The 56,384-nt window shown below is 64.7% G+C and carries 54 protein-coding genes (2 of these 54 cut by a window edge); 17 read left to right on the top strand and 37 right to left on the bottom strand.

The genetic code is table 11. The features are described from left to right. Positions 1-934: the 5' portion of an HD domain-containing phosphohydrolase gene (locus tag B3P22_RS02495; RefSeq protein WP_296269718.1), read on the bottom strand. 497 nt of this gene lie to the left of the window's left edge; 934 of the gene's 1,431 nt are visible here — the first part of the coding sequence; the start codon lies at positions 932-934; the stop codon falls past the left edge of the window. Positions 935-1,035: 101 nt separating this feature from the next. Here B3P22_RS02495 and B3P22_RS02490 point away from each other — a divergent pair, with 101 nt between their 5' ends. Further along, positions 1,036-1,809, top strand: coding sequence for an alpha/beta fold hydrolase (locus tag B3P22_RS02490; protein WP_296269717.1), 774 nt, complete (start codon positions 1,036-1,038; stop codon positions 1,807-1,809). Positions 1,810-1,877: 68 nt separating this feature from the next. Here the strand turns inward: B3P22_RS02490 and B3P22_RS02485 are convergent, their stop codons facing one another. After that, positions 1,878-3,461: an aldehyde dehydrogenase (NADP(+)) gene (locus tag B3P22_RS02485; RefSeq protein ID WP_296269716.1), complete on the bottom strand. Its 1,584-nt coding sequence runs from the start codon at positions 3,459-3,461 to the stop codon at positions 1,878-1,880. Positions 3,462-3,670: 209 nt separating this feature from the next. Next, positions 3,671-4,672 (bottom strand): AraD1 family protein, encoded by a 1,002-nt coding sequence (araD1, locus tag B3P22_RS02480; RefSeq protein ID WP_275860285.1) that lies wholly within the window; start codon positions 4,670-4,672, stop codon positions 3,671-3,673. A gap of 135 nt (positions 4,673-4,807) precedes the next feature. Between araD1 and B3P22_RS02475 the strand changes: the two genes are divergently transcribed. Beyond that, positions 4,808-5,752, top strand: a complete 945-nt coding sequence (locus B3P22_RS02475) for a LysR family transcriptional regulator (RefSeq protein ID WP_017361179.1) — start codon at positions 4,808-4,810, stop codon at positions 5,750-5,752. A gap of 188 nt (positions 5,753-5,940) precedes the next feature. On the opposite strand, the gene B3P22_RS02470 is transcribed toward B3P22_RS02475, so the two are convergent. Further along, positions 5,941-7,080 (bottom strand): iron-containing alcohol dehydrogenase, encoded by a 1,140-nt coding sequence (locus tag B3P22_RS02470; RefSeq protein ID WP_197857769.1) that lies wholly within the window; start codon positions 7,078-7,080, stop codon positions 5,941-5,943. Between the two features lie 162 nt (positions 7,081-7,242). On the opposite strand from B3P22_RS02470, the gene B3P22_RS02465 reads away from it, so the two are divergent. Continuing rightward, on the top strand, positions 7,243-8,175 hold the full coding sequence (locus B3P22_RS02465) for a LysR family transcriptional regulator (protein ID WP_296269715.1): 933 nt from the start codon (positions 7,243-7,245) through the stop codon (positions 8,173-8,175). A gap of 3 nt (positions 8,176-8,178) precedes the next feature. On the opposite strand, the gene B3P22_RS02460 is transcribed toward B3P22_RS02465, so the two are convergent. Further along, positions 8,179-9,360, bottom strand: coding sequence for a fumarylacetoacetate hydrolase family protein (locus B3P22_RS02460; RefSeq protein ID WP_296269714.1), 1,182 nt, complete (start codon positions 9,358-9,360; stop codon positions 8,179-8,181). 159 nt (positions 9,361-9,519) lie between these two features. On the opposite strand from B3P22_RS02460, the gene B3P22_RS02455 reads away from it, so the two are divergent. The 5 genes from B3P22_RS02455 (at position 9,520) to B3P22_RS02435 (ending at position 14,723) form a co-directional block, all read left to right on the top strand. Then, entirely contained in the window at positions 9,520-10,458 is a 939-nt protein-coding gene (locus B3P22_RS02455) for a LysR family transcriptional regulator (RefSeq protein WP_296269713.1), read from the top strand. A gap of 173 nt (positions 10,459-10,631) precedes the next feature. Next, on the top strand, positions 10,632-11,615 hold the full coding sequence (locus tag B3P22_RS02450; RefSeq protein ID WP_296269712.1) for a tripartite tricarboxylate transporter substrate binding protein: 984 nt from the start codon (positions 10,632-10,634) through the stop codon (positions 11,613-11,615). 66 nt (positions 11,616-11,681) lie between these two features. Next, a complete protein-coding gene (locus B3P22_RS02445; RefSeq protein WP_296269711.1) occupies positions 11,682-12,134 on the top strand; it encodes a tripartite tricarboxylate transporter TctB family protein in 453 nt (150 codons plus the stop codon). Between the two features lie 10 nt (positions 12,135-12,144). Beyond that, on the top strand, positions 12,145-13,680 hold the full coding sequence (locus tag B3P22_RS02440; RefSeq protein ID WP_296269710.1) for a tripartite tricarboxylate transporter permease: 1,536 nt from the start codon (positions 12,145-12,147) through the stop codon (positions 13,678-13,680). Further along, positions 13,677-14,723 (top strand): Ldh family oxidoreductase, encoded by a 1,047-nt coding sequence (locus B3P22_RS02435; protein WP_296269709.1) that lies wholly within the window; start codon positions 13,677-13,679, stop codon positions 14,721-14,723. Before B3P22_RS02440 ends, B3P22_RS02435 begins: the two co-directional genes overlap by 4 nt. Positions 14,724-14,983: 260 nt before the next feature. Here B3P22_RS02435 and B3P22_RS02430 read toward each other — a convergent pair whose 3' ends face one another. From B3P22_RS02430 to B3P22_RS02405, 6 genes are all read right to left on the bottom strand, one after another. Beyond that, positions 14,984-16,189, bottom strand: coding sequence for an alpha-hydroxy acid oxidase (locus tag B3P22_RS02430; RefSeq protein ID WP_296269708.1), 1,206 nt, complete (start codon positions 16,187-16,189; stop codon positions 14,984-14,986). 233 nt (positions 16,190-16,422) lie between these two features. Further along, positions 16,423-17,271 (bottom strand): fumarylacetoacetate hydrolase family protein, encoded by an 849-nt coding sequence (locus tag B3P22_RS02425; RefSeq protein ID WP_296269707.1) that lies wholly within the window; start codon positions 17,269-17,271, stop codon positions 16,423-16,425. Then, positions 17,268-18,185 (bottom strand): NAD(P)-dependent oxidoreductase, encoded by a 918-nt coding sequence (locus B3P22_RS02420; RefSeq protein ID WP_296269706.1) that lies wholly within the window; start codon positions 18,183-18,185, stop codon positions 17,268-17,270. The genes B3P22_RS02425 and B3P22_RS02420 overlap by 4 nt, the downstream gene beginning before the upstream one ends. A 63-nt stretch (positions 18,186-18,248) precedes the next feature. Next, positions 18,249-19,268 carry a TRAP transporter substrate-binding protein gene (locus tag B3P22_RS02415; protein ID WP_013713410.1) on the bottom strand — a complete coding sequence of 340 codons (1,020 nt, stop codon included), beginning with the start codon at positions 19,266-19,268 and terminating at the stop codon, positions 18,249-18,251. A 103-nt stretch (positions 19,269-19,371) separates the two neighbouring features. Further along, complete coding sequence (locus B3P22_RS02410; RefSeq protein ID WP_296269760.1) at positions 19,372-20,649, bottom strand: TRAP transporter large permease subunit; 1,278 nt, start codon at positions 20,647-20,649, stop codon at positions 19,372-19,374. Between the two features lie 67 nt (positions 20,650-20,716). Beyond that, complete coding sequence (locus tag B3P22_RS02405; protein ID WP_197857759.1) at positions 20,717-21,220, bottom strand: TRAP transporter small permease; 504 nt, start codon at positions 21,218-21,220, stop codon at positions 20,717-20,719. A 226-nt stretch (positions 21,221-21,446) separates the two neighbouring features. On the opposite strand from B3P22_RS02405, the gene B3P22_RS02400 reads away from it, so the two are divergent. Next, a complete protein-coding gene (locus B3P22_RS02400) occupies positions 21,447-22,982 on the top strand; it encodes a UxaA family hydrolase (protein ID WP_296269705.1) in 1,536 nt (511 codons plus the stop codon). A gap of 169 nt (positions 22,983-23,151) precedes the next feature. On the opposite strand, the gene B3P22_RS02395 is transcribed toward B3P22_RS02400, so the two are convergent. Further along, positions 23,152-24,135, bottom strand: a complete 984-nt coding sequence (locus tag B3P22_RS02395; RefSeq protein ID WP_013713406.1) for a GntR family transcriptional regulator — start codon at positions 24,133-24,135, stop codon at positions 23,152-23,154. 182 nt (positions 24,136-24,317) lie between these two features. Next, positions 24,318-24,923 carry a glutathione S-transferase gene (locus B3P22_RS02390; RefSeq protein WP_296269704.1) on the bottom strand — a complete coding sequence of 202 codons (606 nt, stop codon included), beginning with the start codon at positions 24,921-24,923 and terminating at the stop codon, positions 24,318-24,320. Positions 24,924-25,102: 179 nt separating this feature from the next. Here B3P22_RS02390 and B3P22_RS02385 point away from each other — a divergent pair, with 179 nt between their 5' ends. Beyond that, positions 25,103-26,014 carry a LysR family transcriptional regulator gene (locus tag B3P22_RS02385; RefSeq protein WP_197857755.1) on the top strand — a complete coding sequence of 304 codons (912 nt, stop codon included), beginning with the start codon at positions 25,103-25,105 and terminating at the stop codon, positions 26,012-26,014. 84 nt (positions 26,015-26,098) lie between these two features. Here the strand turns inward: B3P22_RS02385 and madM are convergent, their stop codons facing one another. From madM to flgB, 23 genes are all read right to left on the bottom strand, one after another. Continuing rightward, positions 26,099-26,863, bottom strand: a complete 765-nt coding sequence (madM, locus tag B3P22_RS02380; protein ID WP_197857754.1) for a malonate transporter subunit MadM — start codon at positions 26,861-26,863, stop codon at positions 26,099-26,101. Positions 26,864-26,868: 5 nt separating this feature from the next. After that, positions 26,869-27,270: a malonate transporter subunit MadL gene (gene madL, locus B3P22_RS02375; RefSeq protein WP_296269703.1), complete on the bottom strand. Its 402-nt coding sequence runs from the start codon at positions 27,268-27,270 to the stop codon at positions 26,869-26,871. 61 nt (positions 27,271-27,331) lie between these two features. Beyond that, positions 27,332-28,258 (bottom strand): malonate decarboxylase subunit epsilon, encoded by a 927-nt coding sequence (mdcH, locus tag B3P22_RS02370; RefSeq protein ID WP_296269702.1) that lies wholly within the window; start codon positions 28,256-28,258, stop codon positions 27,332-27,334. Then, on the bottom strand, positions 28,255-28,890 hold the full coding sequence (locus B3P22_RS02365) for a malonate decarboxylase holo-ACP synthase (RefSeq protein ID WP_296269701.1): 636 nt from the start codon (positions 28,888-28,890) through the stop codon (positions 28,255-28,257). The genes mdcH and B3P22_RS02365 overlap by 4 nt, the downstream gene beginning before the upstream one ends. Before the next feature lie 144 nt (positions 28,891-29,034). Beyond that, entirely contained in the window at positions 29,035-29,841 is an 807-nt protein-coding gene (mdcE, locus tag B3P22_RS02360) for a biotin-independent malonate decarboxylase subunit gamma (protein WP_296269700.1), read from the bottom strand. A gap of 2 nt (positions 29,842-29,843) precedes the next feature. Continuing rightward, a complete protein-coding gene (locus B3P22_RS02355) occupies positions 29,844-30,695 on the bottom strand; it encodes a biotin-independent malonate decarboxylase subunit beta (protein ID WP_296269699.1) in 852 nt (283 codons plus the stop codon). Further along, positions 30,688-30,987 carry a malonate decarboxylase subunit delta gene (locus B3P22_RS02350; RefSeq protein ID WP_296269698.1) on the bottom strand — a complete coding sequence of 100 codons (300 nt, stop codon included), beginning with the start codon at positions 30,985-30,987 and terminating at the stop codon, positions 30,688-30,690. Before B3P22_RS02350 ends, B3P22_RS02355 begins: the two co-directional genes overlap by 8 nt. A gap of 1 nt (position 30,988) precedes the next feature. After that, on the bottom strand, positions 30,989-31,873 hold the full coding sequence (locus B3P22_RS02345) for a triphosphoribosyl-dephospho-CoA synthase (protein ID WP_296269697.1): 885 nt from the start codon (positions 31,871-31,873) through the stop codon (positions 30,989-30,991). Further along, complete coding sequence (mdcA, locus tag B3P22_RS02340) at positions 31,873-33,540, bottom strand: malonate decarboxylase subunit alpha (protein ID WP_296269696.1); 1,668 nt, start codon at positions 33,538-33,540, stop codon at positions 31,873-31,875. The genes B3P22_RS02345 and mdcA overlap by 1 nt, the downstream gene beginning before the upstream one ends. 105 nt (positions 33,541-33,645) lie before the next feature. Continuing rightward, positions 33,646-34,524, bottom strand: a complete 879-nt coding sequence (locus tag B3P22_RS02335; RefSeq protein ID WP_296269695.1) for a GGDEF domain-containing protein — start codon at positions 34,522-34,524, stop codon at positions 33,646-33,648. A gap of 78 nt (positions 34,525-34,602) precedes the next feature. Next, complete coding sequence (locus B3P22_RS02330; protein WP_197857744.1) at positions 34,603-35,385, bottom strand: type IV pili methyl-accepting chemotaxis transducer N-terminal domain-containing protein; 783 nt, start codon at positions 35,383-35,385, stop codon at positions 34,603-34,605. A 286-nt stretch (positions 35,386-35,671) separates the two neighbouring features. After that, positions 35,672-36,697: a hypothetical protein gene (locus B3P22_RS02325; RefSeq protein WP_296269759.1), complete on the bottom strand. Its 1,026-nt coding sequence runs from the start codon at positions 36,695-36,697 to the stop codon at positions 35,672-35,674. A 13-nt stretch (positions 36,698-36,710) separates the two neighbouring features. Next, complete coding sequence (flgL, locus tag B3P22_RS02320; RefSeq protein ID WP_296269694.1) at positions 36,711-37,628, bottom strand: flagellar hook-associated protein FlgL; 918 nt, start codon at positions 37,626-37,628, stop codon at positions 36,711-36,713. A 23-nt stretch (positions 37,629-37,651) separates the two neighbouring features. Continuing rightward, complete coding sequence (gene flgK / locus B3P22_RS02315) at positions 37,652-39,019, bottom strand: flagellar hook-associated protein FlgK (protein ID WP_275546601.1); 1,368 nt, start codon at positions 39,017-39,019, stop codon at positions 37,652-37,654. A gap of 3 nt (positions 39,020-39,022) precedes the next feature. Beyond that, positions 39,023-40,147 carry a transglycosylase SLT domain-containing protein gene (locus B3P22_RS02310; RefSeq protein ID WP_296269693.1) on the bottom strand — a complete coding sequence of 375 codons (1,125 nt, stop codon included), beginning with the start codon at positions 40,145-40,147 and terminating at the stop codon, positions 39,023-39,025. 3 nt (positions 40,148-40,150) lie between these two features. Then, a complete protein-coding gene (locus B3P22_RS02305; RefSeq protein WP_275546598.1) occupies positions 40,151-41,245 on the bottom strand; it encodes a flagellar basal body P-ring protein FlgI in 1,095 nt (364 codons plus the stop codon). Positions 41,246-41,254: 9 nt separating this feature from the next. Continuing rightward, the gene (flgH, locus tag B3P22_RS02300) at positions 41,255-41,917 is read right to left on the bottom strand and encodes a flagellar basal body L-ring protein FlgH (protein ID WP_296269692.1); all 663 of its coding nucleotides are present in this window, start codon (positions 41,915-41,917) and stop codon (positions 41,255-41,257) included. A 5-nt stretch (positions 41,918-41,922) separates the two neighbouring features. Beyond that, a complete protein-coding gene (gene flgG, locus B3P22_RS02295) occupies positions 41,923-42,708 on the bottom strand; it encodes a flagellar basal-body rod protein FlgG (RefSeq protein WP_072423629.1) in 786 nt (261 codons plus the stop codon). 78 nt (positions 42,709-42,786) lie between these two features. After that, positions 42,787-43,518 (bottom strand): flagellar basal body rod protein FlgF, encoded by a 732-nt coding sequence (locus B3P22_RS02290; RefSeq protein ID WP_074677691.1) that lies wholly within the window; start codon positions 43,516-43,518, stop codon positions 42,787-42,789. Positions 43,519-43,527: 9 nt separating this feature from the next. Beyond that, complete coding sequence (flgE, locus tag B3P22_RS02285; RefSeq protein WP_079784970.1) at positions 43,528-44,715, bottom strand: flagellar hook protein FlgE; 1,188 nt, start codon at positions 44,713-44,715, stop codon at positions 43,528-43,530. 36 nt (positions 44,716-44,751) lie between these two features. Beyond that, the gene (gene flgD, locus B3P22_RS02280; RefSeq protein ID WP_296269691.1) at positions 44,752-45,429 is read right to left on the bottom strand and encodes a flagellar hook assembly protein FlgD; all 678 of its coding nucleotides are present in this window, start codon (positions 45,427-45,429) and stop codon (positions 44,752-44,754) included. Then, a complete protein-coding gene (gene flgC, locus B3P22_RS02275; RefSeq protein WP_017676466.1) occupies positions 45,429-45,857 on the bottom strand; it encodes a flagellar basal body rod protein FlgC in 429 nt (142 codons plus the stop codon). The genes flgD and flgC overlap by 1 nt, the downstream gene beginning before the upstream one ends. A gap of 2 nt (positions 45,858-45,859) precedes the next feature. Further along, on the bottom strand, positions 45,860-46,213 hold the full coding sequence (gene flgB / locus B3P22_RS02270; RefSeq protein WP_296269690.1) for a flagellar basal body rod protein FlgB: 354 nt from the start codon (positions 46,211-46,213) through the stop codon (positions 45,860-45,862). Between the two features lie 51 nt (positions 46,214-46,264). Between flgB and flgA the strand changes: the two genes are divergently transcribed. Further along, positions 46,265-47,110 carry a flagellar basal body P-ring formation chaperone FlgA gene (gene flgA / locus B3P22_RS02265; protein WP_296269689.1) on the top strand — a complete coding sequence of 282 codons (846 nt, stop codon included), beginning with the start codon at positions 46,265-46,267 and terminating at the stop codon, positions 47,108-47,110. A gap of 125 nt (positions 47,111-47,235) precedes the next feature. On the opposite strand, the gene glcC is transcribed toward flgA, so the two are convergent. Continuing rightward, positions 47,236-48,009: a transcriptional regulator GlcC gene (gene glcC / locus B3P22_RS02260; RefSeq protein WP_275546593.1), complete on the bottom strand. Its 774-nt coding sequence runs from the start codon at positions 48,007-48,009 to the stop codon at positions 47,236-47,238. Between the two features lie 239 nt (positions 48,010-48,248). Here glcC and glcD point away from each other — a divergent pair, with 239 nt between their 5' ends. The 6 genes from glcD to B3P22_RS02230 form a co-directional block, all read left to right on the top strand. Then, entirely contained in the window at positions 48,249-49,748 is a 1,500-nt protein-coding gene (gene glcD / locus B3P22_RS02255) for a glycolate oxidase subunit GlcD (protein ID WP_296269688.1), read from the top strand. Further along, positions 49,748-50,803 (top strand): glycolate oxidase subunit GlcE, encoded by a 1,056-nt coding sequence (glcE, locus tag B3P22_RS02250; protein WP_296269687.1) that lies wholly within the window; start codon positions 49,748-49,750, stop codon positions 50,801-50,803. Before glcD ends, glcE begins: the two co-directional genes overlap by 1 nt. A gap of 3 nt (positions 50,804-50,806) precedes the next feature. Beyond that, positions 50,807-52,024, top strand: a complete 1,218-nt coding sequence (gene glcF / locus B3P22_RS02245) for a glycolate oxidase subunit GlcF (RefSeq protein ID WP_296269686.1) — start codon at positions 50,807-50,809, stop codon at positions 52,022-52,024. A 154-nt stretch (positions 52,025-52,178) separates the two neighbouring features. Then, positions 52,179-52,577 carry a heme-binding protein gene (locus B3P22_RS02240; RefSeq protein WP_296269685.1) on the top strand — a complete coding sequence of 133 codons (399 nt, stop codon included), beginning with the start codon at positions 52,179-52,181 and terminating at the stop codon, positions 52,575-52,577. 202 nt (positions 52,578-52,779) lie between these two features. Next, positions 52,780-54,957: a malate synthase G gene (locus B3P22_RS02235; protein WP_296269684.1), complete on the top strand. Its 2,178-nt coding sequence runs from the start codon at positions 52,780-52,782 to the stop codon at positions 54,955-54,957. 290 nt (positions 54,958-55,247) lie between these two features. Then, a protein-coding gene (locus B3P22_RS02230; RefSeq protein ID WP_197857726.1) for an L-lactate permease crosses the window boundary here: on the top strand, positions 55,248-56,384 show its 5' portion. The gene runs 564 nt beyond the window's last position; only the first 1,137 of its 1,701 coding nucleotides appear in the window; the start codon lies at positions 55,248-55,250; its stop codon lies off the right edge, out of view.

Genomic DNA, 56,384 nt, shown 5'->3' with positions numbered 1-56,384 from the left:
GGCTACAGGCGCGATGCGTCCAGTAGGGCACCAAACGTACCGACTCAAGATCGCCGTCAAGCAAAGGCCCGGGCGTGCTCCAGACCCGGTTGGGCACGGCCGCACGGCCCAGGCCATGAATCAGCGCCGCCTTGGCGAGCAGCTCGATGCGCGGCTCGGGTAGGCTCCACAGCCGGCCGGCGTCACGCACGAGGTTGGCAGCCTGACGCGAATACCCGGCCAGCCAGGGCAGCTTGAGGTCGATCACGTCGCCCACCAGGGTCAGGGGTACTTCCGGCCCTGTTCTCGGTTGGGCGACCTCGGGCGTACGCAAGGCTTGCAGCCAATCCGTCGCGTGCCGTGACAGTGTGGCAACCAGCGCAGCTGGGTAACGGCGATCGCCCTGAGCGACGATCCACTCCAGCGCTGCCTCCAGCCCATGAGCCCTCGACAGGATTTCCAGGTCGCCCGCCAACACCACCTGATACACCACTTGCGGAACATCCGGATGGCGCAGACCGAGAGGGCGGCCGCTGCCGTCGTAACATTCGAAAATGTGCCGCAGGCCATGCTCGACGTCACTTCCCAGCGCCAGGGTGCGCGCCACCTCGCCGGCGACTTCGCAGTGCACCACGGCCAATGGCGTGGTGCGCAGCATGGCGCGCTGGCCGGCAGCATCGAGCGTATGCGCGAGCATATCGCGGCGCCCGCCGACATCGTCGCCGAGCAGGCGCATGAACCCCTCAGCGTTGGCAGTACAGCCGGACCAGCGCAGCAACGCCACCTGCTGCACCGCAGCGATCTGCGCCTGATCGCCGCCGCTGGCCTGCATCAGCCACTGCGCCAGGCGCGCGGTACGGCGCGATTGATCGATCGGTTGGCCCATGCTCAGGTCACCGACCATGGCCAGCGCCAGCAGGGCGTCTTCCAGCGCGACGGCATCATTCACCTGCATTGCATACCTCTCCCTTTTTTCCACGCCTCGGATAAACGACCGATACCGCAGCCTCGGCGCATTACCGACACTGGCATCTCCCAAGCACAGGAGATTCAATCATGTTCAATACCAAGCCGTTGATCCTCGCACTCGCCATCGCCAGCCCCTTCTTCGCAGTCAATGTCCAGGCCGCCGACGCCAAGCCTTCGGTAGTTATCGTTCACGGCGCCTTCGCCGACGGCTCCGACTGGGCCAAGGTCGTGCCGCTGCTGCAGGATAAAGGCATCAAGGTTACCGTGGTGCAGAACCCACTGACCTCGCTGGCCGACGACGTCGCCGCCACCCAGCGCGTATTGAACAACCAGGACAGTGATGTCGTGCTGGTGGGCCATTCCTGGGGCGGCACGGTGATCAGCCAGGCCGGTACCGACGACAAGGTGCGCAGCCTGGTCTATGTCGCGGCTTTCGCACCGAATGCAGGCCAGTCCACCGGCGAACTCTACGCCGGCTATCCTACCGCACCCGGTTCGAGCCAGATCGCCGCCGACAAGAACGGTTTCCTGTACCTGACGCCGCAGGGCATGGCGACCGACTTCGCTCAGGATCTGTCTGCCGAGCAGACCGCGGTGATGACCGCGACGCAGGGTCCGATTCGCGCCGCCGCATTTGATGAACGCACCAGCGTGGAAGCCTGGAAGCAGAAGCCGTCCTGGTACGTCGTCGCCAATGATGACCGCATGATCGTGCCGCAAATGCAGCGCGACTTCGCCAAGAAAATCGGTGCGCAGACCACCGAAGTTACCGCCAGCCACGTACCGCAGCAGTCACGTCCGAGCGATGTGGCCAAGGTGATCATCCAGGCGGTGGAAAAAACCCAGGCAGCCGCGAAGTAAACCTCGCCGTCGCCTCAACGAAAAATGCCGCACCCAAGGGTGCGGCATTTTTCATTTCAGCGCGCGGATCAGCTCAGCGCATCACGGCTATGCACGCCATCGACCAGACGCTGGATGCCCAGCGGGTTGGCGTTCTGCAGCGCTTCCGGCAGGACGTCATCCGGATAGTTCTGGTAGCACACCGGACGCAGGAAGCGGTGGATCGCCAGGGTGCCGACCGAGGTACCGCGGGCGTCGGAGGTCGCCGGGTACGGGCCGCCATGCACCATCGAGTCGCAGACTTCCACGCCAGTCGGGTAGCCATTGAGCAGCACGCGGCCGGCTTTGAGTTCCAGCAGCGGCAGCAGGTCGCGGAAGGCGGTCAGGTCTTCACGCTCGGCGATCAGGGTCGCGGTCAGCTGGCCGTGCATGCTCTGCAGAGCGCGGGTCAGCTCGGCGCTGTCGGCGACTTCGACGACGATGGTGGTCGGGCCGAAGACCTCTTCCTGCAGCAGGTGGTCGCCTTCGAGCAGCATGCTGACGTCGGCCTTGAACAGCTGCGGCTGCGCCTGGTTACCGGCCTGCTCGTTGCCCGCCAGGTGGCTGACCTTGGCATGACCTTTGAGCTGCGCGACGCCGCTGGTGTAGCTGCGCAGGGTGCCGGCGTTGAGCATGGTCTGCGCCGGTTGGGCGCCGATGGCGTCGGCCAGGCCGGCGACGAAGTCGCTGAACTCGGCGCTGCGAATGCCGATGACCAGGCCCGGGTTGGTGCAGAACTGGCCGCAGCCCAGTACCACGGAGCCAGCCAGCTCCTTGGCCACGGTGGCGCCACGTGCCTTCAGAGCGCCCGGCAGGACGATCACCGGGTTGACGCTGGACATCTCGGCGAATACCGGGATCGGCTGCGGACGGGCAGCAGCCATGTCGCACAGGGCGCGACCGCCTTTCAGCGAACCGGTGAAGCCAACGGCCTGGATGGCCGGGTGCTTGACCAGAATTTCGCCGACGCCGCCGCCGAAGATCATATTGAACACGCCCTTGGGCATGCCGGTTTTCTCGGCCGCGCGGATCACCGCATCAGCTACGCACTCGGCAGTGGCCATGTGGCCGCTGTGCGCCTTGAATACCACCGGGCAGCCGGCAGCCAGGGCCGAAGCGGTATCGCCGCCGGCGGTGGAGAAGGCCAGCGGGAAGTTGCTGGCGCCGAACACGGCGACCGGACCGACACCGATCTGGTACTGACGGATATCCGGGCGAGGCAGCGGCTGGCGATCCGGCAGGGCGCGGTCGATGCGTGCACCGTAGAAGTCACCACGACGCAGCACCTTGGCGAACAGGCGCATCTGGCCACTTGTACGACCACGTTCGCCCTGGATGCGGGCAGCCGGCAGTGCGGTTTCACGGGTGACCAGGGCAACGAAGTCATCACCGAGGGCGTCGATTTCGTCGGCGATGGCCTCGAGGAACTCGGCACGGCGCACGGCCGACAGGTTGCGGTAAGTCGGGTAAGCGGCAGCGGCAGCCTGGGCGGCAGCGTCAACTTCTTCCGGCGTGGCCTGGATAAAGGTGTAGGGCAGCGCTTCACCGCTGCTGGCGTCGAGGCTCTTGTGCTCGACGGTGCCGGCGGCGCGGCGCTCACCGCCGATGTAATTGTGGCCAGTCAGACTCAGCATGGTGTTCTCCTGTCAGGAGGGACGGCAACGCCGCCCCGGACAATGAATGAGGCCTCGACCTTCTGAGTCGAGGAGTGACAACTTTACTTCAGTTGTCAGACATATGATAAGTGATAACTTCGGCATTCGTCCCCTTGTGAGGGCGCAATCCGTCAATCCGCCAGGCGGATTTTCGACCCGACAGCAACGCCGCCGAACCTGACAGCGGCTTAAAGCTGGCGTACACCACCGACCTTCACCGCGGGCGCATGCACGCTGATCCCGTTGCGCAGCGGCTCGCCCAGCGCATCCAGGCTGACTTCGAAGGTATCCCCAGGTTGTGCCTTGATGCCGTCGGCGAACGACAGGGTCGCAGTGCCGAAGAAGTGCACGTGCACATCGCCCGGACGCAGGAACTGGCGATACTTGAAGTGGTGGTACTCGAGGTTCTCCAGGCTGTGGCACATGTTGTCCTCGCCGGAGAGGAACTCCTTCTCCCACAACACCTGGTCGCCACGCCGGATACGGCTGATGCCGGACAGGTGGCGCGGCAGCTCACCGATCAGCATCTCCGGACCGAAGGAGCAGAAACGCAGCTTCGAGTGGGCCAGGTAGAGGTAGTTCTTGCGCTCGACCACGTGGTCGGAGAACTCGTTGCCCAGCGCGAAGCCGATGCGATACGGCTGGCCATCGTCGCCAATCACGTAGAGGCCGGTCAACTCCGGCTCCTCACCGAAGTCCTCGGCGAAGTCGGGTACCGGGAAGTCTTCACCGGGGCGAACCACGATGCTGCCGTCACCCTTGTAGAACCACTCCGGCTGCGCGCCTTCGCTGCCTGCAGCCGGGCGACCGCCGGCCATGCCCCACTGGAACATCTGCATGGTGTCGGTGAGCTTGCCTTCGGCCTGCTGCGCTTCCACCTGCTGGTGCATCTTGTCGCGCGTGGAGGCGCTACCCAGATGGGTCAGACCGGTACCGGAGATCAGGCAGTGAGCCGGATCGCTGTGATCCAGCGGAGCCAGCAGACGCTTCTGCTCGATCAGCTCGGCGTAGACCGGTCCCTGTTCGACGCCCAGACGCTCGATCTCGGCGATCAGGCCGTGACCGTTACGGATCGCCTGCAGCGCCAGCTCACGGGTGCTGCTGACGCCCTTGACCACGCTGATGCGTGCGTCACCGACGACGCCGACCTGGCGCTGGCCCTGTTCGTTCTCAAACTGAATCAACCGCATCGCTGTGCTCCTGTTGTTCTTGTCCGGTTGTTCTTGCGCCGACGCTGCGGCGTGCTTGGCCAGCACTTTAAAAATTGCCCGCAGTGCTGCCTAATGAAAGCTTCTGATTAGGTGATAACTTTTCGTCATTCCCCTATGTTGCAGCCACTCAACTACATTGTTTCGCGCCTGCGTATTCGCCAGTTGCGCCTGCTGATCGCCCTCGACGAGCTGGGCACCCTGCACCGTGCAGCCGAGCGCATCGCCATCAGCCAGCCGGGTGCAACCAAGGCGCTGCACGAGATCGAAACCACCTTCGGCACGCCACTGTTCATACGCACGGCCCAAGGCCTGCAGGCCAATGACATGGGCCGCTGCGTGATCCGCTACGCGCGCCTGATCCACAACGACTTGGCACACCTGCATGACGAAATGCAGGGCATCCTCCAGGGCCATGGTGGTCACCTGGCAGTGGGCACCATCGCCGGCTCGGTGCCGCTGGTTCTGCGCGCCCTCACCCGCCTGCGCCAGGCGCAGCCGGATATTTCCGTGCAGATCGTCGAGGACATCAGCCCGCGACTGCTCAAGCTGCTCGATGAGGGTCGCCTGGATCTGGCCATCGCCCGCACCAGTGGCAGCCAGCATCCGGACGCCTACGAGTGTCTGAGCCTGCATGCCGAGCGCCTGGCGCTGGTCGCAGCCCCGCAGCATCCGCAGCAGAACAACCCGGCGCTGCAGTTAGCCGACCTGAGCGCCTACAGCTGGGTGGTCTACCCGACCGGCACACCGATGCGCACGGTTCTGGAGCGTGAATTCGGCGAAGCCGGCCTGGAGTTTCCACGCAACCCGCTGGAAACTTCCTCGACCTTCACCATGCTCAGCCTGCTGCAGGAAGACCCGCAGCTTGTGGCGGTGATGCCCCACTCCATCGCCTGCTCCAGCGAAGGCTTCGGTCTGCTGCGCCGGTTGCCACTATCGCTGCAGTCGCGTAACGAACCGTGCTCGATCATCCATCGCAGCGGCACCAACCTGTCGCCTTTGGCAGCGCAATTGCTGGAGCTCCTGCGCAACGAGCTGGACACGCTGTTGGAAGATGCCTGACAGGCACTGTCCAGAGCCGCATCAGGAGAGCATTCGCGGACAAGTCCGCTTCCACGATGCAAGCCACAGCGCCTGCGTTTACTGTGGGAGCGGACTTGTCCGCGAAGGTCATGGCAGCTGGCGGAAGGCCGACGCCTCTCTAGCATTGCGCCACCAATGCCACAGCCTCGGCCACGCCATCAGCGCACTTACAACGACTGACGCAGCAACTCGGCGTAGTCCTCAGCACTCGCCACCCGCGGGTTGGTCTTGTGGCTATGGTCGGCCAGCGCTCCTTCGATGATCGCCGGGAACAGCGACTCGTCCACGCCCATTTCCGCCAGGCCCGAAGGCATGCCGAGACGACGGTTCATCTCACGAATCGCCGGGATGATTTCCTCGACACTCCCCAGGCCCATGGCCTGAGCGATGCGTTGCAGTTTCTGCTCGTCGCGCACCGAGTCGGACTGCGCGTTGAAGGCGATAACTGCGGGCAGAAATACCGCGTTGAGGGTGCCGTGATGCAGCCTTGGGTTGATACCGCCAAGCGCGTGACTGAGGCTGTGCACGCAACCCAGACCCTTCTGGAACGCCAGGGCGCCCTGCATCGAGGCGCTCATCATGTTCAGCCGCGCCTCGCGATCTCCGGGGGTACGGGTTGCACGCTCGATGTGCCGCCAGGCACGCCACAGGCCATCCAGGGCGATACCGTCGGCGGGTGGGTTGAACGCCGGCGCCATGAAGGTTTCCAGGCAGTGGGCGATGGCATCCATGCCCGTGGCAGCGGTCAGTTGGGCCGGCAAGCCGAGGGTCAGTTCGGGATCGCAGATCGCCGAACGCGGGATCAGATAGGGCGAGATGACGCCGACCTTGCGCCCGTCATCGAGAATCAGGATGGCGCCACGACCGACTTCGCTGCCAGTACCGGCGGTGGTGGGGATGGCGATCACCGGCGCGGTGGCGGCGGTGATGCGGGTCAACCCGCCTTCGATAACGGCAAACTGCTTCAGCGGGCCTTCATGGGTGCCGCATACGGCAACACCCTTGGCTAGGTCGATGGAAGAACCGCCACCGACCGCGATGATGCCGTCGAAACCGCCATCGCGATAACGCGCAGCCGCAGCACGCACCACACCTTCATTCGGGTTCGGCGGCGTCTGGTCGAATACCTCGGCAACGGCGGGCTCGGCCAGTTGCGCCAGCACCTTGTCGACGATACCTGCAGCACGCACTCCGGTATCGGTGACGATAAAGGGCCGAGTGATACCAATGCGCTGACACTCGGCAGCCAACTGGCCGAGGGCGTCATAGCCGAACTGGACTTGGGTGAGGTAGTTGATAAGTGCCATGGGAAGCCTCTGCTTTGTTTTTTGTAATAGCAGGCAGCGGAAAACGTCGAGTAAGATCACTCGGACATTCTCACGGATAGCCTTGCCGCCCAGGCAAACTATGAGATAGAGGCGCTCCTGACTAATGAGAGGCGTTGATACTGCTATAAGGGAAAGCTATATATGCTGCCATCGGTGTCCTCCATTTTTTCCCGCCTGCGCTTCCGCCAACTGCGTCTGCTGATTGCCCTTGGCGAGCAGGGCTCGTTGATCAAGGCCGCGGAACTGGTCTCGATCAGCCAACCCGGGGCAACCAAGGCGCTGCAGGAAATAGAGACCACGCTGGGCGCGCCGCTTTTCATACGCACCAACCGCGGCCTGGAGGCCAACGAGCTGGGGCATTGCGCGATTCGCTATGCCAAGCTGATCCAGACCGACCTGACCCATTTGCGCGAGGAAATGCTGGGTATTCTCCAAGGCCACGGCGGACGGCTGTCGGTCGGCGTAATCATGGGCGCAGTGCCGTTCATGACGGATGCGCTGACCCGGCTGCTGGAGGAGCATCCGGATCTGTCGGTGGAAATCGTCGAAGACACCAGTGCGCGGCTGCTCAGCCTGCTCGACCAGGGCCGTCTGGATTTGGCGATCTGTCGCACCAGCATCAGCCGCCAGCCGGAGCAATACGACTGCATCGACGTGCGTGACGAAACCCTGGCCGTGGTCGCCAACCGTGATCATCCGCTGGCCGGCCGCGCGCAACTGGAACTGGCCGACCTGGCTGACAGCCGCTGGGTGGTCTACTCGGCCAACATGCCGATGCGCCTTTCACTGGAGCGGGAATTCCAGCAGGCGGGGCTACGCTTCCCGTTGCACCTGCTGGAAACCACCTCGGCCTTCACCACCCTGTCGCTGCTGCAGAAGAACCCGGAACTGGTCGCCCTGCTGTCTACAGACGTGGCACGCTTCTGCACCGGTTTCGGCATGACCTGCATCCTGCCGCTGCAACTGAAGAGCCGCAGCGAGCCGTATCAGCTGATCACCCGGCGCGGTGTCAACCTGTCTTCGATCAGCCGCCTGTTTATCGAGCAGCTCACACCGGCGCTATGCAACGCCTGAGCATCAGACCAAGCCGCGTGCCGCCAGGTTGTTGATCAGCGCATTGAGACCGAATTGCCAGACCGGCGCCTTGTCACTGTGGTTGACACGGTTGTGCAGGGCGCCCAGCTGCTCACTGCTGATGATCACCCGGTCGGCGAGCTTGTGGGTGAAGCCGCCGCCCGGTGCATCACGGTCCTCGGTCGGCGCGAACAGGGTCCCGAGAAACAGCAGGAAGCCATCCGGATACTGGTGATTGCGGTTGAGCGCCTGGCCGACCAGATCCAGCGGATCGCGGCTGATCTTGTCCATGGAGCTGGTGCCTTCGAGCACATAGCCGTCAGCGCCCTCGACGCGCAGGCGAACCACCGTGTTGCGCACGTCATCGAGGCTGAAGGTATCGTCGAACAGACGGATGAACGGGCCGATGGCGCAAGAGGCATTGTTGTCCTTGGCCTTGCTCAGCAGCAGCGCACTGCGGCCTTCGAAATCCCGCAGGTTGACGTCGTTGCCCAGGGTCGCCCCCAGCACCTCGCCCCGGCTGTTGACGGCCAGCACGACCTCCGGCTCCGGGTTGTTCCACACCGAGCCGGGATGAATGCCGATCTCCGCCCCGCTGCCAACGGCAGCCAGTACCGGTGCCTTGGTGAAAATCTCGGCATCCGGGCCGATGCCGACTTCCAGGTACTGCGACCACAGGCCCTGCTCCTGCAATAGCGCCTTGACCTGCTGGGCCTTCTCGGAGCCTGGCTTGATGCTGGCGAAATCGTCGCCCAGTACCTGCCTGACCTTGGCTCGCACACCTTCGGCCAGCCTGGCGTCGCCACCGGCGCGCTCCTCGATCACACGCTCGACCATGCTGGAAGCGAAGGTGACACCGGCAGCCTTGAGCACTTGCAGATCGGCCGGCGCCAGCAGGCTGGGCAGCTGTGGATTGAAATCAGCGCCGCTGTTGCACAGCAATGCCTCGACGCTGCACAGCGGGCTGCCGCCAACGCTCGCCAGGCTGGCCAACAGCTGCTCGCGCTCGAACAGCCCGCTGAGAGTCGGCGCGAGAGTGGAAAGATCGTAGACGCCATCTTCACGCAGCAGGATAGGCGCAGGCCCCGCGTGCTCTCCGGGCAGCCAGGCCCGGCCGACGATGGTTCCGCGCAGGCCGTCGGATGGCAAGGTGTTGCTGGGCGAAAGGCTGAGAGCATGTGACATGGCAGTGTCCGTCTTGTTATGCGAAGGGGATGCCTGCAGGGGCACCCAGTGGTGCAGTCAGGCCGGCCGACCTTATCTCCCCAATCGCGATAACCACCAATGACTATTAGTCAGTACGCGATATGATCCGGTTATCGAGTCTTCCTGAGCACATCCGTCATGAGCCAAACCGGCAATCTCCCGACGCTTCACAACTGGCTGCGCTATCGCCACCTGGCCTTGATCGACAGCCTGGCCCGCACCGGCAATATGCACAGCAGCGCCCAGCAACTGGGGCTGAGCCAGCCTGCGGTGAGCAAGATGCTCCGCGACATCGAGAACCAGTTCGGCTTCACTCTGTTCGAACGTCTCAACCGCGAACTGCCGGCAACCGAGCTGGGCGCGGAAGTGATCGCCTATGCACAGCGCGCCCTGAATGATTGCCAGACCTTCAGCTATCGCCTGGAAAGCCTGCGCCAGGGCGGCCATGGCTACCTCAAGGTGGGCGCTATCTTCGCCGCCACTGCCCACGCCCTGCCTGAAACCCTGTTGCGCCTGAAAGGCAGGCGTCCGCTGCTGACCATCGAACTGCTGGAGGACACCAGTGACCATCTGCTCAAACTGCTGGAGCACAAGCAGCTGGACCTGGTGGTCGGGCGCTTCACCGATCATCCGCAGCGTCAGCGCTTCGATTTCACCGCGCTGGCCGAAGAGCCTTTCCTGCTCATCGCCCGCCCCGAACACCCGCTCTGCGCGCGGCAACGCGTCAGCCCGGCGCAACTGACCGAATGGCCCTGGGTGCTCTACCCGCTCAACACCCCACTACGTCAATCGCTGGAGCAGTCGTTCAGCGACGCCGGGGTCAACCCGCCGGCGAACAGCATCGAAACCACCTCCGTGCAAACCACGCTGAAACTCCTGTGCAACAGCGACACCCTGGCCCTGCTGCCGGAAGCCGTGGTGCGGCAGAACCTGCTCGACGGCAGCCTGAAACAGGTGCAAACAAACCTGGCGCCGCCGCCACTGGCCTACGGCGTGCTGCTGCGCAAGGACGAGCCCATATCCTCCGCAGTCCGCGACTTCATAGAGGCGTTGCGGGCAGCCATCCGCGACGAATGATCAGCGAATAACCCCAAGTTATGACTCGATGAAAAAGCCTCATTAGACACCTCCCCCAGAGTTGCCTAGCTTCGGCCTGGCTTTGATTCCACGCCGTGCCATCTGCCTGGCCGACTCGTTCAAGCGGAACCTAGCTGCACCTCACTCAAAATAACTTCAATAGGTGACCTTTCATGATCAAGCTAAGCACTCTGCTTCGCCCGCTCAGCCTCGCCCTCGGCTTTTCCCTTCTGGGCGCCCCAGTGGCAGCCATGGCCGAATACCCGAACAAACCCATCCAGCTGATCGTGCCGTGGGCCGCCGGTGGCGGCAGCGACTCTGCCGCACGCGGTATCGCCACGGCGCTGGAGAAGGAGTTGGGCGTCACCATCAACGTGGTCAACCGTCCCGGCGGTGGCAGCGTGGTGGGCCACACGGTGATGGCCAGCGCCAAACCCGACGGCTACACCCTGGGTTTCGTGACCGGTGAGCTGAACATGATGCACTGGCAGGGGCTGACCAAGATCACCCACGAGGACTTCACGCCCCTGGCCATGACCAACTACGACTACCCGGGCGTACAGGTCAGCGCCGATGCGCCGTACAGCAACGTCGAAGAGCTCCTGAAGGACATCGCCGACAAGCCGAAGGGTACCTTCAAGGCCTCCGGTACCGGCCTGGGCGGCATCTGGCACGTGGCTTTCGCCGGTCTGCTGATGGATCGCGGCATCGAGCCCAACAAGGTCACCTGGATTCCCAGCCAGGGCGCGGCTCCGGCCATGGTTGAACTGGCCGCTGGCAGCATCGAACTCGTCCCGTCCTCGGTACCCGAGGCCCGCTCGATGATCGAAGCCGGCAAGGCCAAGGGCCTGGCGATTCTCTCCCCCGAACGCAACCCGGCCTTCCCGGATATCCCGACGATAAAGGAAAGCATCGGCAGCGACTACTCGCTGGGTGAGTGGCGCGGTGTCGCCGGCCCCAAAGGCATGGACCCGGCCGTGGTGGCCAAGCTCGAGGACGCCCTGGAGAAGGCCTACAACAGCGAGTTCTACCAGGACTTCATGCAGCGCCAGGGTTTCGGTGTCGAATGGCACAAGGGCGAGGACTTCAAGAAATTCCTGGTCGACAACAACGCGTACATGGGCGGCATCATCGAAAAGATCGGCATGAAGAAGTGACTTCATCCGATGCGACGCCCCACCGGGGCGTCGCATGCTTTTGTTCCAGCGGTTTGAGAACGCACCATGAAAGACCTTCTGTTCGGCATCATTTTCATCGCCCTTGGCATCACCGTATGGCTGCTCGCGCGTGAGTTCCCCGCCGTACCGGGCATGCAGTACGGGGCCGACCTGTTTCCTTCCCTGATTGCCATCGGCATGACCGTAGGCGGCCTGCTGCTGAGCATCAGCGCCCTGCGCCAGCTGCGCGGCAGTGGGCCGGACCAAAGCACACCCCGCCCGCCCCTCCCCAGCTTCGCGGTGATTCTGCCGGGCGTACTGGTGGTGGCCTACATCTACCTCAGCGACGTGCTGGGCGCGGCCACGATGATGCTGCTGATCATGCTGGTGCTGCTTGTGCAACGCGGTGTTCGCGTACTGCCCGCCATCGTCATCGCTGCGCTGGCCACGACGGTGATCAGCCTGTCCTTCGGCCACCTGCTCAAGGTCCCTTTGCCCGTCGGCCCTCTGGGTTTCTGAGGAAACACGCATGAACGAACTACTCGACGGCATCTTGCTCGTTTTCAATTTCCAGACGCTGTTTGTGATCATCATTGCAGCGCTGTTCGGCGTTTTCGTCGGCGCCATTCCAGGCCTTTCGGCCACCATGGCCGTTGCGCTGCTGGTGCCCATCACCTTCGCCATGGAGCCCACTGCCGCCATCGCCGCGATCATCACCACCGCGGCCATGGCGATCTTCGCCGGCGACATCCCCGGCACCTACCTGAACATCCCCGGCACACCGGCATCAGCGGCCTACGTTGCCGATTCGGCCGCGCTCGGGCGCATGGGTCGTGCTCGCGAAGCATTGGGGGTAAACGTCACCTGCTCGGTGATCGGCGGTCTGACCGGCACCGTGGTGCTGGTGATGATTGCGCCTTCGCTGGCCGAGTTCGCGCTGAACTTCAGCTCCTTCGAATACTTCTGGCTGGCCGTGCTCGGCCTGGGCAGCGCGGTGTTCATTTCCACCGGTTCGGCGATCAAGGGATTCCTGTCACTGCTGGTTGGATTGCTGCTGGCCACCGTCGGCCTGGACCTGGTCACCGGTGCACCGCGCTTCACCTTCGACGTGCCGGATCTGATGGCCGGGATCAACTTCATTCCGGTGATGATCGGCTTCTTCGCCATGTACGAGGTCATGAAGCTCTACGCTCAACCTCGGGACAAGGGCAATGACAATGGCTCGCCCCAGGACATCGCCCCCCAGAGCGGCAGCGTCTTCGGCCAGGTGCCGATGCACCTCAGGCGCTACTGGAAGAACGTGATCCGCGGCAGCAGCCTGGGTGCCTTCATCGGCGCGCTGCCTGGCGCCGGCGCAGACATTGCCGCCTGGATCTGTTACGCCGTCAGCAAGAAACGCTCGAAGACGCCCGAAGCTTATGGCAAAGGTCATATCGAGGGGCTGGTCGACGCCGGCTCGGCGAACAACGCTGCGGTAGCGGGTGCCTGGGTACCGGCTCTGGTGTTCGGCATTCCCGGTGACTCGATCACCGCCATCGTGATCGGCGTGCTGTACATGAAGGGCATGAACCCCGGCCCGACTATCTTCATGGACAACAGCGCCATGGCCTACGGTCTGTTCACCGCCTTCTTCGTCGCCAACCTGATCCTGATCCCCATCGGCTACCTGGCGATTCGCAGCGCCCACATCTTTGCTGTCACGCCAACGCGCGTGCTGATGCCGATCATCCTGTGCTTCTGCATCGTCGGCGCCTTCGCCATCAACAACAGCATCACTGACGTGTGGATCATGTTGATCTGCGGCGTGGTCGCCTACCTGATCGCCAGCGCCGACTTCCCCATCGCCCCGGCGATCCTGGGCCTGGTGCTGGGCAATATTCTGGAAAGCAATTTCATGACCTCGATGATCAAGGCCAACGGCAATCTGCTGGCCTTCGTCGAGCGCCCGATCAGCATCGGCCTGGCCTCGCTCGTACTACTGGTGGCCCTGTTCCCGGTGCTCGCCAAGTACTGGCGCATGCGCTACCCGCGCGCCCTGACCAAGCCCAAGGAAGCACTCGAATGAGCCGTATCGCCCCTGCAGAACTTGAACAATTCATCGAACAGCTGTTTCTCGACGCTGAGGTCAGCGCGGACGTGGCAGGTGTCGTCAGCCGCGTACTGGTCGAGGGCGATCTGCTCGGCCATCACACCCATGGCGTGAAGCTCGCGCAGGGCTATCTCAAGGACCTGCGCGCCGGCCACGCCAAAGGCAATGCCGAGAGTCTGCGAATCATCCGCCAGACACCGGCGGCGCGGCTCTATGACGCCGACTACCTGCTTGGCCCCTACTGCGTGGAGCAGGCGCTGGACTTCACCACCCAAGCAGCACGCACCTTCGGCATCGGCGTGGCGACCATCCGCCGCTCGCACCATATCGCCTGCCTGGCGGCCTACCTACAGCGCTACACCGAGCAGAACCTGATTCCGCTGGTACTCACTTCCGACCCGGCCGTGGCCTCGGTGGCACCGCATGGCGGCCTCGACCCGGTGTACACGCCCAATCCGCTGGGCATCGGCATTCCCACTGGCGAGAAGCCCATTCTCATCGACGTCAGCATGTCGACCATCACCAACGGCCTGGTGAACAAGACCCACCAGGCTGGCGGGCAGCTTGAGCACGCTGCGCTGATCGGCCCGGATGGCCAGCCGACCCGCGATACGGCGGCGTACTTCGGCACGCCGCCGGGCGCGATCCTGCCGCTGGGCAGCCTGGAATTCGGCCACAAGGGCTTCGCCCTTGGCACCATGGTCGAGGCACTGACCGCCGGCCTGGGCGGCTTCGGCCGCAAGGACGGCGTCAAGCAATGGGGCGCGGCAGTGACCGTGCTGACCTTCGACCCGGCGTTCTTCGGCGGCGTCGATGAGTTCAAGGCAGAGATGGATCACTTCGTCGGCGCCTGCCTGGACAGCCGGCCGCGCGAACCAAAGCGCCCGGTGCGCATGCCCGGTCATGCCGGCATCGACCGCCGCGCCAGGGCCTTCGAACAGGGACTGGAGCTACCGGAGGATGTGCTGGCGGCGCTGCGTGGGGCAGCCAGCGAAGCCGGGGTGGAGTACCCCTTCTGAGGCGCCTGAAGCACGACAGCACCGATAAAGAAGAACACCGCGACTGCTTTGCAGGATCGCGGCGTTTTTCTAGATCGCAAGATCTTTAGCGCTGCTAACGCAGCCAGAAACTTGCGGGCAAATTCACTCTCACAGGGATCAGACACGCGCTTCATCTTGTGGGAGCGGACTTGTCCGCGAAGCTTTTTTGTTGCAATCGAGTGGAAATTAAAAAACTGCCTCGCACCTGCGTCATTGGGGAGAGCGAGGCAGTTGGGAAACTAGTCGCGAATGCGCTCGGCCAGCGCACGCCAGTGCGGCGCGTGGATAAGGTCGGGGGTGAGTTCCTCCAGGCTGCTGCAGCCGAGCAGGCCCAGGGTGCGATCCAGCTCGGTGCGCAGGATGCCGATAGCATGCGCCGCGCCCGGTCCCTTGCCGGCGGCCAGGCCGTATAGGCCGGCGCGACCGATCAGTACGCCGCTGGCGCCCAGCAGCAGGGCCTTGGCGATGTCGCTGCCACGACGGAAACCACCATCGAGAAAAATCTCCATCCGTCCCTGGTTGATGCGCGCCACCTCAGGCAGCGTCTCCAGCGCCGACACCGCACCATCGAGCTGGCGTCCGCCGTGGTTGGACAGCACCACGCCGTCGACGCCGTACTGCAGCGCCAGACGCGCGTCATCCGGGTGGATCATGCCCTTGACGATCAGCTTGCCGGGCCAGATATCGCGCAACCAGGCGATATCGTCCCAGCTAAGGGTCGGGTCGAGTTCGGCGGCCAGTGCGCTGGCGGCGCCCTTCACCGAGTCCTTGCCGGGCGGCAGCAGGTCACCGAGGTTGCGAAAGCGCGGCACGCCATCGGGCACCAGCACGTCCCAGATCCACTCGGGGTGACGCAGCACATCGAGGCGGTTGCGCAGGTCCAGCTGCAGCGGCTTGGCGTAGTTGCGCTTGTCCCACTCGCGATTGCCGAAGATGGCGCTGTCGGTGGTCACCACGATGGCTTCCAGGTTCAGCCGTTTCACCCGCTCGACCAGTTTGGCCACGTGATCGCGGGTGCGGTACAGGTAGATCTGCATCCAGGCACGCACGCCGTCGACTGCGGCGATGTCCTCGATGGAAGTGGTCGAAGCATTGCTCAACACGAATGGAATGCCGGCATCCGCAGCGGCGCGCGCCAAATGCAGGTCGCCGTCACGGGTCAGCAGACCGTTGAAACCGGTGGGCCCGACCATGAACGGCAATTGCGAGGCGCGGCCGAAGAAGCTGCGCTCCAGGCTGCGCTGACCGACGTCACGTAACGTGCGCGGTTGCAGGGTCACGCTCTCGAAGATCGTGCGGTTGCGATTGAGGGTAAACTCATCGTCCGCCCCGCCTTCGACGTACTCGAAGGAGAAGTTGGGCAGGCGGCGGCGGGCCATCTCGCGCAGTTCTTCGATGTTCTGCGCACGACGAAAATCGCGCCCCGGATACAGGCGTCGTTGCATGATTGGTTCTCTATTCGCTAGATAAACGATCTGCTGCGCGTCGGCCCTACTGCGTTAAAAACAGGTTCGGAGTGCTCATGTACAAAAGTACACTCCGCGTCCTCTCCTGTTTGATTCGCTGGCGCTCTCCCTTCGGGCCAGCCTTCGGCTGTTACTCCCGTTGGTCGTTGCGCCTTGTATGGCTCTAGCTCGCGAGATCTTGCACAGGCTGTGCGTCGCATACCGCCATGGAGTCAACGGCTCCAGGCCACCACGTCCTGGCACTGCTCACCAAGCCCACTGATACTCAGGCGCATGCGGTCGCCGGCCTTGAGAAACTGCGGCGGTTTCATGCCCGCGCCCACACCCGGTGGCGTGCCAGTGCAGATCACGTCGCCCGGGTTGAGCGTCATGAACTGGCTGATGTAGCTGACGATCTCGTCGATGGAGAAGATCATCGTGCGGGTGTTGCCGTTCTGCCGGGTCTCGCCATTCACGCTCAGGTGCATGTCGAGATTGCGCAGGTCGGCGATTTCGTCAGGCGTCACCAACCAGGGACCGATGGGCGCGAAGGTGTCGCAGCCCTTGCCCTTGTCCCAGGTGCCGCCCCTTTCGAGCTGGTAGGCACGCTCGGACACGTCGTTGACGATGCAGTAGCCGGCGACATGCTCCAGCGCCTGCTTACGCTCGACGTACTGCGCCTTGCGCCCTATGACGATGCCCAGCTCCACTTCCCAGTCGGTCTTTTCCGAGCCACGCGGAATGATCACGGCGTCGTTGGGGCCACAGATGGCGCTGGTAGCCTTCATGAACAGCACCGGTTCACTGGGCACCGGCAGGTTGGATTCCTTGGCGTGGTCGGCGTAGTTCAGCCCGACGCAGATCAGCTTGCCAATGTTGGCGATGGGCGTACCGATGCGCACGCCGTCCTCGACCTTCGGCAAGCTGACCGGATCGAGCGCACGCAGTTCGTCGAGCGCCTTGGGGTCAAGCACCCGCGGGCTGATGTCGAGCACGTGCAGCGACAGATCGCGCAGGCTGCCATCGGCCGCGACCAGAGCCGGTTTTTCCTGGCCCGGCGGGCCGTAACGCAGCAGTTTCATACCTTGTCCTCCTGACGGGCGCTGACCCGTACACCATTGATTTCGCCCAGCACGTCGAACAGGCGCGGCACGTACTTGTCGCCGTGGCCGAGCACTTTCGCCAGCATGAAGGTCTGGTACACCGCATCGGAAACGATGCCGGTGGTCGGCGTCAGCTTGGTCAGCTCGGTGTAATAGCGCATGTCCTTCTCGCAGTTGGCCAGGGCGAACTGCTGCCCGGAGTCGTCGCCATGCAGGACGTAGGGGATGATCCGCTCGAAGGTGCGGCTGTAGCCGCCGCTCATGCTGCAGATATCGGCGAATGCGGCCAGGTCGATGCCATTCTTCGCCGCCGTGCAGAACGCCTCGGCGAGGATGGTGGCGTTGCCCTGAGAGATGAAGTTGTGGATCACCTTGGCCTTGTGGCCCGAGCCCAGCGGGCCGAGGTGATGGATGGTCTCGGAGAAGCACTCGAGCACCGGACGCACCTTGTCGAGCACCTCGGCATCGCCGCCGGCGAGCACGTTGAGGCGCCCGGCCTGGGCATCCTTGGGCGTGCGATTGACCGGTGTGTCGAGATAATGCCCACCGCCAGCGGTCACCTGTGCAGCCAGTTCGGCGGTGCAATTCGGGTCGCCCGTGCTGCAGTCGACGACGATCTGTCCAGGGCGCAGGCCGGCGAGGATTCCGGTATCGCCAGCCAGGGTGCGGCTGACTTCGGCACTACCGGGCAGGCACAGCAGCACTACATCGACGGCGCGGGTCAGCTCAGCGGCATTGGCGTACTCGCGGGCGCCCTTGCTGACCAGGTCTTCGACTGGCTGGCGGTTGCGGTGCGCCATCACCCCTAGGGCGAAACCCCGTTTCTGGATGTTGGCGGCCATGGCGTGGCCCATCAATCCGAGGCCGATGAAACCGACATTGATAGCGGTCATGAACGTTTCTACCTTGCGTGCAGGCGCAGCGGCCGCCGTGCGACGGCCAACTGCAGGAGGGGATTACTGGGCGTTGCGGACCTTGGCGATCTCGGCGTTCATTTCGGCCATCAGCTCAGGGCCATACTCGGCCACCAGCTTCTCGACGGTGGGACGCACCTGCTCACGCATGCGCTCGATCTCCGCCGGAGCGACCTCGTTGATCTGCATGCCGTGCTTGGCCAGCGCTTCGCGCGAACTCACGGCCATCTCGCGGGACACCTTGCGCTCGTATGCCTGGGCCTCCAGCGAGGCGCTGCGTACCAACTCACGCTCGGTCTCGTTGAGCTTGTCCCAGGTGCGCTTGCTGAAGATCGCGACCAGCGGATCGTAGAAGTGGCCGGTCAGCGACAGGTACTTCTGCACTTCGTAGAACTTCGAGGTCTCGATCGCCGCCAGCGGGTTTTCCTGGCCATCCACGGTGCGGGTTTCCATCGCGGTGTACAGCTCGGTGAACGACAGCGGTACCACGCTGGCGCCCAGCGCGCGGAAAGACTCGATGGCGGTGGGGATCTGCTGCAGGCGCAGTTTCAGGCCCTTGAGGTCCTCGACCTTCTCGACCGGATGCTTGCTATTGGTGACGTGGCGGAAACCATGGTCCCAGTAGCCCAGACCGATGATGCCGTGCGGCTCCAGGGTGGTGAGCAGGTTCTGCCCGGCCGGACCATCGAGCACCGCATCGACTTCTTCGGTGTCCTGGAACAGGAACGGCAGGCCATACAGGGCAAAGCCCTTCTCGATGCCGGACAGCAGGCCCGGGGTGACCAGCGTCATGTCGACCGTGCCGCCCTGTACAGAGGAAATCACCTGAGCATCACCACCCAGGGTGCCGCTGGCGAACACCATCACCTTCATCTTGCCGCCGCTCTTTTCCTTGATGATCTCGGCGAACTTCTGCGCGCCCAGGCCATGCGGGTGGTCCTTGGCCTGCACGAAGGCGATCTTGAAGTTGTGACGGTTGATTTCCTCGGCGTGCACCGCCGCCGACAGCAGCATCGCGGATGAGCACAGCAGTGCAGTAAGCGCTTTGGGGATGAATTTCATGACTATGTCCTCTTGTTTTTATGTGTGCCGTTTCCGGCATGGATGTGGGCGAAAAAAGCCCTGGGTAGCGGCCGTCAGGGAACGGCCGCTACGCAATCTGGGGTCAGTACAGCCACTGCGCAGGGACCAGCACTAGCTGCGGGAACAGCAGCAGCAGGCCGATGATCACCAGTTCAGCCAGCAGGAACGGCATCACGCCGCGCGCCGTGGCCAGGAAATCGATCCGGGAAACGCCGGCCACCACGTTCAACACCAGACCGACTGGCGGGGTGATGAGGCCGATGGCGCAGGTCATGACGAAGATCACGCCGAAGTACACCGGATCGATGCCCGCCTCGACCGCGACCGGCATCATTACCGGCGCCAGGATCAGGATGATCGGCGACATGTCCATGGCCATGCCGATCACCACGATGATCGCCACGATCAGCAGCATCAGCAGGCGCGGGCTGTCCATCAGCGGCTCCAGCACCTCGACCACCGAGCTCGGCAGGTCGGCGACCGTGATCATCCAGGCCGCGACCATCGCCGAGGCCACCAGGAACATCACCATCGAGGTGGTCAGCACCGAGGACAGCAGCACCTGGTACATGCTCTTCCAGGTCAGCTCGCGATAGATCGCCAGCGATACGAACAGCGCATACACCGCCGCCACCACGCCGGCCTCGGTCGGGGTGAAGATGCCGGCACGCAGCCCGACCAGAATGATCACCGGCAGCAGCAGCGCCCATACGCCCTCATAAAAGGCCTTGAGGATTTCCTTCAACGGCGCGCGCGGACGGGTGATCAGCGTTTCGCGATTCGAGACCAGGTACCAGGCGACGCACAGCGACAGCCCCATCATCAGACCCGGCGCGATACCGGCCAGGAACAGCTTGGTGATCGAGACGTTGGCGGCCACGCCGAACAGGATCAGGCCGATGGACGGCGGCAGCACCGGTGCGATGATCCCCGAAGCGGCTACCAGGCCGGCCGAGGTGGCGCGGTCATGTCCGACCTTGACCATCATCGGCACCAGCAGCGCGGCCAGCGCAGCAGCATCGGCGGCAGCCGAACCGGACAGGCTGGCCAGCACGCAGGCCGCCAGGATGGTCACGTAACCGAGGCCACCCTTGATGTGCCCGACCAGCGCGACAGCCATGTTGACGATGCGTTTGGAAAGGCCGCCGGCGTTCATCAGCTCGCCGGCCAGCATGAAGAAGGGCACGGCCATCAGCGGAAAGCTGTCCGCTCCGTTGACCAGCCCCTGGGCGACGATCTGCGCATCGAACAGGTCCAGGTGATACATCATGGCCAGTGCACAGAGGATCAGCGCATAGGAAATCGGTACGCCAATCGCCATGGCGCCCAGCAGGGAAAATACGAAAATCGCGATGATGATCATCTCATCACTCCGTTCTTGTTATGTAGAGCGCACCGCCCGTGGCAGGTGCAGGCCAGCGGGCGTGTTACTGATGAATTTCGGTGGCGATTTCCGGACGATGGATTTCACCGCCCATGGCCAACCGCACGATCTCGTAGATGTGAATGGCGCAGGCCGACAAGCCGAAGAACACGCCCGTGCCGTAGAACAGGCCCATCGACCAGCCGGTGACCGGTGACGGCATGCTCCAGTTGATCTGCACCTGCTGCCAGCTGCCCCAGAAGAACAACCCCGAACAGGCCAGCATCAGCACCTGCGAAAGGATCAGGCAGCCTCTCTCGCCCCAGCTCGGCAGGGCTCGCAGGGCCAGGTCGACGCCCATGTGGCCACGTTCGCGCAGCAGGATCACCGCGCCCAGAAAAGTCAGCCAGACGAAGGCCCAGCGCGAGACTTCCTCGGACACCAGGATGCTGTCGTTGAAGGCGTAGCGCAGCACGACGTTGCCGAACACCAGCACCACCATGGTGATCAGGCAGATGATTCCGAGCACCTTGAGCAGGGTGAAGTAACCCTCGATGAGCTTATGCATGACGCGCGCCCCATCGACGGAAGGCGGGGAAAACCGGACAGGGAAACGGCTGATTGCCGACGTGCCCCGAGAGATGGCAACGGTCCATCAGGAAGGCCTCACATTGTTGTTTTTGTGGCTGCCGAGCAGCTGTGTGGGATGACACTAACACCGTAAATTATTGCGTGCAATGTTCATTTTTGTCAGTATCTTGGCCAGACGATCACAACAACAACGAGAACGCGCCATGCAACTCATCACCAATAGCCCGACCGTGGTTATCCTCAGCGATCAAGATTCCGTGGCCGTCGCACGCCGCGCCCTGGCTCGCGGCAGCCGTGTCGAGAGCCTTGGCCTGGAGGCCCAGGACGACATCCCCGCCGGGCACAAGATTGCCCGCCGCGCCATCGCCGCCGGCGAAGCCGTGCTCAAGTACGGTCAGGTCATCGGCCTGGCCAGCCGGGCCATCGCCGCCGGCGCCCACGTACACATCCACAACGTGTCGATGCCGGAAAGCCACACCAACAGCACGCTGCCGCCCCCCATCGCTCGCACCCCGGTACTGCCGCCGGAGCAGCGTCGCCGCTTCATGGGCTACCGCCGCCCGGATGGCCGCGTCGGCACGCGCAACTACATCGGCATCCTGTCCACGGTGAACTGCTCGGCAACCGTGTCGCGTGCAGTCGCCGCGCACTTCAACGGCTCGGAGTTGCTCAAGCGCTACAACATCGACGGTGTGGTGGCGCTGACTCATGGCAGCGGCTGTGCGATCAATACCGAATCGGAGGGCTTCAAATTTCTCGAGCGCAGCATCTGGGGCTACGCCTGCAACCCGAATATCGCCGGCGCCCTGGTGATCGGCTTGGGTTGCGAGACCAACCAGATTTCCTCGCTGATGAAGCGCTACAACATCAGCGAAGGGCCGAACTTCCGCGTCTTCAACATCCAGAACGCCGGCGGCACCCGCGCCAGCATCCAGCGCGCCATCGAGCAGGTGACCGACATGCTGGAAGCCATCGGTCGCCTGGAGCGCACCTCGGAGAGCGTCGAACACATCATGGTCGGCATGCAGTGCGGCGGTTCCGACGGCTACTCGGGCATCACTGCCAACCCGGCGCTCGGCTACGCCGCCGACCTGTTGGCCCGCAACGGCGGCACTGCGATCCTCAGCGAAACCCCGGAAATCTATGGCGCCGAGCACCTGCTGATCGCCCGCGCAATCAGTCATGAGGTCGCGCAGAAACTGCTCGACCGCCTGAGCTGGTGGGAGCACTACACGCAGATCAACGGGGCCGAGCTGAACAACAACCCCTCGCCTGGCAACAAGGCCGGCGGCCTGACCACCATTCTGGAGAAATCCCTGGGCGCTGCGGCCAAGGGCGGTACCAGCTCGCTCAACGGCGTGTATGAGTGGGGTGAACCGATCACCGAGCGCGGCTTCGTGTTCATGGACAGCCCCGGCTACGACCCGGTCTCGGTCACCGGCCAGGTAGCTTCCGGCGCCAACATGATCTGCTTCACCACCGGGCGTGGTTCGGTGTCCGGCTTCAAGCCCGCACCGTGCATCAAGCTGGCGACCAACACCGAGATGTATCGCAAGCTGGAAGAGGACATGGACATCAACTGCGGCGGCATCGTCGATGGCGAGCTGAGCATCGCCGAAGCCGGGCAAAAGATCTTCGATATCCTCATCGAAATCGCCTCGGGCGAGCCGTCCAAGAGCGAGCTGTACAACTACGGTGACAACGAGTTCGTACCTTGGCAGGTGGGCGCGGTGACCTGATCAGCGGCGCCTCTACTGGGCTGAATCAGCCTGTGGGAGCGGACTTGTCCGCGAATGAGGTCACCGCAGATCCAGGCCTGCCGGTGTTTTGGCCTCAACAGCTTCGCGGACAAGTCCGCTCCCACGAGGAAAGAGTGTTGCGCTGACTGTCCGCGCAACGCAGCGCAGCCTACGCCTCGATCCGCTCCAGATAAGGCACGGCCTGGATGACGTTCTGCTCGCGGAATTGCGCCAGGCGTTGCTTGACCTTGCGCTCGGCGATCACCAGGTGCGCCTCCATGCTCTGAGCTGCCAGATCAGGGCGACCGGCCTGCAGATTCTCGAAAATGCTCAGGTGCTCGCGAAAGAAGGGTTCCTCATCCGGGAAGTAGCTCTTGTCGAGCAGGATGTGCTTGCCCGAGAGCAACAGCGAATGGGTACGACGCAGAATCTGCAGCATCTGCCGGTTGGGGCAGCGGCCCAAGGTCTCGATGTGCAGATCGCTTTCCAGGTCGTCGAACTGGCGACTGTCCATGTCCGGGTATAGCGCCATCGCCTGATGCAGGCGCGCGATATAGCCTTCCAGTTGCTCGGCCTCCAGAAACTCCGCAGCCCTCATCAACACGTACGGCTCCAGGCGGCGGCGCACTTCGTACAGCTCGCCGAGACGCTCCTCGTCCCACTGGCCGAGCTGCCAGCGCGAACGCTCGTCGCGCTCGACCAGCCCCATCAACGACAAGCGTGTGAGCACCTGGCTGGAGACCGTGCGGCTGATGCCGTAATGGCGGGACAGCTCCAGCTCATTGATGCGGTAGGTGCCGAACAGCGACTGATGCAGCAGGTCGCGCTCGATCTGGTCATAGACCGCCTTCCAGCTTTCGGTCTTGCGCGGGGCTTGCGCCTCATCCGTTGCCAACTGGAAGTCGGCGGCCTCCAGCTTGCGCCGCAGCACCTCGCCGGGCTCGGCACCGACCAGATAACCGCGGCCATCGAAGGTGCAGATCAAACCGGCCTGGTGCAGATTGACCAGCGCCTGCCGTACGGGTGACCGGCTGACGCCGAACAGCTCCGCCAACGGTCCCTCCAGCAACAAGGTGCCGGCTTTCAGTCGCTTGCTCTTGATGCTCGTTGCGATAATTTCGAATAGCTGATCGTTGAGGTGCTTTTTCATCATTATTGTTTTCGAACTGGTCACCTTGTCGGCGTTACGGACACTCGTCCTGCGACTGAACGGGACGTTCCGCGCAATCTGCATTTCTGACTTTGCGCGCAATGTACCTTAATACCCGCCTACTATGGCCAGGAAACTGTGGATTGTAATGGCTCGCCACCACAGCGGGACGAAAAGCCACGATCTTACCCAGGCACACTTGCCTGCATCGACGCGCGCTGAGAAAAGGTCTGCTGAAATGCCGCCAACCCTGAATGCTCGGCGCGCCAGTCGAGGTCGGCAAAGCGAAAGTCCAGATAGCCCAGCGCGCAAGCGAAGCCGATCTGTGCCAGGTCGAGCGGCCCCTGCAACTGGTCGGTCTGGCGTTCCAGCTCCGTCAGCGCGCGCTGCACCTTGCCCAGCTGGCCGTCGAGCCAGGCCGGCCATTGCAGCTCGACCGGTCGCACGCTGCGTTCGTAGCGCGCCAGCAGTGCCGCGTCCATCAGGCCGTCAGCCAGTGCCGCCAGGCGCAGCACCTGCCAGCGTGCAGCGCCGTCCGGCAGCAGCTTGCGGCCCTGGTGCAGGGTGTCGAGGTATTCGCAGATCACCCGGCTGTCGTACAGCGCCTCGCCGTCTTCAGTCAGCAGCACCGGAATCTTGCCCAGCGGATTGCGCGCGTTGACCTGTTCATTGACGGTGGTTGGCAATACGGCGGTATCGAGCAGTTCGATACGTGCCAGCAGGCCGGTTTCCGCAGCCAGCACGCGAACCTTGCGGGCGAAGGGAGAGGCAGCGGCGTAGATCAGTTGCATGGGCAGACTCCTGGGCGCGAGAAGAAGCGGACATCGCTCGCACTACAGCACAGTTCGCACGCCAAGGTAATCCGCGTGGCCTGGCAATGCCTGCTCATGCCACCAAAGTCATAACGATCGACCACCGCAGCCCCTCGAGGATGCGGCACAATCGCCTACCGCTGGAAAAGGACAGGCCAATGCTGATCGACGAAGAACTGACTCTCAAAAAGCTGGAGGTCTTCCTGGCGTTCATGCGCAGCGGCAACCTGGCGCGCGCCGCCAGCGAACTGCAGACCAGCAATGTCAGCGTGCACCGTGCCATCCATTCGCTGGAAAGTGCGCTGCGCTGCCCGCTGTTCAAGCACGAGGGGCGCAACCTGATCCCGCTGGAAAGCGCCTACGTGCTGGAGGAAAAGGCGCAAAAGCTGATCCAGGACGCCCAGGAGATGGTGCGCCTGACTCGCGAGGCGGCAGGCTTCGGCGCAGAGCGTTTCAAGCTCGGCGCGCTCTACTCGCTGACGGTGAAGACGGTTCCGCAACTGATCATGGGTCTCAAGCTGCGCCGCAGTGAGCTGAACATCGACCTGGTGCTCGGCTCCAACGTCGACCTGCTGTACAAGCTGAAGAACATGGAGCTGGATGCCATCCTCATCGCCCTCGACGACAGCGTCAGCGACCCGGACTGCGAGCAATTGGCGCTGTTCTCCGATGACATCTTCCTCGCCGCACCGAACGACTCACCCTTTGCCGAGCAGGCCGAAGTGGATCTGGCCGACCTGCGCGACGACACCTTCATCACCCTCACCCAGGGCTACGCCACCTTCCGAGACGGCGAACGGGTCTTTCAGCAGGCCGGGTTCGAGCCGAAGGTGGCGATGCAGGTGAAGGATATCTTCACCTTGCTCAGCATGGTCAGCTCCGGTGTCGGCTACGCCCTGCTGCCGGGGCGCGTGGCCGCGGTGTACGAGAACCGGGTGAAGCTGATTCCGCTGCAGGCCAAGTACCACCTGCAACAGCATATCGGCGTGGTGTTCCTCAAGGCCAAGGAACGCGACCCGAACCTGTTGGCGCTGCTCGCCGAGTGCCGGATGTATAGCAGGCAGTCGTAGGCGCAAGCGTCGCCGCTGAAGCGCCTCCCACAGGGCAGCGCGTTCAGCCTAAATAAAAAGCCCGCCATGGCGGCGGGCAAAGAGTCAGCCCAGAAGGCCTCGCATCAGAAAGTAGAGCAGCGACGGGCCGAGCAGGCAGCCCAGCGCGGTGTAGAAGGCCGCGGTCAGGCAGCCGTACGGCACCAGCTTGGGATCGGTCGCCGCCAGGCCACCGGCGACGCCGCTGGAGGTGCCCATCAGGCCACCGAAGATCACCGCGCTGCGTGGGTTGTTCAGGCCGATATAGGGGGCGACGAAGGGCGTGGCCACCATCACCAGGATCGCCTTGATCAGGCCGGCGGCGATGGACAGTGCCATCACGTCGGAGCTGGCGCCGAGGGCCGCACCGGTCACCGGGCCGACGATATAGGTCACCGCGCCGGTGCCGATGGTGGTCAGGCTGACCACGTCGGTGTAGCCGAAGGCCATGGCCACTGCTACCCCGGCGACGAAGGACGACAGCACGCCAACGAACAGTGCCAGCACCCCGGCGAACCCTGCACGCTTGAGTTCCTCGACACTAACGCCGAAGCCCGTGGCGACGATCGCGAAGTCACGCAGCATGGCGCCGCCGAGCAGGCCCACGCCAGCGAACAGGGGTATGTCCACCAGGCCCTTTTGCCCACCGGTATAAACGCCACCGATATAGGACAGCAGCAGGCCGAGCAGGATGGCGATGGCTGAACCGTGCAGGCGACCGCGCGTGAGTTTGTCGGACATCCAGTACGACACCCACATGGTGATGCCGATGATGGCGAAGCCGCTGAGCATGCCGTAGCTGGTCAGTACCTTGAGCAGGGATTCGTACATGGCGATCACCGTGGCGCTTTGGTCATGGAGGAGGTGACATCGGCTTCAGGCTTCTTTTGCCCGACCCGGCTGAGCACGGGCACCAGGGCGAAACCGGCAGCGACGGCGGCGATCCCGGCGATGATCGCCATCGGCCCGCCGCTGAGGGCACCGTAGACGTTCTGCTGGGCGGCCATGGCGACCACGATGGGGATGTAGATGGCGCTCCAAAACTCCACGCCCTGCTCCGACTTGCCAGTGAACAGGCCGCGTTTGTTCAGGTAGCTGCCGAGGAAGATCAGCAGCAGCATGGCGATGCCGACACCGCCGACGTTGGCGGGCACGCCAATGAGTTTGCCCAGCAGCTCTCCGATGAAGATGCCTGCCAGGGTGCAGAACGCCAGAAAGGCGACACCGTAGATGATCATTGTTGTTGTCCTCGTTTTACGTTCGAAGTTGTTGTTTTTGTGCTTCGGTAAACGCTACGGCTCAGCGGTCGCGGCTTACCTCCTGACGCAACATGGCGTCGAGTGTATCCAGGCGCGCGCCGGTGAAGGCGATCGCCTGGCCAGGTTCGAATACGCGGCGGGCAAGGCCGGTCAGCACGCTGCCTGGAGGCAATTCCACGTGCAGGCGCACGCCGCGCTCATAGGCGGTGACGAGGGTGGCCTGCCACTCGACGACGCGGCTCATGTTGTAAGCCAGGTCGTCGCGCAGGGTTTCGGGATCACGGATCAGGCGCGCCGAACTGCCGCTCAGGTAACGCACCTGGGGCGACCGCAGTTCAACCTTGGCGAAGGCTGCCGCCAGCTCGCGAGCCGGTGCAGCGAGCAGTTCGCAGTGCGACGGCACGCTCATGGCCAAGCGCCTGGCACAGGCGGCGCCCAGTGCTCGGGCGCGCTCGGCGACCACTGCCATGGCGGGATCGCTGCCGGCGATCACCAGTTGGGTTTCGGCGTTGATATTGCCCAGGTACACCGGACCTTCGGCTTCGGCGAGCAGGCGCTCGACGCTGCCCTGGTCGAGGCCGAGGATGGCGGTCATGCCGTAGCCATTAGGGTACGCACGCTGCATCAGTTCACCACGCAAGGCGACCAGGCGCACCGAGTCGGCAAAATCCAGCGCGCCGGCTACCACGGCGGCGGCATAGGCGCCGATGGAAAGCCCGGCGACGTAGTCCGGGCGATGGCCACGGTCGCTCAGCAGGCGCGCCGCCGCCACGCCGGCGATCAGCAGACAGAGCTGCACGGCGCGAGTGTTTTGCAACGCTTCGGCCGAATCCAGCAGGCGCACGTCTTCGCTTAGCGCAGCGCTCGCCTGCTCGATGCAGGCCTGCACCACAGGCGCATCAGGCAAGGCATGCAGCATGCCGGGCTGCTGCGCGCCCTGGCCCGGAAAGGCCCAGAGCGTGCTCATGCCGCCACCTGCTGCGTTTGCCAGGGATCGTTGATCAGCAGCGGACCTTCCTGGGTTTTCAGCAATACGCGCGGCGACTCGCCGGCCCATTCGCGCAGCGCCACGGCGCCATGCGGAGTTTCCAGCTGCAGGTCGATACGCCCCGGCGCCTCGTCCAGCAGCATGCACAAGGTCCGCGCTTCGCCCCGCGAAACCGGCTCTGGCGCGCGCAGCAGCAGGTCGAGATCGCTATTCGCGTGCGCGGCGGCGATTCCACTGGCCAGTTCGAAGCCCAGGCTGCCGGTCACGCCCCAGCACAGGCCAAGCGCATGGAACTGCTGCGCCAGCTGTTCCAATGCCTGCAATGCCGGCCATTGCAGCTGTCCGTGTTGGCGCCAGTGCCTGGCGCGGGCAACCGCTTCGGGGCTGATCACCTGCCTGATCTCGCTCAGGCGCATCCAGGTGGCGTAACGCTGCTCACGCGCGGCGCCGCGCACACCCACCGCCACCCAGCCGGACGCGGCAGGCGCACGACGCACCACCACCGGTACATGCCCGCCCAGGGCGGCGCGAGCCCAGGCCGGCGCCTCCTGTGGCAGCTGCTCGGGGCGTAGGCCCCAAAGCAGATCATGTGGACGGGGTGTCGGGAACATCGCGGCTTCTCCGTAGGGTGGGTGCAACCCACCATTTCGCGTTATTTGGGGTTGGCGGATTTCACCCGCCCTACTTGTCTGCAGCAGCTAATGCACAAGGTGCCGCAGAGTCCTCTGTAGGGCGGTGCAACCCGCCATTTCGCTTCACCACTGCGCGCGCAAGGCCTCACGCACCGTCGAGGAAGCCGCGCGGTTGGCGGCGCCCAGGCGGTTGCGTAAGTCACGCGGGCTGGCGGCGATATCGACCAGGGCGCGACTGAGGGCGTCCTGAACATGGGCCAGATCAGCGCTGGTCGGCTGCGTCACCTGCTCTACATCGAGTACATCGGCTAGCAGGCCAAGCGAGGCGTAGTTGTCCAGGTCGTAGGCCATGGGCGGCACGCTGGCGGCCAGCGCCTCCAGTTCGTCGACGCTGCGCAGGGTGATGCGCGCGGCGGCGGCCTTGCCCATGGCGTGCACCATCACCCCGGCGTCGCGCAGGGCGAGCAGACGGTTGGCCTGGTAACCGTGAGCGAGGAAGGCGCCGGACATGGCCTTGCCCACCAGCAAACCGATCACCGCATGGCCGGCCAGGCGGGCACGGGCATAGGCGTCCACCGCGCCGGCCAGCGCTTGATGGATGCCGTAGGCCTCCTCGCGGCGGCCATAGGCCTGGCTCGGAACGTCGACGATGGCGATCAGCGCGCGCTTATGGGGGTTATCGCGGTCCGCCTCGATGGCTTCATCCACAGCCTGGGCCAGGCCCCAGCCTTCGAGCAGGCCGACCTCGCCGTTGCGGGCACGGGGGAATGGGTTGTTGGCATCGGCGATCACCGCCAGATAGCGCACCGCCTGGCCGGCCAGTTCGCCGTCGGCGACCCGCAGCGAGGCAGGCAAGCCCTGTTGCGGCTGGGCATCGCCGGCCAGGGCCTGGAACCAGTGCAGACCGCGTTGCTGCTGTGCAGTTGTCATGTTCATGCTCCCTGGTAGGCGCTGCGCACGGCAGCGGCATCGGACTGAATCGAGGTGTCGACGTCACGCAGGCGTTGCAGGAACCAGGCGTGGCGACGGCTGCGCTCAAGCTCGGGTTTACCCTTGGCGAACAGGCCGTGCAGCTCGCTGCGAATGGCCTCGACGTCATCGGCCACGTAGCCGTCGACCAGACCGCTGGCGTAGCGCTGCTCGCCGCCGGTCAGGCTCCAGATAAAGGGGCGGTCGCGCGAGTCGTATTCGTCCAGCCCGGCTTCCTGTTCGATCACCTGCGGGCCGTTGAGGCCCAAGCGCGCCTCACGGGTGACCAGCAGGTAGCTGCACAGCCCGGCGGCGATGGACATGCCGCCGAAGCAGCCGACCGGGCCGGCGACCAGGCCGATCACCGGCTGATACTGGCGCAGCTCGACGATAGCGGCCTGGATCTCGGCGATGGCCGCCAGGCCCAGGTTGGCTTCCTGCAGGCGCACGCCACCGGTTTCCAGCAGCAGCACGGCGCGAGTCGGCGTGCCATTGCGGTTGTCTTCGGCGGCCAACTCCAGGGCACCGGCGATCTTCGCTCCCCCCACTTCGCCAAGGCTGCCGCCCTGAAAGGCGCCTTCGATGGCGATCGCCACCGCAGGCTGGCCGTCGATCAGCCCTTTGGCCACCACCACGCCGTCATCGGCCTGGGGCACGATGCCCTGCTTGGGCAACCAGGGCGACATCAGCCGGGCGAAGGGATCCAGCAGCTCGCGAAAGCTGTCGGCATCGAGCAAGGCGCGCGCCCGCTCGCGGGCACCAAGCTCGGTAAAGCTACGCTGCGCCAACAGACGCTGAATGTTCTGCTCAGCCATGGTTCAGTTCCTCCAAGCCCTGTTCCAGGCGCAGGCGCACCACGCCGGGCGTGGCGCCAAAATCATGGATGGCGATGTTCAGCGCGGGCAGCTGCTGCTCGCCGAACATGCGCTCGAACAAGAGCTGCCAGCGCGGCGCGCTGCCGTTGACCGAGGTGACCACTTCGATCGCCAGCGTGCCGGCCTGGCCGGGTTCGAGCATCACTTCCAGGTCGCCGGAACCGACGCAACCGACCAGCGCGCGACCCTGGGCCGGTTGCCCGGCGGGGAATTGAAAAGATAGGGTTTCCATTTCACAGACTCCCAAGCTGCGCCGGCAGGCCATGCTGCAGGCGGTCGAGGAACAGGGTGGCGGCGAGCAGATCGGCAGCGCCGCCAGGCGAGGCACGCAGGTGCAGCATGTCGCGCTCCAGATCACGCAGGCAGCGGCGCCCATCGAGGCTGGCGCAACCACCAGCGGCGAGCACCGCACGGGCGCCGCTCTGCATGCGCGTCAGCCCGGCCATGCCGGCGCGGTAGAGCACGCAGGTGTCGGCCAGTTGGGTCATGATCGCCAGCAGCGCATCGAGGCGGGCGTTCTGCTCCCCGACCCCGGCGGCGCGACTGCGCGCCAGTTGCGGCAGCGCATGCTGGATCACTGACGGGAAGCCCAATTGCGCTTCCTCGCGGGCACCATGTACGCCATACAGACGGCAAACCTGCGCGCCATGGCTGTCGCCAGTGACAGGTGCGGTGCGGTCGTTGAGCAGGGCCAGGCGTGCGGCGCGCAAGGCGACTTGGGCCGGCGCCAGCATGCTCAGGTCCAGCGCAGCAGCGCTGCTGAGCAAACCCAGCGCCCAGATCGCGCCGCGATGGGTGTTGACGCCGCCAGTGACGCGCAGCATCTCCTGCTCGCCTTCGCGGCCGATGCGGCCGACGTCTTCACGCAGCTGCAGACCGATCTCGCCACATCGCTGGGCGGCCTCGGCCATGGCCTTGAAGCTCGGCCACAGGGCCAGCGCCGAGGCGTGCATCAGGCCCAGGTGCAAATCGGTGTGCGCGCCGCTACCCCGCCGGTCGACCAGCCCCGGCTTGGGCGACAGGTCGGCCTCGTCGATCAGCGCGTCGACGGCCAGGTCCGCCAGCCAATCGCCCAGGGACAACGAGAGCTGTGGCTGAATTGCAGTCAGTGCATTCATCACCAGCTCCTGAACTTGGCGGGCGGGTTGTACAGGCCGCCCGACCACTCGACCAGCTCGGCGATGCTCTTGGCTGCGAGCAGTTCGCGGCTGGCATCGGTGCGGCGGATGCCGAGGTCTTCGGGCAGGGCGATCAGCCCCTCGCGGCGCATGCGCGCGGTTTCTTTCGGGTCGTGGCGCAGGCCGATGGCGGTCACGCCGGCCACCGCGGCGATCATCGCCTGACGCTCTTCCAGCGAGCGCGCCTTGTACAGGTAGGCGATGCCTTCCTCGGTGAGCAGGTGGGTGACGTCGTCGCCGTAGATCATGATCGGCGCCAGCGGCATACCGGCTTTCTTGGCTACGTCCACTGCATCCAGACGCTCGACGAAGGTCGGTTTGCCGCCCTCCTGGAAGGTCTCGACCATCTGCACCACCAGCTTCTTGCCGCGTTCGAGCATGGTCACCGGGGCTTCACCACCGGGCATGGCCATATCCAGCCAGGCCGGGGTCGGGTGCCGCCTACCACGCGGGTCGTGACCCATATTCGGCGCGCCACCGAAACCGGCCAGGCGCCCACGGGTCACGGTCGAAGAATGGCCATCACCATCCACTTGCAGGGTGGCGCCGATAAACAGGTCGACCGCGTACTGCCCGGCCAGTTGGCACATCATGCGGTTGGAGCGCATCGAGCCGTCGCGACCGGTGAAGAACACGTCCGGGCGCTGGGCGATATAGCCTTCCATGCCCAGCTCGGTGCCGAAGCAGTGCACGCTTTCCACCCAGCCGGTTTCGATGGCCGGGATCAGCGTCGGGTGCGGGTTGAGCGTCCAGTTGCGGCAGATCTTGCCCTTCAATCCCAAGGATTCGCCGTAGGTCGGCAGGATCAGCTCGATGGCGGCGGTGTTGAAACCGATGCCGTGGTTGAGCGATTGGACGTTGTGTTTTTCGTAGATGCCACGGATCGCCATCATCGCCATCAGCACGTGCAACGGCTTGATATGGCGCGGGTCGCGGGTGAACAGCGGCTCGATATAGAAGGGCTTGTCCGCCACCACCACGAAGTCGACCCAGGAGGCGGGAATGTCCACCCGCGGCAGCTCGTCGACGATCTCGTTGACCTGGAAGATCACGATGCCGTCGGAAAACGCGGTCGGCTCGACCAGCGCCGGGGTGTCCTCGGTGCTCGGCCCGGTATAGATGTTGCCGTGGCGGTCGGCCTGAAAGCCTGCGACCAGGGCGACGTTGGGGATCAGATCCACCAGCAGACGCGAGTAGAGTTCGATATAGGTGTGGATGGCGCCGACTTCCAGCAGGCCGTCTTCGAGCAGCTGGCCGATGCGCAGGCTCTGCGGCCCGGCGAAGGAGAAGTCGAGCTTGCGGGCGATGCCGCGTTCGAACAGATCGAGATGCTCGGCGCGGCTGACGCTGGGCATGATCATGTGCAGGTCATGCAGGCGACCGGGGTCGGCCTGGGCCAGCGAGCGGGAAAGGAAATCCGCCTGCTTCTGGTTGTTGCCTTCGAGTACCACCCGATCACCTGGGGCGATCAGCGCTTCGAGGGCGGCGACGATTTTGTCGCCCGGCAATACTACGCTATCGGCTAGGTGACGCACCTGATCGAGTCGCCGCGCTTTTTCCGCGCGGCGGCGCGACCACTGCGGCGGTGGGGATATTGTTGTTGTCATTGATGACTCCACGAGTTCCGCTGTCGTGGAGGCACATTAGGAGCGTGACCTTGTGGTCATCAATCAAGCAGTCGACGCAATCGTTACGCCCAGGTTAACGATTGCTCAAGCGCGGGCGTCGGCGGCACCGTCCAACCCAGAGCAAGCAGGTATCTTGGCTACTTCCAAGCGGTCGCGGCCTCGCTGCTTGGCCAGGTAGAGCAGCTTATCGACGCCATTGAGGAAATCCAGCGGGCGGTCGTGCGCGCCCGGCACGATGGTGCCGACACCAAGGCTGATGGTGAGCATGGACGATACTGACGAGCGCTCATGGGGAATGCGCTGTTGGCGCACCTGCTGGCGGCAGCGCTCGGCGATATGACGGGCGGCGGCCTCGTCGGTCTCCGGCAACACCAGCACGAACTCCTCGCCACCGNNGTCGTTGAACTGCTTGAAGTGATCGATATCCAGCAGGATCAGCGACAGCGGCTGCTGAGTGCGTTGGGCATTGGCCCATTCGGTGGCCAGCACCGTGTCGAACATGCGCCGGTTGGCCACGCCAGTCAGGCCGTCCTTGTAGGAATACTCTTCCAGCTGCTTCTGCAGGATCAGCAACTGCTCCTCGGTCTTCTTGCGTTCGCTGATGTCGAACATGAAGCCGATCAGCGAGTCCACCTCGCCGTTGTCGTCGCGTACCACATGCACCACGTCGCGAATCCACACGTAGTCGCCGGCGGCGGTCAGCGCGCGGTAGTCGGCCTCGTGGTCGACGCCGTTCTGCGATTGCGACACGCAGAACTGCACCACCTTCTCGCGATCGTCCGGGTGCATGCGCGAGGCCCAGTCCTCGGCGCTGACCCAGCTGGCCTGCGACCAGCCCAGCAGACTCTCGATCTGCGGGCCGATGTAGGCGAAGGTCATGGTCTTCCAGTCGATCTTCCAGGGAATCGCCCGGGTGGACTCCAGCAGGGTCTTGTAAACCGCCTGATCAGTTGCTTCGCTCATGTCCGCCACCTGTGCCCGCCTTGCGCTCCGTTATAGCGCAAAAACGGGCGGCCAAGGTGACGGCCTGGCGAATGGCTATCAGGCCTCTTTGGCCTGCAGGCCGGCGTACAGGCGGGTCAGCTCGTTGAGCTGGCGGAACAGCGAGTCGGTGCTGACGGTGATCACGGTCGGCACGAAGTCACGCTCTGCATGCAGATCGATACCCTTGAGGGTGAAGCCCCAGTGGGCGCGGGCGCGACGCTGGGTGTTGGCGATTTCCTCGCTCGGCGTGCCGCGGGCTTCCAGCTCCTTGAGGATGGTCTCGAAATCGCTCACGGCCGTGTCCAGTTTGGCGTCCAGGTCCGGCGCCGGCACACGCCAGGACTTGGCCATGTAGAGCATGGCGATGCGCTGGGTCTGCACGCGTGCCCAGCCAGTGCGGTGCACGGAGGCGCCCATGGCGCCCAGGTGCTGGCCCATCAGGTCGCTGACGTGCTGCGTCTGCTGCAGCAATTCCTCGCTGGTGGCGAGCATCTGCGCAGCCTTGGCGTGCTCCGGCTTGGCTTCGATCTGCTGGCGATGGACGGTCCAGGTGGCATCAACCTTGGCCAGCGCAGCCTTGATCTCGGCGGTGGGCGCGTAGGCGATCAGCGCGGTGTGGCTGGCATCGAAGCGCTGGATGGTTTCCTGCAGCTGGCGCTGGGCCACGTCCACGCGCACATCGGCACCCAGCATCAGGTAGTTCTTGGCCATACGCTGGGTCAGCGAGCGCTGCAGGCCGGCCATGTTCATGGCTTCGGAATCGGTCAGTTGCGCCAGGCTTGGCATGCTCACCAGCGCGGTGCAGGCGAGCAGAATAAGAGATAGGTACTTCTTCAACACGTCGGTACTCCAATTCGGGGACGAGGCAATGCACCGCAGGCGTGCGCCAGCAGTGATGGGTGAACCCTTGAGTGCGGGGTTTTTATTGGAATGCGAGGGGCAGTTCGACGGGCGCAAGGCCCAGTTGCTGCGGAAAGGGCGCAATGATAGCTGCTAAAACGCCATCATTCTGTGCGACCAGTCATGAAGCGGACGACTGGTCGTCAGCGTTCGCATAAAAAAGCCGCCAGTCGCCATGAAACAAGGGGAAGAGCGACTGACGGCTGAGGAGTTGGGGTATCGACGCTCAGGACAGCAGGCTGACCACCGTGGACCTGCTGATATTGGCCTGGGCGACGACGGTCTGGGTCACCGCGGCATAACTGCTGGGGCTGCGGCGCATCAGGCTGAAGACCTCGCCGGCGAAGTCGCGCGCCCATTCGCGCTCGTTGTGCTCGGCATGACGGGCGAGAAACTCGCGGATCTCGTCCTGGCGATGGCTGAGCTGCTCACGCAACGCGCCGATCTTGTCCAGCGCCGCCACCACTTCGTCCAGCGCCCGGCGCAGTTCTCGCGCGCCGTCCAGGCGCGCAGCTTCGGGCAGGCGCAGCAGCTGGTCTTCCTGGCTGACGACGGGCGCCGCGGCCTTGGCCGCCAGCTTGCCTTCGCCCTGCATACGCAGCTCGCCCCTGAGCTGCTGCCACTCGCTTTCGCGGGCGCTGAACTTGAGCGCCCCGCCGTTATCGACTTCAGCACGAATGCCCGCCGGAGCGAGGCCGGCGTTGAAGCGGCGCAGGATCTGCTGCTCACTCAGCCCCTCGTCGAGCACCACCGCCAGCGGCTCGGCCAGTTTGCGCCCGGCGCTGAACAACAGGGTTTCCTTGCCGGCCTGCTGCACGCTGGCGATCGAATCCAGCCCCTGCAGGCTGAAGCGGCTGCGCACCGGCTCGTTGAGGCGCAGCTTGAAGCCGGCATCCAGCGCCTCGCCGGAGCGTTGGCTGCGTTCGCCAAGCAGCTTGCGCACCTGCTCCAGCTCACGCTTGAGGCCTTCGCGTTCGCCGGCCTGGGCGTTGCTCAGCTCGCGACTGAGGCTGAGCTTGAGCTGGCCGAGGCGGCCGGCCAGTTCGCCCAGATAGCTGTCGGCGGCCTGCATCGAGGTCAGCTGCTGATTGAGCTGCAGGTTGAAGGTGGCGCTCTTGCCGCGCGGCTGCGCAGCCTGTTCGGCAGCGGGCGCCTGCTTGCGCTGGCGCTGCACCGCCTGCTCGCCCTGCACCGGGCGCCGTGCCTGCGGATCGAGGGGCGTGACGACCGGAAGCTGTTTATCGACCTTGATCACCGCAGGCTCCTTACAGCAGGCTGAACAACGACATCTCGTTGATCTTCAGATAAGTCTTCTGCGTTGCCCCCAGGGCCAGCTGGTAGTTATTCAGATCGATGGTGGCGCCGGCATAGTCCAGCTTCGACAGCTCGCCCTCGATCTTCTGGTTGACCAACGAGACGTCCTCGTTGCTGTCGGTCAGCAGGGTCAGGGCGTTCTGCCGGCCGCCGAGTTCGGTGACCGAGCCCATCACGCGCCCATGAGCCTCGTCCAGGGCGCCCAGGGTGTCGACGATCTGCTGCCGCACGGCCGGGTTGGTGGCGTCCAGCGCCGGGTCCTGCAGGGTGTTGATCAGGCCGCGCAGTTCGTTGAGCACCTCCACGCCGGCGCCGAAGACGCTGGCAGCGGTGACGTTCTCATCGACCAGCACGCCGTTGGCCACGGCGGCCTGGCGATGCTTGTCGTTGCCGGTGACGCTGTAGGTCTGGGTCGCGGCGTCGAAGGCCAGCGCCGGCGTGTCGCTGAGGGTGCCGGAGAACAGGTAGCGGCCTTCCTCGTCGCGCACGTTGGCGAAACTGAAGATGGTGTCCTCGATGATCGACAGCTCGCCGGCCATTGCGGCCAGGTCTTCGCTGGCGTTGGAGCCGTTGGCTGCCCACAGCAGCAGATCACGCACGTTGAGCATGGCGTCGGAGGTGGACTTGAGGTTGGCCTCCTGCGTCGACAGGCTGCCGGAGACGTTGGCGATGTTCTTGCGGAACTGCTCCAGGCTCGCCTCTTCACGCTCCACACGCAGCACGCGCACGCTGGCGACGGGGTCGTCGGACGGCAGCAGGATGCGCTTGCCGGTGGCCATCTGCTGCATCAGCTTGCCCAACTCGGCGGAACTGGCGTTCATCGAGCTGTGCATCATCGAAGTGATCTGCGAGTTGGTGATGCGCATCATGGCTGAATCTCTCTAAAGCCGCGTCAGAACGCGGAAAGCATGTCGTCGAACAACTGGTTGGCGGTGCTGATGACCTTCATGTTGGCCTGGTAGGCCTGCTGGTAGGTCATCAGGTTGACCGCCTCCTCGTCCAGGCTCACGGCGCTGACGCTGTCGCGCTGCGACTGGGCCTGCTGGGTCACGGCGGTGGCGGACTTGAGGTCGGCCTGATTCTGCCGACTGTCACTGGCGACCTGGCCAAGCAGGCCGGCATAGGCGTCGTTGAGCGTCACCTGGCTGCCGTTCAGGGTGATGGTCTGGTTCTTCAGCCCGAGCAAATCCAGCAGCACTTCGTTGTTGCCGGTTTCCCCGGCAGCCGAGGACAGCGCCAGTTGCTCGGCCGTCAGCGGCTCGGCACGCAGGAGCGCGGTGGTACTGGAGGGGTCGTAGACGAACAGCGGCTGGCCCGGGTTACCATTGAGGTCGAAGCCGGTGGCGAGCACGTCATTGACCATCTGCGCGAGCTGGCTGGCCATGTCATGCAGCGCGTCCAGGTTCGGCCGCAGGCTGCCGTACTCGACCTCGTGGAGACCACCGAAGGCGCCGCCGAAGCCATCCTGACGCAGCGGGAAGCTGGTGCCGGCGAAGGCCAGGCTGACTTCCTGTTCACCGCTCGCGGTCATCGCCACCTTGAGCTGGCCGGCCGTCGGACCGGCCACCAGCGGCTGGCCGTTGGCCAGGGCGACGCTGACCGAACCATCGGGCACTTCGTTGACACGCAGCTTGGCGAACTGGCTGAGCTCGCCGATCAGGCTTTCGCGATGATCGCGCAGCGCGGTGCTGTCGCCCTTGACCGATTCGGTCTCGACGATCTTCTTGTTGAGCAGCGCGATGTTCTCGGTCAGGCCGTTGATCTCGGTGGCCATGGCGCTGCGTTGCTCCTGCAGCGCCTTGACCTGCGCGTCGATGTTGCTGCTCAGGCCGTTGAAGCGCTGCGCCAGGTTGCCGGCCTCGCTGATGATCTGCTGGCGCAGGGCGATGGAGCCGGGCGTGGCGCTGGCTTCGCTCAAGGCCGCGAAGAACTGGTCGAGACCGGCGCTGATGCTCGAGCCGGTGCCGGACATCAGCGCCTCCAACGCAGTCAGGTACTGCTGCGAGGCGCCATAGAAGTTCTGCTCGGTGGTCGCGCGCCACAGCTGCTGGTTGTGAAATTCATTGGTCATGCGGCGGATGCTGATCACCTCCACGCCGCCACCGACGCTCAGGCCACCCTGCCCGGCCAGCGATCCGGTGATGGTCTGCAGGCGACTGAAACCCGGCGTGTTGACGTTGGCGATGTTCTGCCCGGTACTGGCCAGGGCCACCTGGCTGGCACGCACACCGCTGTAGGCGATCTGGTTGAGGATGCTCACGAATTAACTCTCCTGCCGCTCGAAGCGCATCGGCTGAGCGAAAGCCGCCAGACGCGGCACACGGGCGTCGTCGGCAGCGAATTGGGCTGTTACCGATGACAGGGCGACGGAATCAGCGACGGACTTAAATTCGTCACGCGTCAGCGCCTGTTTGCCGGCCACGGTGCCGAGCAAAAGGCCGCTGTCGGCACTCAGGGCGCTGGCCAGTTGCTGGCGAGTCTGCGCGCTGAGCGGGCTGCTGGCCTGAACATCGTCCTTGGCCGGCATCTCGGTCTTGGCCAGGTCACCAAGGATCTTGCGCGTGTAGTCGCGGGTTTCCTGGAAGGGGATGCGCTCAATCCAGGCGCCCGTGGCGATCTCGCCGCTGCGCGGGTCACCATTGACCTTCAGCCACTCGTCGACGCGGCCGGGGCCGGCGTTGTAGGCCGCCAGCGCCAGCGCCTGGTGGCCGTCGTAGCGCTGCAGCATCTTGTCCAAATAGGCACTGCCCAGGCGTTTGTTGTAGGCGGCGTCGGTGGTCAGACGAGACTCGCTGAAGGGCAGGCCGAGCTCGGCGGCCATTTCCCGCGCGGTGTCCGGCATCAGCTGCATCAGGCCGCGCGCGCCCTTGGGCGATACGGCGTCGACGCGACCGGCCGACTCCTGCTGGATGACGCGATCGACCAGGGCGACGAAGCCTGCCGAGCCCTTGTCCCAGACCTTGCCGAGGCTGTCGATGCCGCGCTGCCAGGTGCTGCGCAGCGGCTCCAGCAAGCTGCTGGCGGAACGCTGCGGCAGTTCCGCCGAGCGGGCAGCGGCGGCGGCCGCGTCCATGTCCACCGCGCTGTCGCCACCACCGGACAGCTGCTTGACCAGCATGTCGGCGATACCGGTCTGCTTGCGCCCGGCCAGGGTCTCGGCCAGCACCTCGTCGTAGAAGTCGCGCATGGTGTCCATCTCGCGGCTGCGCATCGGGTTGCCTTCGGCGAGCACGTCGCTGGCCTTGCGCATCTGCTTGAGGATCTGCTGCAGGAACAAGGCCTCGAACTGCTCGGCCGCAGCCTGCAGCTGCTGCTCACGGGCGGTGCCGATGCCGTCGGCGCTGCCGCGGTGGCTGTTCATGTGTTGGGCGAGGGAAACGATGCTCATGGCTCAGATCACGATCAGTTCAGCGTTGAGGGCACCGGCCTGTTCCAGCGCCTGGAGGATGCTCATGACATCGTCCGGGGTGGCGCCGAGGCTGTTCACGGTGTTGATGATGCTGTCCAGGCTGGCGCCATCGGGCCACTTGAACATGGCGTTCTTGTCCTGGCTGACAGCAACGTCGGAGCGCGGCACCACGGCGGTCTGGCCGCCGGAGAAGGCGTTGGGCTGGCTGACCTGCGGGTTCTCGCTGATGGTCACGGTCAAGGTGCCGTGAGCCACGGCAGCGGCCTTGACGCGTACGCCCTGGCCGACCACCACGGTACCGGTGCGACTGTTGAACACCACCTTCGGCCGCTCGCGGCCTTCTTCCACCTCAAGGCCTTCAAGCATGGCCATGAAGCCGATGCGCTGGGTGCTGGTGATCGGCGCACGGATGGCGATCTTGGTCGAATTCAGGGCGCTGGCAGTGCCGCTGCCGAAGCGGCCGTTGACCGCCTCGACCACCTTGGCAGCGGTCTGGAAACTGGGCTGGCGCAGGTTGAGCATGACCTCGTCGCGCGTACTGAAATCGCTGGGGATCATCCGCTCGACGGTGGCACCGTTGGGCACGCGACCGCTGTTGGCGGAGTTGATCGCCACACTGGAGCCGCTCTGCCCGGTGGCATTCAGACCGCCTACGACCACGGCGCCCTGGGCCAGGGCATAGGTTTCGCCATCGACGCCCTGCAGCGGCGTCAGCAGCAACTGGCCGCCGCGCAGGCTCTTGGCATCGCCCAGCGAGGCGACGGTGATATCCACGGTTTGCCCCGGACTGTAGGACGGCGGAATCTCTGCGGTCACGGTGACTGCCGCGACGTTCTTCAGCTTGGGGTCGACGTTCGGCGGCAGGTTGATGCCGAACTGCTTGATCATGTTGGCCACCGACTGGCTGGTGAAGCGCACCTGGTTCTTGTCGCCGGTGCCGTCGAGGCCGACCACTAGGCCGTAGCCGATCAGTTGGTTGCCGCGGATCCCTTCGATGTCCACCAGGTCCATCAGCGGCACGGCGTGGGTCGACAGTGGCCAGGTCAGGAGCAGGGCGACGAGTGAGCGTTTGAGCATGACCGGGCCTCAGAGCGGGAACAGCGGGTGGGTGAAGAAACGCGTCAACCAGCCTGCCGAGTTGCTGTCGTTGAGCACGCCGCGACCGGCGTAGGAGATGCGCGCGTTGGCCACGTTCTGCGAGGACACCTGGTTGGCGCGGTTGATGTCGTCCATGCGCACCAGGCCGACCAGGCGGATGTATTCGTCGCCCTGGTTCAGGCGCAGGGCCTTCTCGCCCTTGATCAGCAGGGTGCCGTTGGGCAGCACCTGATGCACGGTCACGGCGATGGAGCCGCGCAAGGTGTTCTGCTGCGAACTGCGCGCTGAGCCGTTGAAATCACGCTCGGCTTCGGCGGAGCTTTCCAGACGGTCGTAGGTCTTGCCCAGCACCGTGGGAATACCGACGGACACACCCGAGCTCTTGCCGAAGCTGGTGCCGGCGCTCTTGCTCGACTGGGTGGACTCGTCGAGCACCACGGTGAGGATGTCGCCGACCCGCACCGCACGCTTGTCGCCGATCAACGAGCCGCTGTAGCCGCTGCGAAACAGCCCGCCCCCGCTGGTCGGTGGCACGCTGTAGTCCAGTTGCAAGGGTTCGTAATGGCTCGAGTCTTCGTCGGGCAGCATCTCGTTGAAGCTGGCACAACCACCCAGGGTCAGCAGCAGAGCGAGCGGGATCAGGCGCTTCATGGCAATCACACGGTCTGGTTGAGGAACTGCTGCATGCCCGACGCGGCGTCGAGCACCTTGGCGTTGGCCTCGTAGGCGCGCTGGATGGAGATCATCGCCACCATGGCCTCGACCACCTGCACGTTGGAGCCTTCCAGCACACCCTGCTTGAGGTTGCCCAGGCCCTCTTCGCCGGGCACGCCTTCGACCGGCTCGCCGCTCGCCACGGTCTCGCGGTAGAGGTTGCCGCCAAGCGCTTCGAGGCCACTCGGATTGGTGAAGCTGACCAGGGTGATCTGGCCCAGCTCGGAAGGCAGGGTATCGCCGGCTAGCACGGCGGTGACGATGCCGTCGCTGCCGACGGTGAAGCGGCTGCTGCCGGCCGGCACTTCGATGGCCGGCGTCAGGGGCAGACCCTGGGAGTTGACGATCATGCCTTCGGCATTGAGCTGCAGCTGGCCGTTCTCGGTGTAGTAGATGTCGCCGTTGGGCGCTTCCACCTGGAAGAAGCCGGCGCCGATGATGGCCAGGTCCATCGGCTGGCCGGTGGTCTGGATGCTGCCTTCGGTGAACACCTTCTGCGTGCCGGCCACGCGCACACCGCTGCCGAGCTGGATGCCCGACGGCACGGTATTGACCTCATCGGCCTGCGCACCCGGCTGCAATTCGATGGCGTAAAACAGGTCCTCGAACACCACGCGGTCGCTCTTGAAGCCGTTGGTGTTGACGTTGGCCAGGTTGTTGGCCACGGCGCTCATGGCCTTGTCCTGGGCGGCCAGGCCGGTCTTGCTGACCCAAAGTGCGGAACTCATGTGCGTTACCTCGTTTGTCTGTAGCCCGGATGCAATCCGGGGAAATCGTTCCCGGATTGCATCCGGGCTACCTAATCGTCAACTGCCGCGAATCATCCGGTTGCCGGCTTCGGACAGGTCCTCGGCGGCCTTCATCATCTTTACCTGGGTCTCGAACAGGCGGTTCAGGCTCATGGTCGCCACCAGCTGATCGATGGCGCCGACGTTGCTCGCCTCCAGATAACCGGAGACCAGTACCGGCGCTTCCATGTCTTCGGCCGGTTGGCCGTCGGTACGCGCCAGCAGACCGCTGGCATCCTTGGTCAGGTCGGCGGCATCGACATCCACCACGCGGATGCGATCGACCTCGGCGGTGACGAAATCGCCACGCGGGATCACCGACACGGTGCCGTCGCGACCGATGTGCAGGCTGTCGTACTCGGGCAGCACGATGGGGCCACCCTCGCCCATCACGGCGCGGCCGTTCAGGGTCAGGCGCAACTCGGCATCGACCTGCAGCGCGCCGTTGCGCGTGTAGCGCTCGGCGCCGCCATCACCTTCGACGGTGAAAAGGCCGCGGCCCTGGATCGCCACGTCGAGATCACGGCCGGTGGCCATCAGCGCGCCGGGTGCCAGGTTGACGCCGTTGTTCTTCACCCGCGCCAGGTGCCGGCTGTCGTAGCCATAACCTTCCACGGTGACGGCTTGGGCTTGCTCCAGGTCGGCACGAAAGCCGGGGGTGTTGACGTTGGCCAAGTTGTTGGCACGCACCGTGAGCGAGCTCATGGTGCGGCTGGCGGCGGTCATTGCGGTGTAACCGAGACGGTCCATGGGTCAGCCTCAGATCGCGCCGAACAGCACTTGTGTGAGTTCCTTGTTGGTGGTCAGCACCTTGGTGTTGGCCTGGTAGTTGCGCTGGCCCTCCATCAGGCCGACCAGTTGCTGGGTCAGGTCGACGTTGGAGTTCTCCAGCGAACCGGCCACCAGCGCGCCGAAGGGGCCGACACCGGGCACGCCGATCAGCGCCGCGCCGGATTCGGCGGTTTCCACCCAGGCGGTGCCGCTGATGTTCTTCAGGCCACCGGCATTGGCGAAGGTGGCCAGCGCCACCTGGCCCTGCAGCATGCGCTGGCCGTTGCTGTAGTTGGCGTAGACCATGCCGTCCTTCTCCACCGACAGACCGGTCTGCTCGCCCGCCGCATAGCCGCTGGCGCGGTTGGTGGTGACGACGAAGTCGGAGCCGTACTGGCTGGAATTGCTGTAGTCGATGGCGACGGCCATCGGGTCGACGCCCGGCAGGGCGAAGCCGACGTTGACCGGGCCGACCGGCGCGGTGAGCGTGCCGTTGGTGCCGAAGGTCAGTGCCTGCGGGCCGCCGACGGCGGTGTTGCCCTGGTAGTAATAGGCATCCCAGGTGTTGTCGCCAGTCTTCACGAAGTACTGGGTCAGGGTGTGTTCCTTGCCCTGCGAGTCGAACACCTTGGTGGTGTAGGTGGAGTTGTAGGTGTTCACGTCCGCCGGATCGAACGGCGCGGTGGCCGGCACGGTCTGGTTGGAGTCCAGGTTCATGACGAAAGCCAGGGTGTCGGTGGCGCGAGCCGGCAGGTTGGCGTTCTGCAGTTGCAGGTCGCCCATGGCGCCGACCAGCAGGTTGCCGGCGGCGTCCACCGGATAACCCTGCAGGGTCTGCCCGGCGGCGTTGACGATGTTGTTGTTCTTGTCGGCGCCGAACACGCCGGCACGGGTGTAGCTCAGGTCGCCGTTGGTATCACGGGTGACGAAGAAACCACCGCCGGAGATGGCCAGATCCAGGCTGCGCCCGGTGGTCACCAGGGAGCCGCCCTGACTGATGCTCTGGGTGGTGGCCAGCACCTCCACGCCCATCGCCTGGCTGTCGGCGTAGATGCTGCCGAACTCGGTGCGCGAGGACTTGAAGCCGGTGGTGCCGGCGTTGGCGATGTTGTGACTGATGGTGTTGAGTTGTTCGTTGACGGCGCTGAGGCCGGTCATGGCGATGTTGAAACTCATGGCGACTGGACCTTTGAATTGAACGAGTAGGAGGGTTCAGAGCAGACCGGCGGTCTGCGTCTGGCCGAATTCGGTGATGTTGTAGAAGGGCACGGAGCCGACGCCGATGACTTCCAGCACTGGCCCCTCGGCGCTGACGCGCACCTGGGTAACGCGACCGGCCACCTCGACCTTGGGGTACTCGCCGCTGTCGCTTTTGACCTCAACCTTGTAGCTGCCCGGCGCCAGGCCCAGGGCCTTGGGGTCCAGTTCGAAGGGCACGCGCCCCGGCGCCTGGGAGCCGAGGTCGATTTCCTTCTTCACGCCATTGCTGTCGGTGACCACCAGGGCCAGCTTGCCGGCGGCATGCTCGAGATTGACCTCGCCTTTGACCTTGTCTGCATCCAGCTCCAGCTGCTCGGTGGCGACCTTGACTTCCTGGCCGACCAGGCCGGCAGCGGTGAGGGTCTGCAGGTTGTCCAGCAGCACCAGGTTGCTCTTGCTCAGCGAGGCCATGTTTTCCAGGCTCTTGACCTGGCTCATGGCGGCGAACTGGTTGAGGAACTCGGTACTGTCCACCGGTTTGGTCGGATCCTGGTTCTGGATCTGCGCGACCATCAGGGTGAGGAAGTTGTTTTCCAGCTGGGTCGCGTCACTGACGTTGACCGACTGCTTCACCGCCTCGTCGATGCTGTAAGCGGGATTGTTCTGGCTGTTGTTGCTGACCGTGGTCATCAGGATTCTCCGAGCTTGAGCAGGCCCTGCTGCATGCTTTTCAGGCGATTGAGCACTTCGACGCTGGTCTCGAAGCTGCGCGTGGCCGACATCATGTCGGTCATCTCTTCGATCTGATCGATATCGGCGTAGAACACGTAGCCCTGGTCATCGGCCAGGGGATTGTCCGGCTCGTAGCGGCGCACCGGTTCGCGACCGGCGGTGACCACATCGAGCACCTGCACATGGGCGCCGCCCATGCCCACGCTGCGGGTCAGCTGGTCGTTGTTGTAGACGGCAGCGAACACCGGCTTGCGTGCCTGATACACGTCCTCGGCGTTGGCCGCAGCCGAATCGGCGTTGGCCAGGTTGCTGGCCACGGTGTTGAGGCGCACGGTCTGTGCATTCATCGACGAGCCGGCGATGCGGTAGATGGAGTCGAAAGCCATGATCAGCGCCCCTCGATGGCCTGTTTCAGGCCACGGAATTTCATGCTGAGAAAGGTCAGGCTGGTCTGGAAGTCCATGCTGTTCTTGGAGAACGCGGCCTGCTCCACACTCAGCTCGACGCTGTTGCCGTCCTGCGACGGCTGGGTCGGTACGCGGTACTTGAGATCGGCGCTGCTGGCGGCGAAGGCCTGCTGCAGATCGACTCGCTGCATCTCGCCAGCGAAATCGATATCGCGGGCGAGAAAGCCTGGCGTGTCTTCGTTGGCCAGGTTGGCAGCGAGGATTTCGCTGCGCTGCATGCGCAGTTCAAGCGCTCGCGAATGCACGCCCACCACGTCATCAATCCGTATACTCATTTACCGGTACCCTTAACCCAAGGTTGTGCCCAGGTGCCTTCAGCACAAAGCGTGCCCAACCCAGAAGAGAGCCGTATCACATTGATTTTCAAGGTATTCACAAGATCGAAAGACGACTTCCGCGTCGCCTTCCTTCCGCATCGAAGCGGGGGCGAGAGGAAAAGCGGAAAGGTTTTTTCCGCCTGTGCGTCGACGCTTTTCCTCCTTGCCCTGCTGCCGCTGAGCGCTGCGCGCGGCGAGACCGATGCCGCCAGCCAGATCGATCAGGCCGTGGCGGTACACATGCAGCAGATGCTGGCCGAGGAAGCCAAGCGCCAGGCCTGGCAAGGGCAGCGCCACAGCCTCAATATCACCCGGCTCAATAGCGCCGAACGCCTGCCGGCCTGTGCCCAGGCGCTGAGCGTGACGGTCAGCAGCGACGATCCCTCACCCCTGTCACGTCAACGCCTGGACCTGAGCTGCGCAGATGCGCCCGGCTGGAGCGTCACGGCCCTGGTGCAGGCCAGCGTGTTCCTGCCAGCCGTGCATGCCGCACGCGTGATCGAACGCGGCCAGACCATCGCCGCCGAACAGTTGCAATTGCAGGAAGTGAACGTCGGCAGGGCCTCACGCGGCTTCTATAACAGCCTCGACGAGGTGATCGGCCAGGGCGCCAAGCGCCGCGTGCGCGCCGGCCAGTTGATCGCGCCGAATCTGCTCACCGCGCCGCTGCTGATCCGCCGCGGCCAGCAGGTCACCATCATCGCCAGCCAGGACGGCATCTCCGCCTCGGCCACCGGCGAGGCCCTGGCCAATGGTCGCGAAGGCGAAGTGATCCGCGTGCGTAACCTTGGCAGCCAGAAGGTGATCGAGGCGCAGGTGGTGGAAGAAGGGGTGGTGACCAGCACCTTCAGGTAGGGTGTCATGCCACGTGGGAGGCGCTTGCGCGGCGAGCGGGGCTGGCGGGTCGCGGCTAAAGCCCCTCCCACAAATATGTAGGGCGGGTGCAACCCGCCACCATTGACCGGCGGGTTTCACCCGCCCTACGCCCAGCCCTCCAGGCGCATGGTCGCACGCACCAGGCGCTGCTCTTCCTGCTCGATCTCCTGCAGGTTGTCACGGATGCTGTTGATATGGTCGCGCGCGGCACGCTGGGCCTGTTCCGGCAGGCGTTCGATTACCGCGTGATACAGCCGTGAGTGCTGGCGGTCGATCTGCCGCTTCTGCGCCGGGCGGTGATAGAGGTTGTTCACCGAAGCGAACACGGTGCTGAGCATGAGGTCGGTCAGCGACTGCAAGGTGTGCACCAGCACCGGGTTATGCGACGCCTCGCAGATGGCTAGGTGGAAGGCGTGATCGAGGCGTGCGTGTTCGCGTGGGTCGACCGGATGCTCCTGCGCGTGGGCCGCGAGCATTTCCTCGTAGCGCCGGGTCAGCAGGACGAAGTCCGCGTCGGTGCCACGCAGCGCCGCCAGGCGCGCCGACTCGCCCTCTAGCAGGCCGCGCACTTCCAGCAGGTCGTACAGGGTGCGCGGTTGCGAGCCGAACAGGTGCATCAGCGGGCTGGCATCGCGCTCGCCGCTAAGCTTGGCCACCCGTGAATCACGCCCCTGCGCAGTGTCGATGATGCCGCGCCCACGCAGGACCTTCAGCCCTTCACGCAGCGCCGAGCGGGAAATGCCCAGTTTCTCGCATAGGCGCCGCTCCGAGGGCAGCGGCTGGCCCACCTTGAGTACGCCATCGACGATCAGCCGCTCGATGCGCTCGGCCACCACGTCGCTGACCTGCCGTCTTGCGACAGCCTGATTCGTATCCATTTCAACCCTCCCTGCAACTGGTCGTACCAGCTGGCACGAGCATACGCGCCTCATCCGAAAGCCATGTTCAAAGCCTATGAGAATAAGCACTTTGAGCAGCCTTGTGCGAAAGGTTGACGAAAGAAACTGGTCCTACCAGTGATAAAGACGATGGACGTAAAAATTCAGGCAGCCTAAACATACGGCCAATGGTCGCGGCATGACCGCTTATAAAAACAACGTTCACGATTGAGCCTGCCATGAGCATTCTGTACGACGAGCGCGTCGACGGCGCGCTGCCCAAGGTCGACAAGGCCGCGCTGCTGACCGAGCTGCGCCAGTGTCTGCCCGACCTCGACATCCTGCATACCGTCGAAGACCTGAAGCCTTATGAGTGCGATGGCCTGTCCGCCTACCGCACCACACCCATGCTGGTGGTGCTGCCCGAGCGCATCGAGCAGGTGCAACAGCTGCTCAAGCTCTGCCACGCCCGTGGCGTGCCGGTAGTGGCACGCGGCGCCGGTACCGGCCTGTCCGGCGGTGCGCTGCCGCTGGAGAAGGGCATCCTGCTGGTGATGGCACGCTTCAATCAGATTCTCGAGATCAACCGTGAAGGCCGTTTCGCCCGGGTACAGCCCGGCGTGCGCAACCTGGCGATCTCCCAGGCCGCCGCGCCGTTCGACCTGTACTACGCCCCTGATCCGTCCTCGCAGATTGCCTGCTCCATCGGCGGCAATGTCGCCGAAAACGCCGGCGGCGTGCATTGCCTGAAGTACGGCCTGACCGTGCACAACCTGCTCAAGGTGGACATCCTCACCGTCGAAGGCGAGTTCATGACCCTCGGCAGCGACGCCCTGGACGCGCCGGGTTTCGACCTGCTGGCGCTGTTCACCGGCTCCGAAGGCATGCTCGGCATCGTCACCGAGGTGACGGTCAAGCTGCTGCCCAAGCCGCAGGTGGCCAAGGTGCTGCTGGCCGCCTTCGACTCGGTGGAAAAGGCCGGCCGCGCGGTCGGTGACATCATCGCCGCCGGCATCATCCCCGGCGGCCTAGAGATGATGGACAACCTGGCGATTCGCGCCGCCGAAGACTTTATCCACGCCGGCTACCCGGTGGAGGCCGAGGCCATCCTGCTCTGCGAGCTGGACGGCGTCGAAGCCGACGTCGCCGACGATTGCGAGCGCGTGCGTGAGGTGCTGGCACAGGCCGGTGCCACCGAAGTGCGCCTGGCTCGCGACGAAGCCGAGCGGGTGAAATTCTGGGCCGGGCGCAAGAACGCCTTCCCGGCGGTCGGGCGCATCTCGCCAGACTACTACTGCATGGACGGCACCATCCCGCGCCGCGAGCTGCCTGGCGTGCTGCGCGGCATCGCCGAATTGTCCGAAGAGTACGGCCTGCGCGTGGCCAACGTGTTCCACGCCGGCGACGGCAATATGCATCCGCTGATCCTCTTCGATGCCAACGTACCGGGCGAGCTGGAGCGCGCCGAGGCCATCGGCGGCAAGATCCTCGAACTCTGCGTCAAGGTCGGCGGCAGCATCACCGGCGAGCACGGAGTCGGCCGCGAGAAGATCAATCAGATGTGCGCGCAGTTCAACAGCGACGAAATCACCCTGTTCCACGCGGTAAAGGCGGCGTTCGACCCCAGCGGCCTGCTCAACCCGGGCAAGAACATCCCCACCCTGCACCGCTGCGCCGAGTTCGGTGCCATGCACGTGCACCACGGCCAACTGCCCTTCCCGGAACTGGAGCGCTTCTGATGCAGCAGGATTTCGATGCCAGCGCCGCGCTGCTGGAACAGGTCAACCACGCGCTCAACAGCGCCACGGCGTTGCGCATCCAGGGCAGCGGCAGCAAGGCCCATCTGGGCCGCGCCACCACCGGTGAAGTGCTGGATACCCGCATGCACCGCGGCATCGTCAGCTACGACGCCACCGAACTGGTGCTCACCGCCCGCGCCGGCACACCACTTACAGAAATCGAAGCGGCGCTGGAGGCCAACAACCAGATGCTGCCGTGCGAACCGCCGCACCTGGGCGATGGCGCCACCCTGGGCGGCATGGTCGCAGCCGGGCTGTCCGGCCCGCGTCGGCCCTGGGCCGGTTCGGTGCGCGATCAGGTGCTCGGCACCCGGGTGATCACCGGCCAGGGCAAGCTGCTGCGCTTCGGCGGCGAGGTGATGAAGAACGTCGCCGGCTACGACCTGTCGCGCCTGATGGCCGGCAGCTTCGGTTGCCTTGGCCTGCTCGCCGAAGTCTCGATCAAGGTGCTGCCCAAACCGCGCCAGGTGCTCAGCCTGCGCCTGGACATGAGTGCTCGCGACGCGCTCAACAAGCTTGCCGAATGGGGCCAGCAGCCATTGCCGATCAGCGCCGCCAGCCATGACGGTGTCGCGCTTCACCTGCGCCTTGAGGGCGGCGAAGGCTCGGTCCTGGCCGCACGCCAACGCCTGGGTGGCGAAGAGATCGACAACGCTTACTGGCACGAACTGCGCGAACAACGCCTGCCGTTCTTCAGCGCCAGCGGCGCGCTGTGGCGCCTGTCGCTGCCGACCAATAGCGGCCTGCTCGACCTGCCCGGCCGCCAGCTGATCGACTGGGGCGGCGCGCAGCGCTGGCTGAAAACCGACGCCGATGGCGAGCTGATCCAGCGCGTGACGGGGGGGCTCGGCGGCCACGCCACCTGCTTCGCCGCCGGCCAGGTGCAACCTTTCCAGCCGCTGGCTGCTCCTCTGCTGCGTTACCAGCGCCAGCTGAAAAACCAGCTCGACCCCCAGGGCATCTTCAACCCTGGCCGCATGTACGCCGAGGTATAAGACGTGCAGACCAATTTGAGTGAACAGGCCAAGCGCCTGCCGCGCGCCGAGGAAGCCGAACGCATCCTGCGCTCCTGCGTACATTGCGGCTTCTGCAACGCCACCTGCCCGACCTATCAGTTACTCGGCGACGAGCTGGACGGCCCGCGTGGGCGCATCTACCTGATCAAGCAGATGCTCGAAGGCGGCGAAGTGACCGCCAAGACCCAGGAACACCTGGATCGCTGCCTGACCTGTCGCAACTGCGAGACCACCTGCCCATCCGGTGTGCAGTACCACAACCTGCTGGATATCGGCCGCGAAGTGGTCGAGCAGGCGGTGCCGCGGCCGCTGAACGAGCGCCTGCTGCGTCAGGGCCTGCGCGCCGTGGTGCCACGACCGGCGCTGTTCAAGACGCTGACCCAGACCGGTCTGGCCCTGCGCCCGCTGCTGCCGGCCGCGCTCAAGGCCAAGCTGCCGCGCGAGGTTCGCCCGGCCAAGCCGCGCCCGACGCAGCAGCATGCCCGCCGCGTGCTGATGCTCGAAGGCTGCGTGCAACCGGGGCTGTCGCCCAACACCAACGCCGCCACCGCGCGCGTGCTGGATCGCCTCGGCATCAGCGTCACGCCGATCCGCGAGGCGGGCTGCTGCGGCGCCGTGGACTACCACCTCAACGCCCAGGAAGCCGGGTTGCAACGCGCGCGGCAGAACATCGACGCCTGGTGGCCGGCCATCGAAGCCGGCACTGAGGCCATCGTGCAGACCGCCAGCGGCTGTGGCGCCTTCGTCAAGGACTACGGCCACCTGCTCGCCAGCGACCCGGCGTACGCGGCCAAGGCGGCGCGGGTCAGCGCCCTGGCCAAGGATCTGGTCGAGGTGTTGCAGGGTGAGCCACTGGAACAGCTGCAGGTACGCGCCGAACAACGCCTGGCCTTCCACTGCCCCTGCACCCTGCAGCATGCGCAGAAACTCGGCGGCGCGGTTGAAGGCGTACTGACTCGCCTCGGCTTCGGCCTGACCGCTGTGCCGGACGGTCACCTCTGCTGCGGCTCGGCCGGCACCTATTCGCTGACCCAGCCAGAACTGTCGCGGCAGCTTCGCGACAACAAATTGAACGCCCTGGAAAGCGGCAAACCGGACGCCATCGTCACCGCCAATATCGGTTGCCAGACCCATCTGGACGGTGCCGGACGCACACCGGTGCGCCACTGGATCGAGATAGTCGAAGAAGCGATGCATTGATCACGCCGATCAGGGCTAACCCTGCTTGTCGATCGCTAACCGTAGGGTGGATCACACTTCACCGATCCACCAAAGCGGTGGATGTAAAAAGCGACATCCACCCTACAACTGAACCCTCGGGAGAGGGATAAAAGTTACGAACACGAGGTATGCCATGCAACACAAAGCCGTACTCAGCCAGAGCGAAGTCAGCCAGATCATCGCAGCCGCCCGTAACGAAGCGCAGCAACAGGGCTGGGCCGTGGCCATCGCCGTGGTCGACGACGGCGGCCACCCGCTGGCCCTGGAGCGCCTCGACGGCTGCGCGCCCATCGGCGCCTATATCGCCACCGAAAAGGCGCGCAGCGCCGCTATCGGCCGCCGCGAAACCAAGGGCTACGAGGACATGGTCAACGGCGGGCGCAACGCCTTCCTCAGCGCACCGCTGATCACCTCGCTGGAGGGCGGTGTACCGGTGCTGGTGGATGGCCAGGTTGTGGGTGCCGTCGGCGTGTCCGGGGTCAAGGCCGAACAGGATGCGCAGGTGGCCAAGGCAGGAATAGCGGTGCTGTAAGCAGCGCGCATCGTTTTCTCCCCTCTCCCGCTTGCGGGAGGGGGGCTGGGGGAGAGGGCTGGAGGCGACGCGAAACGCCGCTATTCCCCTCTCCGTACGCGGCCCGCCCTAACCCTCCCCCAGAGGGGCGAGGGGACTGATCGAGACGAGACGAAATTCACAGGCATCCCAGACAACCGGATGCAGACAGGAGAACAGAAAAATGACCGAACGCGTGCAATGTCAGCGCCTGCAGGTAGCCGCCGAGCTCAAGCAATTCATCGAAAGCGAGGTGCTGCCCGGCAGCGGTATCGAGGCGGCGGCCTTCTGGAGCGGTTTCGATGCGCTGGTGCACGACCTGGCACCGCGCAATCGTGCCCTACTGGCCGAGCGCGACCGTCTGCAGACCGAGCTGGATACCTGGCACCGCGCCAACCCTGGGCCGATCACCGACATGAACGCCTACCGCGCGTTCCTCGGCTCCATCGGCTACTTGCTGCCGCAGCCGGAGCAGGTCAAAGCGACCACCGCCAACGTAGACAGCGAGATCGCCACCCAGGCCGGCCCGCAGCTGGTAGTGCCGGTGATGAATGCGCGCTACGCGCTGAACGCCGCCAACGCCCGCTGGGGCTCGCTGTACGACGCCCTGTACGGCACCGATGCGATCAGCGAAGAAGGTGGCGCCAGCAAGGGCCCGGGCTATAACGAAGTGCGCGGCGCCAAGGTGATCGCCTTCGCCCGCGCCTTCCTCGACCAGGCCGCGCCACTGGCCCAGGGCTCGCACTCAGACGCCAGTGCCTATGCCGTAGTCGCCGGCCAACTGCAGGTGACCCTGAGCAGCGGCGCGCAGACCTCGCTGGCGCAACCGGAGAAATTCGTTGGTTTCCAGGGCGATGCTGCCACGCCGAGCGCCGTGCTGCTGAAGAACAACGGCCTGCACTTCGAGATCCAGATCGACGCCAGCAGCCCCATCGGCCGTACCGACGCCGCCGGCGTGAAGGACGTGCTGATGGAAGCGGCGTTGTCCACCATCATGGACTGCGAGGACTCCGTCGCTGCCGTCGACGCCGCCGACAAGGTGGTGGTCTACCGCAACTGGCTGGGCCTGATGAAGGGCGATCTGGCCGAAGATCTGCAAAAGGCTGGCAAGCGCATCACCCGGCGCCTCAATGCGGATCGCATCTACACCGCAGCCAATGGCAGCGAACTGACCCTGCACGGTCGCTCATTGCTGTTCATCCGCAACGTCGGCCACCTGATGAGCAACCCGGCGATCATCGACGGTGAAGGCTTGGAAATTCCCGAGGGCATCCTCGATGCGGTGGTGACCAGCCTGATCGCCCTGCATGACCTCAAGCGCCGCGGCAACTCGCGCACCGGCAGCGTGTATATCGTCAAGCCGAAGATGCACGGGCCGTTCGAAGTGGCCTTCGCCAACGAACTGTTCGGTCGCGTCGAGCAGCTGCTGGGCATGCCGGCCAATTCCCTGAAAATGGGCATCATGGATGAGGAGCGGCGCACCAGCGTCAACCTCAAGGCGTGCATCGAGGCCGCCAGCGCGCGTGTGGCCTTCATCAACACCGGCTTCCTCGACCGCACCGGCGACGAAATGCACACCGCCATGGAAGCAGGTGCCATGCTGCGCAAGGGCGACATGAAATCCAGCGCCTGGATCCAGGCCTACGAGCGTAACAACGTGCTGGTCGGCCTGGCCTGCGGGCTGCGTGGCAAGGCGCAGATCGGCAAGGGCATGTGGGCCATGCCGGATCTGATGGCGGCCATGCTGGAGCAGAAGATCGGCCATCCGAAAGCCGGCGCCAACACCGCCTGGGTGCCGTCGCCCACCGCCGCCGTGCTGCACGCGCTGCACTACCACAAGATCGACGTGCAGGCGGTGCAGAGCGAGCTGGAGCTGATCGACCTGGCCAGCCAGCGCGACAGCCTGCTGAACGATCTGCTCAGCGTGCCGGTCAGCGCCGAGCGGCCGTGGGGCGCCAGCGATATCCAGCAGGAGCTGGACAACAACTGCCAGGGCATCCTCGGTTACGTAGTGCGCTGGGTCGAGCAAGGCGTCGGCTGCTCCAAGGTGCCGGATATCCACAACGTCGGCCTGATGGAAGACCGCGCCACCCTGCGCATTTCGGCTCAGCATATCGCCAACTGGCTGCACCACGGCGTGGTCAACGAGGCCCAGGTGCGCGAGACGCTGCAGCGCATGGCACAGGTGGTCGACGGGCAGAATGCTGGCGATCCGGCCTACCGCCCGATGGCACCTGACTTCGAACAATCCCATGCCTTCCGCGCCGCCAGTGACTTGGTGTTCAAGGGCCGCGAGCAGCCGTCCGGCTATACCGAGCCGCTGCTGCATGCCTGGCGGCTGCGTTTCAAGCAGGAGGTTTGAACTACTGTGGGAGGGGCTTTAACCGCGACAAAACAACTACAAAGAGCTCGCGGCTGAAGCCCCTCCCACAAAAAGCAGACTAACCATCGTGGACGGAGCCGAAAGCCTCCACGAAACAAGCCCTGACGGTCACTGACCGTCGGGGCTTTCGAGCATGAGCGCGGTGGCGGGTGATCCCTGCCGTCGCGGCTCGCGGAAAGGTCGGCGCCGTGGTGCCCGGCCCTTCCAGATGCGTGGCGCCGGGTATCCCCGGAAAACTGTGGTTCACAAGAAAAAGAAGGAACCAACCCATGAGTCAAACGCTGCTCTCCATCCTGGCCTTCGTGCCACTGGTACTGGCGGGTGTACTGCTGATCGGCTTTCGCTGGCCGGCCAAGTACGCGATGCCGCTGGTGTTCGTCCTCACCGCCCTGATCGGCCTGCTGGCCTGGGACATGTCCCTCAACCGGGTCATTGCCTCCAGTCTGCAGGGGCTGATTCTCACGGCCTCGATCCTGTGGATCATCTTCGGCGCGATCCTGCTGCTGAACACCCTCAAGCACTCCGGTGGCATCGCGGCGATTCGTCGGGGCTTCTCCAACATCAGCCCGGACCGCCGCGTGCAGGCGCTGATCGTCGCCTGGCTGTTCGGCTGCTTCATCGAGGGCGCCTCCGGCTTCGGCACCCCGGCCGCAGTGGCCGCGCCGCTGCTGGTGGCGCTAGGCTTCCCGGCCCTGGCCGCAGTGGTGCTGGGGATGATGGTGCAGTCCACACCGGTGTCCTTCGGGGCGGTGGGTACGCCGATTCTGGTGGGCGTCGGCGCCGGCCTGGACAAGACCGGCATCACTGAGCAACTGGTGGCCACCGGCAGCACCTGGGAAACCTTCTTCCACCTGATCTATTCGCGGGTGGCCATCACCCACGGCCTGATCGGCCTGCTGATGCCGCTGATCATGGTGATGATCATGACGCGCTTCTTCGGTCGCAATCAGAGCTGGAAGGAAGGCCTGGCCATCGCGCCGTTCGCCATCTTCACCGCCTTCGCCTTCTCCCTGCCGTACATGGCGGCCGGCGTGTTCCTCGGCCCGGAATTCCCCTCGATGATCGGCGCCCTGGTCGGCCTGGCCATCGTGGTGCCGGCTGCCAAAGCGGGCTTTCTGTTGCCCAAGAACACCTGGGACTTCGCCGATCCCAAGGACTGGCCGTCCGACTGGATGGGCAAGATCGAAATGAGACTGGACGAGGTGGCAGGCAAGGCGCCGATCTCGGTGCCCATGGCCTGGGCGCCCTACCTGCTGCTGGCGGTATTCCTGGTGATCTCGCGCACCTTCCCCGAGGTGAAAGCGGCGCTGATGAGCGTTACCTTCGGCTGGAAGGACATCCTCGGCGAGACCGGCGTGTCCGGCACCATCGAGCCGCTGTTCCTGCCGGGCGGCATCCTGTGCATG

Origin of the sequence: Pseudomonas sp. UBA6323, assembly GCF_002439135.1 — a bacterium.
Classification (GTDB): Bacteria; Pseudomonadota; Gammaproteobacteria; order Pseudomonadales; family Pseudomonadaceae; genus Aquipseudomonas.
Note: the sequence above shows the minus strand (reverse complement) of the source record. Positions and strands in the feature narration are given on the sequence as shown.

What these genes read in the sequence shown, in the direction of transcription:
- B3P22_RS02490 (WP_296269717.1), top strand. Translation starts at nt 1,036, where the DNA reads ATGTTCAATACCAAGCCGTTGATCCTCGCACTCGCCATCGCCAGCCCC.
- B3P22_RS02485 (WP_296269716.1), bottom strand. Translation starts at nt 3,461, where the DNA reads ATGCTGAGTCTGACTGGCCACAATTACATCGGCGGTGAGCGCCGCGCC.
- araD1 (WP_275860285.1), bottom strand. Translation starts at nt 4,672, where the DNA reads ATGCGGTTGATTCAGTTTGAGAACGAACAGGGCCAGCGCCAGGTCGGC.
- B3P22_RS02475 (WP_017361179.1), top strand. Translation starts at nt 4,808, where the DNA reads ATGTTGCAGCCACTCAACTACATTGTTTCGCGCCTGCGTATTCGCCAG.
- B3P22_RS02470 (WP_197857769.1), bottom strand. Translation starts at nt 7,080, where the DNA reads ATGGCACTTATCAACTACCTCACCCAAGTCCAGTTCGGCTATGACGCC.
- B3P22_RS02465 (WP_296269715.1), top strand. Translation starts at nt 7,243, where the DNA reads ATGCTGCCATCGGTGTCCTCCATTTTTTCCCGCCTGCGCTTCCGCCAA.
- B3P22_RS02460 (WP_296269714.1), bottom strand. Translation starts at nt 9,360, where the DNA reads ATGTCACATGCTCTCAGCCTTTCGCCCAGCAACACCTTGCCATCCGAC.
- B3P22_RS02455 (WP_296269713.1), top strand. Translation starts at nt 9,520, where the DNA reads ATGAGCCAAACCGGCAATCTCCCGACGCTTCACAACTGGCTGCGCTAT.
- B3P22_RS02450 (WP_296269712.1), top strand. Translation starts at nt 10,632, where the DNA reads ATGATCAAGCTAAGCACTCTGCTTCGCCCGCTCAGCCTCGCCCTCGGC.
- B3P22_RS02445 (WP_296269711.1), top strand. Translation starts at nt 11,682, where the DNA reads ATGAAAGACCTTCTGTTCGGCATCATTTTCATCGCCCTTGGCATCACC.
- B3P22_RS02440 (WP_296269710.1), top strand. Translation starts at nt 12,145, where the DNA reads ATGAACGAACTACTCGACGGCATCTTGCTCGTTTTCAATTTCCAGACG.
- B3P22_RS02435 (WP_296269709.1), top strand. Translation starts at nt 13,677, where the DNA reads ATGAGCCGTATCGCCCCTGCAGAACTTGAACAATTCATCGAACAGCTG.
- B3P22_RS02430 (WP_296269708.1), bottom strand. Translation starts at nt 16,189, where the DNA reads ATGCAACGACGCCTGTATCCGGGGCGCGATTTTCGTCGTGCGCAGAAC.
- B3P22_RS02425 (WP_296269707.1), bottom strand. Translation starts at nt 17,271, where the DNA reads ATGAAACTGCTGCGTTACGGCCCGCCGGGCCAGGAAAAACCGGCTCTG.
- B3P22_RS02420 (WP_296269706.1), bottom strand. Translation starts at nt 18,185, where the DNA reads ATGACCGCTATCAATGTCGGTTTCATCGGCCTCGGATTGATGGGCCAC.
- B3P22_RS02415 (WP_013713410.1), bottom strand. Translation starts at nt 19,268, where the DNA reads ATGAAATTCATCCCCAAAGCGCTTACTGCACTGCTGTGCTCATCCGCG.
- B3P22_RS02405 (WP_197857759.1), bottom strand. Translation starts at nt 21,220, where the DNA reads ATGCATAAGCTCATCGAGGGTTACTTCACCCTGCTCAAGGTGCTCGGA.
- B3P22_RS02400 (WP_296269705.1), top strand. Translation starts at nt 21,447, where the DNA reads ATGCAACTCATCACCAATAGCCCGACCGTGGTTATCCTCAGCGATCAA.
- B3P22_RS02395 (WP_013713406.1), bottom strand. Translation starts at nt 24,135, where the DNA reads ATGATGAAAAAGCACCTCAACGATCAGCTATTCGAAATTATCGCAACG.
- B3P22_RS02390 (WP_296269704.1), bottom strand. Translation starts at nt 24,923, where the DNA reads ATGCAACTGATCTACGCCGCTGCCTCTCCCTTCGCCCGCAAGGTTCGC.
- B3P22_RS02385 (WP_197857755.1), top strand. Translation starts at nt 25,103, where the DNA reads ATGCTGATCGACGAAGAACTGACTCTCAAAAAGCTGGAGGTCTTCCTG.
- madM (WP_197857754.1), bottom strand. Translation starts at nt 26,863, where the DNA reads ATGTACGAATCCCTGCTCAAGGTACTGACCAGCTACGGCATGCTCAGC.
- madL (WP_296269703.1), bottom strand. Translation starts at nt 27,270, where the DNA reads ATGATCATCTACGGTGTCGCCTTTCTGGCGTTCTGCACCCTGGCAGGC.
- mdcH (WP_296269702.1), bottom strand. Translation starts at nt 28,258, where the DNA reads ATGAGCACGCTCTGGGCCTTTCCGGGCCAGGGCGCGCAGCAGCCCGGC.
- B3P22_RS02365 (WP_296269701.1), bottom strand. Translation starts at nt 28,890, where the DNA reads ATGTTCCCGACACCCCGTCCACATGATCTGCTTTGGGGCCTACGCCCC.
- mdcE (WP_296269700.1), bottom strand. Translation starts at nt 29,841, where the DNA reads ATGACAACTGCACAGCAGCAACGCGGTCTGCACTGGTTCCAGGCCCTG.
- B3P22_RS02355 (WP_296269699.1), bottom strand. Translation starts at nt 30,695, where the DNA reads ATGGCTGAGCAGAACATTCAGCGTCTGTTGGCGCAGCGTAGCTTTACC.
- B3P22_RS02350 (WP_296269698.1), bottom strand. Translation starts at nt 30,987, where the DNA reads ATGGAAACCCTATCTTTTCAATTCCCCGCCGGGCAACCGGCCCAGGGT.
- B3P22_RS02345 (WP_296269697.1), bottom strand. Translation starts at nt 31,873, where the DNA reads ATGAATGCACTGACTGCAATTCAGCCACAGCTCTCGTTGTCCCTGGGC.
- mdcA (WP_296269696.1), bottom strand. Translation starts at nt 33,540, where the DNA reads ATGACAACAACAATATCCCCACCGCCGCAGTGGTCGCGCCGCCGCGCG.
- flgL (WP_296269694.1), bottom strand. Translation starts at nt 37,628, where the DNA reads ATGATGCGCATCACCAACTCGCAGATCACTTCGATGATGCACAGCTCG.
- B3P22_RS02310 (WP_296269693.1), bottom strand. Translation starts at nt 40,147, where the DNA reads ATGAGCATCGTTTCCCTCGCCCAACACATGAACAGCCACCGCGGCAGC.
- B3P22_RS02305 (WP_275546598.1), bottom strand. Translation starts at nt 41,245, where the DNA reads ATGCTCAAACGCTCACTCGTCGCCCTGCTCCTGACCTGGCCACTGTCG.
- flgH (WP_296269692.1), bottom strand. Translation starts at nt 41,917, where the DNA reads ATGAAGCGCCTGATCCCGCTCGCTCTGCTGCTGACCCTGGGTGGTTGT.
- flgG (WP_072423629.1), bottom strand. Translation starts at nt 42,708, where the DNA reads ATGAGTTCCGCACTTTGGGTCAGCAAGACCGGCCTGGCCGCCCAGGAC.
- B3P22_RS02290 (WP_074677691.1), bottom strand. Translation starts at nt 43,518, where the DNA reads ATGGACCGTCTCGGTTACACCGCAATGACCGCCGCCAGCCGCACCATG.
- flgE (WP_079784970.1), bottom strand. Translation starts at nt 44,715, where the DNA reads ATGAGTTTCAACATCGCCATGACCGGCCTCAGCGCCGTCAACGAACAA.
- flgD (WP_296269691.1), bottom strand. Translation starts at nt 45,429, where the DNA reads ATGACCACGGTCAGCAACAACAGCCAGAACAATCCCGCTTACAGCATC.
- flgC (WP_017676466.1), bottom strand. Translation starts at nt 45,857, where the DNA reads ATGGCTTTCGACTCCATCTACCGCATCGCCGGCTCGTCGATGAATGCA.
- flgB (WP_296269690.1), bottom strand. Translation starts at nt 46,213, where the DNA reads ATGAGTATACGGATTGATGACGTGGTGGGCGTGCATTCGCGAGCGCTT.
- glcC (WP_275546593.1), bottom strand. Translation starts at nt 48,009, where the DNA reads ATGGATACGAATCAGGCTGTCGCAAGACGGCAGGTCAGCGACGTGGTG.
- glcD (WP_296269688.1), top strand. Translation starts at nt 48,249, where the DNA reads ATGAGCATTCTGTACGACGAGCGCGTCGACGGCGCGCTGCCCAAGGTC.
- glcE (WP_296269687.1), top strand. Translation starts at nt 49,748, where the DNA reads ATGCAGCAGGATTTCGATGCCAGCGCCGCGCTGCTGGAACAGGTCAAC.
- B3P22_RS02240 (WP_296269685.1), top strand. Translation starts at nt 52,179, where the DNA reads ATGCAACACAAAGCCGTACTCAGCCAGAGCGAAGTCAGCCAGATCATC.
- B3P22_RS02235 (WP_296269684.1), top strand. Translation starts at nt 52,780, where the DNA reads ATGACCGAACGCGTGCAATGTCAGCGCCTGCAGGTAGCCGCCGAGCTC.